This window comes from Actinoplanes sp. NPDC049548 (assembly GCF_040676695.1).
Classification (GTDB): Bacteria; Actinomycetota; Actinomycetes; order Mycobacteriales; family Micromonosporaceae; genus Actinoplanes.
Window position 1 is genome coordinate 589509 of sequence record NZ_JBFAPM010000002.1, and the last position, 57081, is coordinate 646589.

General features: G+C 72.5%; 53 protein-coding genes and 1 pseudogene (2 of these 54 running past the window's edge). 26 read left to right on the plus strand and 28 right to left on the minus strand.

Annotated features, from left to right (window positions below; genetic code table 11):
- Positions 1 to 251, minus strand: the start of a protein-coding gene (locus tag AB0J80_RS06875) for a S1C family serine protease (protein WP_364701193.1). 736 nt of this gene lie to the left of the window's left edge; the window shows 251 of its 987 coding nt (coding positions 1–251); the start codon lies at positions 249 to 251; its stop codon lies beyond the left edge, outside the window.
- A gap of 168 nt (positions 252 to 419) precedes the next feature.
- Between AB0J80_RS06875 and AB0J80_RS06880 the strand changes: the two genes are divergently transcribed.
- The 6 genes from AB0J80_RS06880 (at position 420) to AB0J80_RS06905 (ending at position 8614) form a co-directional block, all read left to right on the plus strand.
- On the plus strand, positions 420 to 1739 hold the full coding sequence (locus AB0J80_RS06880) for a ribonuclease D (RefSeq protein WP_364701195.1): 1320 nt from the start codon (positions 420 to 422) through the stop codon (positions 1737 to 1739).
- 94 nt (positions 1740 to 1833) lie between these two features.
- Positions 1834 to 3030, plus strand: coding sequence for a thiolase family protein (locus tag AB0J80_RS06885; protein WP_364701197.1), 1197 nt, complete (start codon positions 1834 to 1836; stop codon positions 3028 to 3030).
- Positions 3031 to 3035: 5 nt separating this feature from the next.
- Positions 3036 to 5096 (plus strand): 3-hydroxyacyl-CoA dehydrogenase NAD-binding domain-containing protein, encoded by a 2061-nt coding sequence (locus AB0J80_RS06890; RefSeq protein ID WP_364701328.1) that lies wholly within the window; start codon positions 3036 to 3038, stop codon positions 5094 to 5096.
- A 150-nt stretch (positions 5097 to 5246) separates the two neighbouring features.
- Positions 5247 to 6182: a hypothetical protein gene (locus tag AB0J80_RS06895; RefSeq protein WP_364701199.1), complete on the plus strand. Its 936-nt coding sequence runs from the start codon at positions 5247 to 5249 to the stop codon at positions 6180 to 6182.
- Between the two features lie 116 nt (positions 6183 to 6298).
- The gene (locus AB0J80_RS06900; protein ID WP_364701201.1) at positions 6299 to 7318 is read left to right on the plus strand and encodes a hypothetical protein; all 1020 of its coding nucleotides are present in this window, start codon (positions 6299 to 6301) and stop codon (positions 7316 to 7318) included.
- Positions 7319 to 7483: 165 nt separating this feature from the next.
- Positions 7484 to 8614, plus strand: coding sequence for a DUF2637 domain-containing protein (locus AB0J80_RS06905; RefSeq protein WP_364701203.1), 1131 nt, complete (start codon positions 7484 to 7486; stop codon positions 8612 to 8614).
- Between the two features lie 19 nt (positions 8615 to 8633).
- On the opposite strand, the gene AB0J80_RS06910 is transcribed toward AB0J80_RS06905, so the two are convergent.
- Positions 8634 to 9482 (minus strand): helix-turn-helix transcriptional regulator, encoded by an 849-nt coding sequence (locus AB0J80_RS06910; protein WP_364701205.1) that lies wholly within the window; start codon positions 9480 to 9482, stop codon positions 8634 to 8636.
- Positions 9483 to 9649: 167 nt separating this feature from the next.
- Between AB0J80_RS06910 and AB0J80_RS06915 the strand changes: the two genes are divergently transcribed.
- Positions 9650 to 10429, plus strand: coding sequence for a glucose 1-dehydrogenase (locus AB0J80_RS06915; protein WP_364701207.1), 780 nt, complete (start codon positions 9650 to 9652; stop codon positions 10427 to 10429).
- 44 nt (positions 10430 to 10473) lie between these two features.
- On the opposite strand, the gene AB0J80_RS06920 is transcribed toward AB0J80_RS06915, so the two are convergent.
- The 6 genes from AB0J80_RS06920 to dxs all read right to left on the minus strand — a co-directional run bounded on the left by AB0J80_RS06920 (position 10474) and on the right by dxs (position 18480).
- Positions 10474 to 11673 (minus strand): HAMP domain-containing sensor histidine kinase, encoded by a 1200-nt coding sequence (locus AB0J80_RS06920; RefSeq protein WP_364701330.1) that lies wholly within the window; start codon positions 11671 to 11673, stop codon positions 10474 to 10476.
- Between the two features lie 26 nt (positions 11674 to 11699).
- Positions 11700 to 12392: a response regulator transcription factor gene (locus AB0J80_RS06925; protein WP_364701209.1), complete on the minus strand. Its 693-nt coding sequence runs from the start codon at positions 12390 to 12392 to the stop codon at positions 11700 to 11702.
- 86 nt (positions 12393 to 12478) lie between these two features.
- Entirely contained in the window at positions 12479 to 13807 is a 1329-nt protein-coding gene (locus tag AB0J80_RS06930) for a hypothetical protein (protein WP_364701211.1), read from the minus strand.
- Positions 13808 to 13850: 43 nt separating this feature from the next.
- The gene (locus AB0J80_RS06935) at positions 13851 to 15188 is read right to left on the minus strand and encodes a PQQ-binding-like beta-propeller repeat protein (protein ID WP_364701213.1); all 1338 of its coding nucleotides are present in this window, start codon (positions 15186 to 15188) and stop codon (positions 13851 to 13853) included.
- 2 nt (positions 15189 to 15190) lie between these two features.
- Positions 15191 to 16510 (minus strand): PQQ-binding-like beta-propeller repeat protein, encoded by a 1320-nt coding sequence (locus AB0J80_RS06940; RefSeq protein WP_364701215.1) that lies wholly within the window; start codon positions 16508 to 16510, stop codon positions 15191 to 15193.
- A gap of 44 nt (positions 16511 to 16554) precedes the next feature.
- Positions 16555 to 18480: a 1-deoxy-D-xylulose-5-phosphate synthase gene (gene dxs / locus AB0J80_RS06945; RefSeq protein WP_364701217.1), complete on the minus strand. Its 1926-nt coding sequence runs from the start codon at positions 18478 to 18480 to the stop codon at positions 16555 to 16557.
- Positions 18481 to 18606: 126 nt separating this feature from the next.
- On the opposite strand from dxs, the gene AB0J80_RS06950 reads away from it, so the two are divergent.
- A complete protein-coding gene (locus AB0J80_RS06950) occupies positions 18607 to 20004 on the plus strand; it encodes a cation:dicarboxylase symporter family transporter (RefSeq protein WP_364701219.1) in 1398 nt (465 codons plus the stop codon).
- On the opposite strand, the gene AB0J80_RS06955 is transcribed toward AB0J80_RS06950, so the two are convergent.
- Complete coding sequence (locus AB0J80_RS06955; RefSeq protein WP_364701221.1) at positions 19931 to 21190, minus strand: TRAM domain-containing protein; 1260 nt, start codon at positions 21188 to 21190, stop codon at positions 19931 to 19933. The two genes, AB0J80_RS06950 and AB0J80_RS06955, sit on opposite strands and share 74 nt — an antisense overlap.
- Positions 21187 to 23259, minus strand: coding sequence for an APC family permease (locus AB0J80_RS06960; RefSeq protein WP_364701332.1), 2073 nt, complete (start codon positions 23257 to 23259; stop codon positions 21187 to 21189). Before AB0J80_RS06960 ends, AB0J80_RS06955 begins: the two co-directional genes overlap by 4 nt.
- 113 nt (positions 23260 to 23372) lie before the next feature.
- Here AB0J80_RS06960 and AB0J80_RS06965 point away from each other — a divergent pair, with 113 nt between their 5' ends.
- Together AB0J80_RS06965 and AB0J80_RS06970 are read left to right on the plus strand one after the other, a co-directional pair.
- Entirely contained in the window at positions 23373 to 24038 is a 666-nt protein-coding gene (locus AB0J80_RS06965) for a TrkA family potassium uptake protein (protein ID WP_364701223.1), read from the plus strand.
- Complete coding sequence (locus AB0J80_RS06970) at positions 24038 to 24712, plus strand: TrkA family potassium uptake protein (RefSeq protein ID WP_364701225.1); 675 nt, start codon at positions 24038 to 24040, stop codon at positions 24710 to 24712. Before AB0J80_RS06965 ends, AB0J80_RS06970 begins: the two co-directional genes overlap by 1 nt.
- Here AB0J80_RS06970 and AB0J80_RS06975 read toward each other — a convergent pair.
- From AB0J80_RS06975 to dut, 4 genes are all read right to left on the minus strand, one after another.
- A complete protein-coding gene (locus AB0J80_RS06975; RefSeq protein WP_364701227.1) occupies positions 24709 to 25476 on the minus strand; it encodes a DUF3159 domain-containing protein in 768 nt (255 codons plus the stop codon). The genes AB0J80_RS06970 and AB0J80_RS06975 overlap by 4 nt on opposite strands.
- Positions 25473 to 25850: an OB-fold nucleic acid binding domain-containing protein gene (locus AB0J80_RS06980; protein WP_364701229.1), complete on the minus strand. Its 378-nt coding sequence runs from the start codon at positions 25848 to 25850 to the stop codon at positions 25473 to 25475. The genes AB0J80_RS06975 and AB0J80_RS06980 overlap by 4 nt, the downstream gene beginning before the upstream one ends.
- A gap of 141 nt (positions 25851 to 25991) precedes the next feature.
- Positions 25992 to 26714 (minus strand): DUF3710 domain-containing protein, encoded by a 723-nt coding sequence (locus AB0J80_RS06985; RefSeq protein WP_364701231.1) that lies wholly within the window; start codon positions 26712 to 26714, stop codon positions 25992 to 25994.
- A 20-nt stretch (positions 26715 to 26734) separates the two neighbouring features.
- A complete protein-coding gene (gene dut, locus AB0J80_RS06990) occupies positions 26735 to 27193 on the minus strand; it encodes a dUTP diphosphatase (RefSeq protein WP_364701233.1) in 459 nt (152 codons plus the stop codon).
- Between the two features lie 94 nt (positions 27194 to 27287).
- On the opposite strand from dut, the gene AB0J80_RS06995 reads away from it, so the two are divergent.
- Entirely contained in the window at positions 27288 to 27770 is a 483-nt protein-coding gene (locus AB0J80_RS06995) for a DUF3093 domain-containing protein (RefSeq protein ID WP_364701234.1), read from the plus strand.
- On the opposite strand, the gene AB0J80_RS07000 is transcribed toward AB0J80_RS06995, so the two are convergent.
- Both AB0J80_RS07000 and AB0J80_RS07005 read right to left on the minus strand, forming a co-directional pair.
- On the minus strand, positions 27757 to 28527 hold the full coding sequence (locus AB0J80_RS07000) for a hypothetical protein (RefSeq protein ID WP_364701334.1): 771 nt from the start codon (positions 28525 to 28527) through the stop codon (positions 27757 to 27759). The genes AB0J80_RS06995 and AB0J80_RS07000 overlap by 14 nt on opposite strands.
- Before the next feature lie 201 nt (positions 28528 to 28728).
- The gene (locus tag AB0J80_RS07005) at positions 28729 to 29025 is read right to left on the minus strand and encodes a DUF4193 domain-containing protein (RefSeq protein WP_023561654.1); all 297 of its coding nucleotides are present in this window, start codon (positions 29023 to 29025) and stop codon (positions 28729 to 28731) included.
- 383 nt (positions 29026 to 29408) lie between these two features.
- Here AB0J80_RS07005 and AB0J80_RS07010 point away from each other — a divergent pair, with 383 nt between their 5' ends.
- Positions 29409 to 29948, plus strand: coding sequence for a LytR C-terminal domain-containing protein (locus AB0J80_RS07010; RefSeq protein WP_364701236.1), 540 nt, complete (start codon positions 29409 to 29411; stop codon positions 29946 to 29948).
- Positions 29949 to 29962: 14 nt separating this feature from the next.
- Here the strand turns inward: AB0J80_RS07010 and AB0J80_RS07015 are convergent, their stop codons facing one another.
- Complete coding sequence (locus AB0J80_RS07015; RefSeq protein ID WP_364701238.1) at positions 29963 to 30781, minus strand: inositol monophosphatase family protein; 819 nt, start codon at positions 30779 to 30781, stop codon at positions 29963 to 29965.
- 254 nt (positions 30782 to 31035) lie between these two features.
- Between AB0J80_RS07015 and AB0J80_RS07020 the strand changes: the two genes are divergently transcribed.
- Both AB0J80_RS07020 and AB0J80_RS07025 read left to right on the plus strand, forming a co-directional pair.
- The gene (locus AB0J80_RS07020) at positions 31036 to 32610 is read left to right on the plus strand and encodes an RNA polymerase sigma factor (RefSeq protein WP_364701240.1); all 1575 of its coding nucleotides are present in this window, start codon (positions 31036 to 31038) and stop codon (positions 32608 to 32610) included.
- Between the two features lie 680 nt (positions 32611 to 33290).
- Positions 33291 to 33530 carry a hypothetical protein gene (locus AB0J80_RS07025; RefSeq protein ID WP_364701336.1) on the plus strand — a complete coding sequence of 80 codons (240 nt, stop codon included), beginning with the start codon at positions 33291 to 33293 and terminating at the stop codon, positions 33528 to 33530.
- A 268-nt stretch (positions 33531 to 33798) separates the two neighbouring features.
- On the opposite strand, the gene AB0J80_RS07030 is transcribed toward AB0J80_RS07025, so the two are convergent.
- The gene (locus AB0J80_RS07030) at positions 33799 to 34398 is read right to left on the minus strand and encodes an ABATE domain-containing protein (RefSeq protein ID WP_364701242.1); all 600 of its coding nucleotides are present in this window, start codon (positions 34396 to 34398) and stop codon (positions 33799 to 33801) included.
- 81 nt (positions 34399 to 34479) lie between these two features.
- On the opposite strand from AB0J80_RS07030, the gene AB0J80_RS07035 reads away from it, so the two are divergent.
- A complete protein-coding gene (locus tag AB0J80_RS07035) occupies positions 34480 to 35232 on the plus strand; it encodes an MBL fold metallo-hydrolase (RefSeq protein WP_364701244.1) in 753 nt (250 codons plus the stop codon).
- A 3-nt stretch (positions 35233 to 35235) separates the two neighbouring features.
- On the opposite strand, the gene AB0J80_RS07040 is transcribed toward AB0J80_RS07035, so the two are convergent.
- From AB0J80_RS07040 to AB0J80_RS07050, 3 genes are all read right to left on the minus strand, one after another.
- A complete protein-coding gene (locus AB0J80_RS07040; protein ID WP_364701246.1) occupies positions 35236 to 36966 on the minus strand; it encodes a DEAD/DEAH box helicase in 1731 nt (576 codons plus the stop codon).
- Positions 36967 to 37056: 90 nt separating this feature from the next.
- Complete coding sequence (locus AB0J80_RS07045) at positions 37057 to 37671, minus strand: TRIC cation channel family protein (protein ID WP_364701338.1); 615 nt, start codon at positions 37669 to 37671, stop codon at positions 37057 to 37059.
- Between the two features lie 16 nt (positions 37672 to 37687).
- Positions 37688 to 37906, minus strand: coding sequence for a DUF3039 domain-containing protein (locus AB0J80_RS07050; protein WP_364701248.1), 219 nt, complete (start codon positions 37904 to 37906; stop codon positions 37688 to 37690).
- A gap of 166 nt (positions 37907 to 38072) precedes the next feature.
- Between AB0J80_RS07050 and AB0J80_RS07055 the strand changes: the two genes are divergently transcribed.
- Together AB0J80_RS07055 and AB0J80_RS07060 are read left to right on the plus strand one after the other, a co-directional pair.
- Complete coding sequence (locus AB0J80_RS07055; RefSeq protein ID WP_364701340.1) at positions 38073 to 39020, plus strand: pseudouridine-5'-phosphate glycosidase; 948 nt, start codon at positions 38073 to 38075, stop codon at positions 39018 to 39020.
- Positions 39017 to 39898 (plus strand): PfkB family carbohydrate kinase, encoded by an 882-nt coding sequence (locus tag AB0J80_RS07060; protein ID WP_364701250.1) that lies wholly within the window; start codon positions 39017 to 39019, stop codon positions 39896 to 39898. The genes AB0J80_RS07055 and AB0J80_RS07060 overlap by 4 nt, the downstream gene beginning before the upstream one ends.
- Here AB0J80_RS07060 and AB0J80_RS07065 read toward each other — a convergent pair.
- On the minus strand, positions 39895 to 40233 hold the full coding sequence (locus AB0J80_RS07065) for a DUF3099 domain-containing protein (protein ID WP_364701252.1): 339 nt from the start codon (positions 40231 to 40233) through the stop codon (positions 39895 to 39897). The two genes, AB0J80_RS07060 and AB0J80_RS07065, sit on opposite strands and share 4 nt — an antisense overlap.
- Positions 40234 to 40358: 125 nt before the next feature.
- On the opposite strand from AB0J80_RS07065, the gene AB0J80_RS07070 reads away from it, so the two are divergent.
- On the plus strand, positions 40359 to 42746 hold the full coding sequence (locus tag AB0J80_RS07070; protein ID WP_364701254.1) for an EAL domain-containing protein: 2388 nt from the start codon (positions 40359 to 40361) through the stop codon (positions 42744 to 42746).
- Here AB0J80_RS07070 and AB0J80_RS07075 read toward each other — a convergent pair.
- Together AB0J80_RS07075 and AB0J80_RS07080 are read right to left on the minus strand one after the other, a co-directional pair.
- Positions 42700 to 43278: an HhH-GPD-type base excision DNA repair protein gene (locus AB0J80_RS07075; protein ID WP_364701256.1), complete on the minus strand. Its 579-nt coding sequence runs from the start codon at positions 43276 to 43278 to the stop codon at positions 42700 to 42702. The genes AB0J80_RS07070 and AB0J80_RS07075 overlap by 47 nt on opposite strands.
- A gap of 547 nt (positions 43279 to 43825) precedes the next feature.
- Positions 43826 to 44149, minus strand: coding sequence for a hypothetical protein (locus AB0J80_RS07080; protein ID WP_364701258.1), 324 nt, complete (start codon positions 44147 to 44149; stop codon positions 43826 to 43828).
- Between the two features lie 377 nt (positions 44150 to 44526).
- Here AB0J80_RS07080 and AB0J80_RS07085 point away from each other — a divergent pair, with 377 nt between their 5' ends.
- Together AB0J80_RS07085 and deoC are read left to right on the plus strand one after the other, a co-directional pair.
- Positions 44527 to 45255, plus strand: a complete 729-nt coding sequence (locus AB0J80_RS07085) for a GntR family transcriptional regulator (protein ID WP_364701260.1) — start codon at positions 44527 to 44529, stop codon at positions 45253 to 45255.
- Positions 45252 to 45956, plus strand: coding sequence for a deoxyribose-phosphate aldolase (deoC, locus tag AB0J80_RS07090; RefSeq protein ID WP_364701262.1), 705 nt, complete (start codon positions 45252 to 45254; stop codon positions 45954 to 45956). Before AB0J80_RS07085 ends, deoC begins: the two co-directional genes overlap by 4 nt.
- Here the strand turns inward: deoC and AB0J80_RS07095 are convergent.
- Complete coding sequence (locus AB0J80_RS07095) at positions 45950 to 49174, minus strand: hypothetical protein (protein WP_364701264.1); 3225 nt, start codon at positions 49172 to 49174, stop codon at positions 45950 to 45952. The genes deoC and AB0J80_RS07095 overlap by 7 nt on opposite strands.
- A gap of 63 nt (positions 49175 to 49237) precedes the next feature.
- Here AB0J80_RS07095 and AB0J80_RS07100 point away from each other — a divergent pair, with 63 nt between their 5' ends.
- The 3 genes from AB0J80_RS07100 to dtd are packed head-to-tail and all read left to right on the plus strand — an operon-like array spanning position 49238 to position 50635.
- Positions 49238 to 49555 (plus strand): hypothetical protein, encoded by a 318-nt coding sequence (locus AB0J80_RS07100; RefSeq protein WP_364701266.1) that lies wholly within the window; start codon positions 49238 to 49240, stop codon positions 49553 to 49555.
- Between the two features lie 19 nt (positions 49556 to 49574).
- On the plus strand, positions 49575 to 50210 hold the full coding sequence (locus AB0J80_RS07105) for a phosphotransferase (protein ID WP_364701268.1): 636 nt from the start codon (positions 49575 to 49577) through the stop codon (positions 50208 to 50210).
- Positions 50207 to 50635, plus strand: coding sequence for a D-aminoacyl-tRNA deacylase (gene dtd / locus AB0J80_RS07110; protein WP_364701270.1), 429 nt, complete (start codon positions 50207 to 50209; stop codon positions 50633 to 50635). The genes AB0J80_RS07105 and dtd overlap by 4 nt, the downstream gene beginning before the upstream one ends.
- Here dtd and AB0J80_RS07115 read toward each other — a convergent pair.
- Positions 50632 to 51417: a sporulation protein gene (locus tag AB0J80_RS07115; RefSeq protein ID WP_364701272.1), complete on the minus strand. Its 786-nt coding sequence runs from the start codon at positions 51415 to 51417 to the stop codon at positions 50632 to 50634. The genes dtd and AB0J80_RS07115 overlap by 4 nt on opposite strands.
- A gap of 269 nt (positions 51418 to 51686) precedes the next feature.
- Between AB0J80_RS07115 and sigB the strand changes: the two genes are divergently transcribed.
- Together sigB and AB0J80_RS07125 are read left to right on the plus strand one after the other, a co-directional pair.
- A complete protein-coding gene (sigB, locus tag AB0J80_RS07120) occupies positions 51687 to 52685 on the plus strand; it encodes an RNA polymerase sigma factor SigB (RefSeq protein WP_364701274.1) in 999 nt (332 codons plus the stop codon).
- A gap of 74 nt (positions 52686 to 52759) precedes the next feature.
- Positions 52760 to 53128 carry a YrdB family protein gene (locus AB0J80_RS07125; protein ID WP_364701276.1) on the plus strand — a complete coding sequence of 123 codons (369 nt, stop codon included), beginning with the start codon at positions 52760 to 52762 and terminating at the stop codon, positions 53126 to 53128.
- Here AB0J80_RS07125 and AB0J80_RS07130 read toward each other — a convergent pair.
- Positions 53116 to 55662 (minus strand): GNAT family N-acetyltransferase, encoded by a 2547-nt coding sequence (locus AB0J80_RS07130; protein ID WP_364701278.1) that lies wholly within the window; start codon positions 55660 to 55662, stop codon positions 53116 to 53118. The two genes, AB0J80_RS07125 and AB0J80_RS07130, sit on opposite strands and share 13 nt — an antisense overlap.
- Positions 55663 to 55676: 14 nt before the next feature.
- The gene (locus AB0J80_RS07135) at positions 55677 to 56861 is read right to left on the minus strand and encodes an acetoin utilization protein AcuC (protein ID WP_364701280.1); all 1185 of its coding nucleotides are present in this window, start codon (positions 56859 to 56861) and stop codon (positions 55677 to 55679) included.
- Positions 56862 to 56932: 71 nt separating this feature from the next.
- Between AB0J80_RS07135 and ileS the strand changes: the two are divergent.
- Positions 56933 to 57081: pseudogene (gene ileS / locus AB0J80_RS07140) on the plus strand (isoleucine--tRNA ligase) (it continues 2956 nt past the right edge of the window).

A 57081-nucleotide genomic window follows, 5' to 3' on the forward strand; every position in this document is an offset into this window, starting at 1 on the left:
CGTCCGCGGCGGCGCACCTCGACCGGCTCGGCCACCACCGGGTACGGCGCTCCCCCGGACGGCGAGGCCAGATAGGGCCCGTCCTCGCGGCGCGCCGGCCGCGGATGCCCCACCCTGGGCTGCGGCGGCGGCGCGGACCGCCGGGAAGCGGTCGCCCACTCGCCGGACGGATGGTCGGGCAGGCTCAGCAGCGGGTCCTGCGGCGGCCGGCGCTGGCCCGGCACCCCGAAGGGGTCGTAGGCGGTGGTCATGAAGCTCCCGGATCCGGATCGGGTGTGGTTCGCAGGGGGTAGTACGGACGGAACGAGCCCGCGGACGGGTCCGGAGCGAACCGATTTCCGGCCGCGGAGTGGATCGAGGTTCGACGCGCCGGTACCCGGCTGCACACGCGGGGGGAGGTACCCCCGTACGGTTACGGAGTGACCGACGAAGCATCTCTGCGCCGTCGGGACGCGCCGGACCACGCAACCGACGGACCGCACGACGTGCCGCCCGACCCGACGTCTGGCGGTCCCGAGCCTGCCCGCGCCTCCGTTCCGCTGACCGCGCCGCGGGACGGCACGCCGCGCCCGGTGGAGTCCGCCGACGCGCTGGCCGAGGTCGTCGCCCGGATGGCCGCCGGGTCCGGGCCGGTCGCCGTCGACGCCGAGCGGGCGTCCGGCTACCGCTACACCCAGCGCGCCTACCTGATCCAGCTGCGCCGGGAGGGCGCCGGCACGGTCCTGATCGACCCGATGCCGCTGGAGGACCTCCGCACGCTGGACGCGGCGCTGGCCGACACCGAGTGGGTGCTGCACGCCGCCAGCCAGGACCTCGCCTGCCTCGCCGAGCTGGGCATGAAGCCCCGCCGGCTGTTCGACACCGAGCTCGCCGCGCGGCTGGCCGGCTTCGAGCGGGTCGGCCTGGCCGCCCTCACCGAGCAGCTGCTGGGCTACTCGCTGGAGAAGCACCACTCGGCCGCGGACTGGTCCACCCGGCCGCTGCCCGAGTCGTGGCTGACGTACGCGGCCCTGGACGTCGAGCTGCTCACCGACCTGCGCGACCTGCTGGCGGAGGAGCTCGAACGCCAGGGCAAGGCGGAGTGGGCCGCCGAGGAGTTCGCCGCGCTGGTGGCGAGCGCCGACCGGCCGCCGCGCACCCGTCCCGACCCGTGGCGGCGTACGTCGGGAATCCACCGCGTCCGCGGCGCCCGCGCCCAGTCCCGGGTCCGGGCCCTCTGGTACGCCCGCGACGGCGTGGCGGCCCGCCGAGACTCGGCCCCCGGCCGGGTCCTGCCCGACTCGGCGATCATCGCGGCCGCGGAGCTCGACCCGAAGGACGAGCGCACCCTGCTGAGCCTGCCGGGCTTCGGCGGCCGCTCGGTGCGCCGGCTGGCCCGGGTCTGGCTGGACGCGCTGGACGCCGCCCGTGCCCTCCCCGACGCCGAGCTGCCGGTGAACCAGCCGGTCGAAGGCCCCCCGCCGCCGCACCGCTGGGCGGAACGCGACCCGATCGCCGCCGCCCGCCTGCAGCGCTGCCGGCAGGTCGTCATCGCCACGGCCGAGTCGCACACCCTCCCGCCGGAGAACCTGATCAGCCCGGACTTCATCCGCCGCCTCGCCTGGTCCCCGCCCGCCGAGATCACCCCCCAGACGGTCGCCGACACCCTCCAGAACCTCGGCGCCCGCGCCTGGCAGGTCGGCCTCATCGCCGAAGACCTCGCCAAGGTCCTCCCGGAGGCACCTCCCGCGATCGACTGAACGGGGTTCGCCACACTTGCTAGCCCAGAAATTTACTGGCGAGTAACATTGCTCGCGTCACAGCCCTGGGTTCACGCCTGCAAGGAGGCTTGTTGTGCCCCGAGTAAGTCGCGAGGTCGTCTTCGTCGACGGCGTCCGCACCCCGTTCGGCAAGGCCGGCGGCATGTACGCCGAGACCCGTGCCGACGATCTGGTGATCCGGTGCATCCGTGAGTTGATGCGCCGCAACCCGCAGCTCCCGCCCGAGCGGGTCGACGAGGTGGCCATCGCCGCCACCACCCAGATCGGCGACCAGGGCCTGACCATCGGCCGCACCGCCGCGCTGCTGTCCGGCCTGCCCAAGACCGTTCCCGGTTACGCCATCGACCGGATGTGCGCCGGCGCCATGACCGCGGTGACCAACGTCGCCGGCGGCATCGCCATGGGGGCGTACGACGTCGCCATCGCGGGCGGTGTCGAGCACATGGGCCGGCACCCGATGGGTGAGGGCGTCGACCCCAACCCGCGGATCCTGGCCGAGAAGCTCGTCGACCCGTCCGCGCTGGTCATGGGCGCCACGGCCGAGAACCTGCACGACCGCCTGCCGGAGATCACCAAGGAGCGGGCGGACGCGTTCGGCCTGGCCTCGCAGGAGAAGACCGCCAAGGCGTACGCGAACGGCAAGCTGCAGCCCGACATGGTCCCCGTGGCCGTGCGCAGCACCGAGGAGGGCTGGGGCCTGGCCACGGCCGACGAGGCGCCCCGCGAGACCTCGATGGAGAAGCTCGCCACCCTCAAGACCCCGTTCCGCCCGCACGGCCGGGTCACCGCCGGTAACGCGGCCGGCCTCAACGACGGCGCCACCGCGGCCCTGCTGGCCAGCGAGGACACCGCCCGCGAGCTGGGCCTGCCGATCGCCATGCGGCTCGTCTCGTACGGGTTCGTCGGCGTCGAGCCCGAGGTCATGGGCTACGGCCCGATCCCGTCGACGGAGAAGGCGCTGCGCCTGGCCGGCCTGACCATCGACGACATCGGCCTGTTCGAGCTGAACGAGGCGTTCGCCATCCAGGTGCTCGCCTTCCTCGACCACTTCGGCATCGCCGACGACGACCCGCGGGTGAACCCGTGGGGCGGTGCGATCGCCATCGGGCACCCGCTCGCGTCCTCGGGTGTCCGGCTGATGACGCAGCTCGCGCGCCACTTCGCCGAGCACCCCGAGGTCCGCTACGGCCTCACCGCGATGTGCATCGGCATCGGCATGGGCGGCACGGTCATCTGGGAGAACCCGAACTGGGAAGGTGCGGACAAGTGACGGCTCTGCCTGAGTACCCCAACGAGGTCGTGACCAAGGCGCTCGTCCGCCTGGTCAAGGTGCCGGGCCTGGACAAGCCCGCCGCCCTGATCACGCTCGACAACGGGTTCGACTACAAGAAGCCCAACAGCTTCGGCCCGGGCGGGCTGCGCTCGCTCGACGAGGCGATCACCAAGGCCACCGAGGCGGACCCGGCGTTCATCGCGGTGACCGGCAAGCCGTACATCTTCTGCGTGGGTGCCGACATCACCGGCATGCCGTTCATCACCCAGCGGGACCAGGCCGTGGCCCTGGGCGAGCTGGGCCACCGGGTCTTCGCCCGGCTCAAGAACTCCACCATCCCGACGTTCGCCTTCATCAACGGCGCGGCGCTCGGCGGCGGCCTCGAGGTCTCCCTGCACTGCCACTACCGCACGGTCTCCAGCGGCGCGGCCGCCCTCGGCCTGCCCGAGGTCGCGATCGGCCTCGTCCCCGGCTGGGGCGGCAGCCAGCTGCTGCCCAACCTCATCGGCGTACCGGGCGCGGCGCAGGTCATCCTGCAGAACCCGCTGACCCAGAAGGTGCTCCGGCCGAAGCAGGCCGCCGAGCTGGGCGTCGCCGACGCGCTGTTCGAGGCGGCCGACTTCCTGGAGCGCTCGCTCGAGTGGGCCGCCGGTGTGGTCAAGGGCGAGATCGAGGTGCAGCGCCCCGAGGTCGACAAGGACATGTGGGAGGGCGTGCTCTTCTTCGCCAAGCAGCAGCTCGACGAGAAGCTGCACGGCGCCGTCCCGTCGGCCAACAAGGCCCTCGAGCTGCTCGCGCTCGCCAAGGACGCCACGTTCGAAGACGGTACGGCCGCCGAGACCGAGGCGCTCGCCGACCTCATCATGGGCGACGAGTCGCGCGCCAGCCTGTACGCGTTCGACCTGGTCCAGCGCCGCGCCAAGCGGCCGGTGGGCGTACCGGACAAGGAGCTGGCCCGGAAGGTCACCAAGGTCGGCATCGTCGGCGCCGGTCTCATGGCCTCCCAGCTCGCGCTGCTGTTCGCCCGTCGCCTGCAGGTGCCGGTGGTGCTCACCGACCTCGACCAGAGCCGGGTGGACAAGGGCGTCGACTACGTCCGCGGCCAGATCGACAAGATGGTCGGCAAGGGCCGGATGGACGAGGGTACAGCGGCCAAGCTCCGGGGCCTGGTCAGCGGCTCGGTCGACAAGTCCGTCTTCGCCGACGCCGACTTCGTCATCGAGGCCGTGTTCGAGAACCTCGACCTGAAGAAGCAGATCTGGGCCGAGATCGAGAAGATCGTCGGACCCGAGACCGTGCTCGCCACCAACACCTCGTCGCTGTCGGTGAGCGAGATGGCCGCCGACCTCGAGCACCCCGAGCGGGTCGTCGGCTTCCACTTCTTCAACCCGGTCGCGGTCCTGCCGCTGCTCGAGATCATCAAGGGCGAGCGTACGGACGACGCCACGCTGGCCACGGCCTTCGCGGTCGGCAAGGAGCTCAAGAAGTCCTGCGTGCTGGTCAAGGACGCCCCGGCGTTCGTGGTCAACCGCCTGCTCACCCGCTTCACCAGCGAGGTCTTCACCGCGATCGACGCCGGCACCCCGCTGGCGACCGTCGACACGGCGATGGACCCGCTGGGGCTGCCGATGCGCCCGATCGCGCTGCTGCAGCTCGTCGGCCCGGCGGTCGCGTACCACGTGGGCGAGACGCTGCACCGGGCGTTCCCGGACCGCTACGCCGACAGTCCCAACCTCAAGAAGATCGTCGACGCCGGCCTGCCGCTCATGGTCGACGACGAGATCAACCCCGAGGTGGTCAAGCTGGTCGAGGGCGGTTCCGCCCCGCTCACCGCCGACGAGGTACGCCAGAAGGCGCTCGACGCGCTGGCCGAGGAGATCCGGCTCATGCTCGACGAGGGCGTCGTCGCCGAGGCGCAGGACATCGACCTGTGCATGATCCTCGGCGCCGGCTGGCCGTTCCACCTGGGCGGCGTCACGCCGTACCTGGACCGCAGCGGCACCTCCGAGCGGGTGACCGGCAAGCGCTTCCTGCCGCAGGGCGTCGGCAGCCTGCCCGCCTGACGCACGACATCCGGCGCCCCCGCACCCTGTCTCCGGGTGCGGGGGCGCCTTCGTGACAGCACTGTGTTGCAACAGTGACGGGTAGGCGACGCACGAGATCACCGCAGGTCGGTACGCTCCGGCGGCTGACTTCTTACTTCTGGAGCTTCCATGTCACAGCCGCCGTACCAGCCCTATCCCGGCCAGCCCGGTCCCGAGCAGCCGGGCGGTGGCTACCAACCGCCGGCGGCTCCGGGCTCGTACCCGCCCGGTTCCTACCCGCCACCGGCTCCCGGCGGGGGTTCCTACCCGCCGCCGGCCCCCGGCGCAGGCTCGTACCCGCCGCCCGCTCCCGGCGCAGGCTCGTACCCGCCGCCCGCCCCCGGCGCAGGCTCTTACCCGCCGCCTTCCTCGGGCGCGGGGGCGTACCCGCCGCCGTCCTCCGGCGCGGGGGCGTACCCGCCGCCCGGCGACGGCTCCTACCCCGGCGGCCCCGCGCCGCAGTTCGGAGCGCCCGCGCCGCAGAAGAAGGGCTCGGCGCTCAAGATCGTGCTGATCATCTTCGGCGTGCTGGCGCTGCTCTGCGTCGGTGGCACCGCCGTGGCCTACTTCGCCGCGAAGGACAAGGTCAAGGAGGTCGTCGACGCCGCCAAGATCTCCGTGGTCGAGCCGGAGACGCTCGGCGGCCGCCCCAAGGCCACCGACCCGGCCCTGCAGAGCAGCGTCGACGGCCTGGACAGCGAGATGTCCAAGATCCCGGGTGCGACCGCCTCGGTGGGCGCCATCTACGGCGACGCCAAGGAGCAGGACATCGTCATGGTGGCGGCGACGTCGTCCATCAGCGGTACGGCGCAGAGCCGCTACGACGAGTTCACCGAGGGCCTCGGCCAGGGCGGCATCAAGCTCGAGAACCTCGCCGACACCAACCCCGGCCCGCTGGGCGGGATCGCGAAGTGCGGCGACAGCACCACGAGCGGCGTACCGATGGCCGTCTGCGTGTGGTCCGACAACGGCAGCGTCGGCATGATCGCGATGCTCTTCAAGGAGAAGGCGGCCCTGGAGAAGGAGTTCGTCGGCATGCGCGGCCAGATCGAGAAGAAGGCCTGACCCGTCGCCGCCCCGCGAGCCCTGGCCGTCCGGCGTGCCGGGGCTCGCGGAACAGCGGACGTGCCGCCGGCCCGGTGCGGCTAAGCTTCGCCCCAGCCAGACCCCATGGAGCGTCGATGTCGCAACCCCCGTACCCCGGCCAGAACCACCCGCAGCAGCCGTCCGGCCCGCCCTACCAGCAGCCCGGCCCCGGCTACGGCGGCGGGCCGGTCCCGGGACAGCCGTCGCCCTACCAGGGACAGCCGAATCCCGACGTCCCGCCGTCGGTCCCGCCCGGCTACCCGCCGCGGCCGGCGTACGGGCAGCAGGTCCCGCCCCAGCCGGACTACACCCGCGTCGACCACGGCCAGCCCGGCCACCCTCAGCCGGAGTACACCCAGCCGCAGTTCGCCCAGCCGGGATACCCCCAGCCCGACTACACCCAGCCGCAGTACGCCCAGCCCGGCTACGCCCAGCCGGGGTATGCGCCGGCGCCGAAGCCGAAGAGCCGGGCCGTACCGATCACGCTGGTGTCCATCGCCGTCCTCCTGGTGCTCTGCGTGGGCGGCGGCACCGTCATCTACCTGGCTGCGCGCAACGCCGCGGACGACGTCGCGACGGCCGGCCCCTCCACCGGTCCCACGGCGAGGACCGATCGGACCGAGCCGACCGAGGAACCGACGGCCGAGCCCGCCGCCGAGATCACCGTCGTCGAGCCCGCGAGGCTGGGCGGCCGGCCCAAGCTCACCGACCCGCAGTTCGCCGGCGCCGCCGCGCAGCTCGAGGAAGGCCTGCAGAAGGTTCCCGGCGCGACCCAGACGGTCGGCGGCCTCTACGGGACCCCGGCCGACCAGGACATCGTCATCGTGGCGGCCGCGGCGGCCGACGTCGCCGACCCGAAGCGCGAGCTCGACGGCACCTTCCTGGGCGCCGGCGTCGGCGGACTCAAGATCACCGACATCACCAGCACCGCACCGGGATCCCTCGGCGGCGTGGCGAAGTGCGGCAAGGGCGAGGCCGGCGGCGCACCGCTGGTCATGTGCGGCTGGGCCGACGAGGGCAGCGTCGGCTGGATGATCTGGTACTACGAGTCGATGAGCGACGCCAAGGCCGAGTTCCCGAAGCTCAGAGGCCAGGTCGAGAAGAAGTCAAACTGACACGCCGATAGCGCTGATCTCACCTTCGTCTCGTCTAGGACACGAACACGACGCGGTCCCGAGGGATTAAGGCTCGATGCCGTACCGAAACATCGAGCGGCCAGGATGGTTCGCCGGACCCGCCGGGTCCACCGCCACCGAAACCGACTGGCAGAGGAGCGCACGGTGATACTCCCGCAACTTCGGCGCGTCCGCTGGGCCGTGCGAGCGACCCTCGTGCTGGGCGTCGCGGCCTCCGTGGTCGCGAACATCCTGCACGCCCTGGACAACCCGATCAGCCAGGCCATCGCCGCCTGGCCCCCGCTCGCCCTCCTCCTGACGGTCGAGCTCATCTCGCGGGTCCCGGTCCACCGCCGCTCCCTGGCCCTCGCCCGGCTGGTCGCCACCGCCACGATCGCGGGCATCGCCGCCTGGGTGTCCTACTGGCACATGGCGGGCGTGGCGGCCCGCTACGGCGAGACCGGCGCGTCGCCCTACCTGCTGCCGCTGTCGGTGGACGGGCTGATCGTGGTCGCCAGCATCTGCCTGGTCGAGCTGGGCGGCCGCATCTCGGCCCTGCAGCGGGAGGCGGCCGGGCAGACCACGTCCCCCGCAACGGGTACGTCGTCCGCGCCGGTCCCTGGATCGACGGCCGGCACCGGCATTCCCGCGTTGATCCCGCTCCCGGCGGTCACCAAGCCGTCGCCCGCGGCATCAGCGGCGCCGTCCGCATCTCTTTCGGAGGCCGCGCCGGCAACGGCCGCGGTGCCGGCGACGGCTGCGGCGTCCACGCCGGCCGCGACGGCGACGGCGGCACCGGCCGCGTCGGCTGTGCCGGCGTCCTCCCCGGCTTCCGTGTCGCGGCGCACGACTGCCGAGGCGCTGGCCGAGGTAGCCGCGGCCCTGCCCAGGAACGGCCTCCCCAAGACGCGCGGCCCGGAAGTCTCGTCGTTCGCGCCGACCGTCACCCGCCGGCCGCGCACAGTCGCCGCCTCCTCCGGTCCGGCCCGTCCGGCGACCACCGCCACCGCCCGCCCGGTGGGCTCCGGCCCGGCCCGGCCGGCAACCTCTGCCGCGGCTCGCCCGGCCGGCGCAGGTCGCGGCACGGCGAAGCCCGCCGCGAAGCCGTCCACCAAGTCCACGCCCAAGGTGCGTCGCACGCCGGCCGAGACCATCGCGGCGGCCGAGAAGATCAAGGCAGCCCGCCCCGATCTGACCGACGCGGAGCTCGCCGCGGAGCTCGGCATCAGCGTCTCCCGCTGGCGCACGATCCGCCGCGAGGCCGGAGCCGGCACGGACCTCCGCCTGGCCGCCTAGACCGAACCGCCCGCTTCGGCTACCTCGGTACCCCCATGACCTGGGTGCCGACGACCGACAACAACCGCAAGGCCTCCTCGGACGGCGAACCCGCCGTGGCCGTGTAGATCACCACTCGCTGGTCGCGGTCGGCGACGTCGAGGGCGTCGCAGTTGACGGTGACCGGCCCGACCACCGGATGGTCGAACGTCTTCACCAGGGCCGGCGCGACGGCCACCTCACGCGCCGCCCACAGCCGGGCGAACTCGTCGCTGCCGTCGAGCAGCTCGCGGATCAGCCCGGCCGTCTCGGCATCGTCCGGGTAGCGCGCCGCGGTGGCACGCAGGCCCTGGGCGACGCTGCGGGCGAAATGAGCGGCGTCCGACACGCCCCAGAGCGAGCGGCCCGCCCCGCGGGGGTCCAGGAAAACGCGGCGAGCCAGGTTCCGGTCCCGCCGCGACAGGGCGGAGAAGTCCTCCATGAGAGCGGCCGCGAGGCTGTTCCAGGCGATCACCTCGTAGACGGCCGAGGTGACGAACGCGGCGGCGTGCGGAAGACGATCGAGCAGGTCCAGGATGCTCCGCCGGACCACACGGGAGGGCGCCGACGGGGGCTGCGGCGGCACCCCGGCCAGGTGGTGCAGGTGGGCGCGCTCGGCGTCGGACAACCGCAGGGCCCGCGACAACCCGGACAACACCTCCCGCGACGGATGCGGTCCGCGGGCCTGTTCCAGCCGCGTGTAGTACTCCGTCGAGATGTACGCCAGCTGAGCCACCTCCTCGCGCCGCAGCCCCGGAGTGCGCCGCACGCCGGCCGGCAAGCCGACCTCGGCCGGGCGGATACGTTCTCGTCGGCTGCGCAGGAACGCGGCCAGTTCCCCTCGATCCACACCCCCAGTCTCCGCGGACCCCGCCGGCCCGGCCAGGTACTGCCAGTCCCTGGCTGACGCCCCGGGCGCGAAACGGAACCCACGATCGCGAAGCGGAACGTGGCCGGTTCCGCCAGGCACTGCCGGGTCCTGGATGGCGTCGCGGCCCGTGACCAGGCTCGGGTGCCATGACGACTTCACCGACATCCGCCGGCCTGCTCGCCGGCAAGGTCGCGTTCATCTCGGGCGCCGGGCGGGGCATCGGCGCCGCAGCCGCCCGGCTCTTCGCCCTCGAGGGCGCCCGGGTCGTGCTGGCCGCCCGGACCGAGGCGCAGCTGCGGACGGTGACCGATGCCGTACGCGCCACCGGCGGCATCGCCGACTACGTGGTGTGCGACCTGGCCGACGCGGGCAGCGTCCGCGCCGCCGTGGGCCGCGCCGTCGAGCTGCACGGCCGGCTCGATGTGGCGTTCAACAATGCCGGGACCTTCGTGCCGCCCGGTCCGCTCGACACGGTGACCGAGGCGGACTTCGACCACGTGTACGCGATCAACCTTCGCGGCCCGTGGCTGTCCATGGTCGCCGAGGTCGCGGCCGTCCGGGCGACCGCCGGCACCGGGGCCATCGTGAACAACTCCAGCGTCGGCAGCCTGCGGGGCAATCCGGCGCTGCCCGCGTACGGGGCGATGAAGCGTGCGGTGAACAGCCTCACGGAGTCGGCGGCGGTCACCTACGGGCCGGAGGGCATCCGGGTCAACGCGATCGCGCCGGGCAACACCCGGACCGAGATGATCGACACCTGGCAGGAGCACTCACCCGGCCTGGTGGATCGCCTGGTGGCGGCCACCCCGCTGGGCCGCGGCGCCGAACCCGAGGAGATCGCGCAGGCCGCGGCGTGGCTGCTCAGCGACCGGGCGTCATTCGTGACCGGCGCGGTGCTCCCGGTCGACGGCGGCGTCCGCGCCTGACCGGCCGGAGACGACCGGTCCCGCGCCGGGCATGCGAAGCCGGGTCAGCTGGGGGCGACGCCGAGGCCCTTGGCGCGCGGCACGGTCGCCGACGCGGCCACGACCGGCGTCGTGTCGGCGGCCGGCAGGCTCACCGTGACCTCCAGTCCCCCGCCGGGCTGCGCCACCGCCGACACCGTGCCGCCGTGCGCGTCGCACACCGCGCGGACGATCGACAGGCCCAGCCCGGATCCCCGCGATCCCGTACGCTCCCAGCCGCCCCGCCGGAACGGCTCGAACAGACCCGGCACATCGCCCGGATCCACCTCGTACCCGGTGTTCCCGACCACCAGCCGCGCCTGCCCGTCCACGTTGTCGGTACGCAGCCAGAGCTTGCCCATCAGGTGGTTGTAGCGGATCGCGTTCTCGATGAGGTTGCCCGCGAGCCGGTCCAGCAGGCTGGGGTCGCCGACCACGTTGGCCGCCTGCAGGTCCGTCGTCACGTCGAGTTTCATGCGCTCCGCCTCGGCCTTCACCGCGGACAGCGCGTTGTAGACGCTGGTGGCCAGGTCGGCGGGGACCTTGCGGACCAGCCGGCGTCCGGACTGCGCCTCGCTGCGGGCCAGGACGAGCAGCGCGTCGACCAGGCCGTTGGCGCGTTCGGAGGCGTTGCGGACCACCTTGGCCATGCGGCGGTACTCGGCGACGTCCGCCTCGTCGTCGCTGAGGGTGACGTCGATCTCGGTACGCATCACGGCGAGCGGTGTTCTGAGCTCGTGGGAGGCGTTGGCGACGAAACGTTTCTGGGACTCGAACGCGCCCGCGAGCCGGTCCAGCATGGCGTCGAACGTGCGCGCGAGCTCCGCCACCTCGTCGTCCGCGCCGGAGTAGCGGATGCGCTGGTCGAGGGTCTCCTCGCCGAGGCGGCGGGCGGTCGCGGTGACGTGGTGCAGCGGCCGCAGCGCCCGGCCTGCCACCGCGTACGCACCGGCGGTGCCGATGATGCCGATGGCGAACAGTGCGACCAGACCCTTGGCGAGGAGCTCACGGGAGGCGCTTTCCACGAGGTCGGTCTGCCACTGCAGCGCGTTCTGGGTGGTGCCGTCGGAGAGCACGACCTGCGTGCCGGGCTGCAGCTCGTCGGCGGGATGCAGCGCGTGGTCGACGAGCAGCCACGCGAGCAGCACGAGGATGGCGCCCGCGCCGACCAGGAGGATGCCGTTGAGGAGGGTGAGCCGGAGGCGAAGGGTCGGCCGGAGGCGCATCTGCTCGCGCCGGGTGGCGTAGACGGTCACGGGGCGCCGCCCGCCGGGGTCACCACGACGGGTTCGGGCACGCGGTAGCCGGCGCCGACCACGGTCTCGATCAGCGGTGGGTCGCCGACTTTCTTGCGCAACGTCATGACGGTGACCCGGACGGTGGTCGTGAACGGGTCGGTGTTGGCGTCCCAGACGCGTTCGAGCAGCTCCTCGCTGGAGACCACGCCCCCGCGGGCCTTGAGGAGCTCCTCCAGGACGCCGAACTCCTTGTTGGTGAGGTCGATCGGTGCCCCGCCGCGGGTGACCACCCGGCGCGTCTGGTCGAGCACGAGGTCGCCGACGGTCAGCACCGGCGGCGCGGCCGGGGTGGCCCGCCTGCCGAGGGCCTGGACCCGGGCGACGAGCTCGTCGAAGGCGAACGGCTTGGGCAGGTAGTCGTCGGCGCCGAGCTGGAGGCCCTCGACCCGGTCGGCCACCGTGCCGCTGGCCGTGAGCATCAGCACCCGGGTCAGCGCCCCGGACTCGACCAGCGCCGCGCAGATCTCGTCGCCGTGCATGCCGGGCAGGTCCCGGTCCAGCACCACGACGTCGTAGCGCGTCACGTACGCCATCTCGTGGCCGGTCAGGCCGTCGTAGGCGACGTCCACCGCCATCCCCTTGCGCCGCAGCCCCCGCGCGATCGCGTCGCAGAGATTCCGCTCGTCTTCCACCACCAGCACGCGCACCCGCGGATCCTCCGGAATCCCTCTAACCCGCCGCCCAGCTTCGACGCTGCCGCGTGAAGCCGCCGTGAGTGCAGGCTACCTCTAGGTCACGATCTGGTAAGAGGCCAGATCGCGACGGAGGCGTCGATGCTGCGGCACACGAGGACGCCCGTCGCGTACTGGCAGTCGCCGGAGACGCCGGTGGCTTCGCCCAGCACGCGGAGGGCGAGCGTGCGGGGGTCGAGGGACGCGTACCAGACGACGTCGTCGCCGATCAGCTGGCGCAGGCCCACGACCGTACCGTCGGCGCGGACCGGGCCGACCGACTGCCACATGCCGAAGTCGCCGTGCATGTCGCCGGTCTCCGGGTCGACGACCGCGAGCGGGTAGCGGGCCTCGAGCCCTTCCCTGCCGGTGACCAGCAGGTACTTCCCGGCGTCGACGGCGGACGTCCAGCGCGGGCTGGACCAGCGGAAGGCGCCCGTGACCGGGTCGATCACCTGGACGCCGCCGCGGTAGCCGAAGAGGCAGATGCTGCCTCCGCAGTCGGCTTGCACCCAGCGACCGGAGAGGTCCAGCGAGTTGGTCCAGCGCTCACTGAGGTCGGTGAGGGCGTACGCGGTGACCTGGTTGAGCCCGCCGACCAGCACCAGGTCCCCGGCCGGCCAGACCGTGATGCCGCGCCGCGACCAGCTCGGCGGTGCGGCGACGTCGGTGTTCGCGACGATCCGGCCGCTCACCGTGTCGCGTACCTCGAGGTGGCCGGCGACGGTGGCGGTGACGAGGCGGTGCGGGAAGCCGTCGCGGCTGTGTCCTGCCTCGGTGGTGTAGCCGAGGACGGGCTGGCGCAGCACCCAGCGGGTGCGCCCGGTGGCGAGGTCGACGCCGTACCAGTTGAGGTTCCCGACCTGGGGGCTGTTCTCCCGCAGCAGCACGAGGCCGTCGGCGTGGGAGACGCTCAGCAGCCGCGCGGGCGCCCGCCAGAGCGCGTGGTCGGTGCCGGCTGCGACGGCGACCGTGGCTTCGGCGCCGACGGTGTCCACCTGGTACGACACCAGCACGATGTTCCCGGCCGAGGTCACGTGGAAGACGGCTCCGGTGACCGCGGCCGTCGTCCGGGCCAGCAGCTCGCCGCCGGGCAGCGCGTAGGTGCTGATCACCCGGTTCTGCACGTGGGTCGTCGGCTGGGCGGGCGGCGCGTCGACGACATGGAGGCGGTCCGGCTCGACGAACATCGTGTCGCCCAGCCGGGCCGGCACGGTCACCGGCCGTTGGGGTTCGGCACGCGGGACCGCGCCGGTGACCAGCCCGAGGAGGACGACCGCGGCGACGGCCAGGGCGGCCCGGTGCGAGTGCGGTGCCGACCGGGCGGGTGGGGGCGCCGGCTGCTCCCCTTCGTGGCGCAGCTCGCCGAGGTCGATGACGACGTCGCCCACGCCGTCATTGTGCGCCGAAGAACACCGCTCGGCGACCGGACGCTCACCCCAGGTGGTGATAGATCTCGATGCCGTGGGGGACCCGGCACGCTACGGTGGCGTCGTCCAGGCGGCATTCGCCGTTGGTGTCCGGGATCCGGCCGAGCGGCTGGACCGCCGCCGCGCCCGGCCGCAGCAGGCCGGTCACGGTGCTGCGCGTGGCGGACTCGTACCGGGTCACGAGGTAGGCGTCGGATCCCGGCGAGGCCGTGTAGGTCATCCAGTACCGCAGGTCGGCCCGGGTCTTACCGGTACGCCGGTCGGCGATCCGCAGGGGCCGGCTGGTGGAGCGGGCCTCCAGGACGGCGTCCGTGCCGAACGCGCTGAGGTCGATGCCCGCGCCTGCCCGCCACAGCGGCGCGCCGGTGCGGGGGTCGAGGACGGCGACTTCGGTACGGCTCCTCGCGCAGGGCAGGGCGACGCACGCGACCGCACTGCCCTGGGGGTCCGCCTCGTCGCGTTGCCAGAGCGGTTCCAGGGTGTCCTGGGCGTACGCGGCGACCCGCCCGCCCTGGCCGAAGTCGCCGTAATGCACCAGCAGGATGTCGCCAATGGCCTCGAACCACACCGGTCCGCGGCCGTCGACCCGGGGCATCGCGCGCTGGCGCTGGACCGCACCGTCGCCGGCGGACCGCACGGTGAGGAGGTCGGCGGAGAGCACGGCGAAGGCTTCGCGGACGCCGATCGCCTGCGTGGAGACCGACCCCGCGATGGTGGCGGACCACAGCCGGCGCCCGGTGCCGAGGTCGACGCCGGACAGCGTGGTGCTGAGCGCCGGCTCGGTGTGCAGGCCGTCGCCGGCGTAGCCGTACAGCCGGCCGGGGTCGCCGGACTCCGGGTCGTACTCGGTGCCGGGCCGGAACCGCTCCTGCTGCAGCAGGCCGGTGGCGTCGCCGCCGAGGCGCTGCACCAGGTTCGAGGTGTGCCAGCGCACCGCGCCCGTCTTCGCGTCGAGGACGGTCGTCGCGCCCGCGGCCCGGATCATCACCACGCCGCCGGCGGCGTCGGAGACGTAGTAGGGGCGTTCCTCGTCGCCGGGCGGGCCGGTCACGGTCCACAGCTCGCGGACCGGGTCTGTGGTCAGGGCGCGGATCCGAGGCGGCCCGGCGCCGAAGGAGATCGTATAGAGGCGCCCGCCGAACAGCTGGAAGTCCCCGTCGTCCGGCAGCGGCACGAGACCGTTGCGCCGCCAGATCATCGCGGAGGCGGGCGCGGCGCCGCCCAGCGCGAGCAGGAGGACCACGGCGAGGAGGAGACCGGCGCGGCGGTAGACGTACGCGGGTGGTGGGCTGGCGGCTGCGGGCGGAGCCGGTGTCCCGGGGCTCAGCTCGATCAGCGCCACGCCTATCCCTTCCGCTGGTACGCCCAGACCACGAGCTCGCCGGCCGTCGAGCGGCAGACCAGCCGGCCGGGCGCGGCCTGGCAGTCGCCGGTGCCGGCGGGCAGGTCGGACAGCAGCTCCGGTCCCGCGTCGCCGGGGGCGGCGACGGCGACCATGGTACGGGCACCCGCGTGCACGATCCGCGTCACGAGCAGGTGGTCACCGCCGGAGCCGGGGACCAGCCGCCAGCCCCGCAGGTCGACGAGGACGTCGCCGGAGGCCGGGTCGACGATGCCGACGGGGTCGCTGTCGCCGGCGGGCGTACCGAAGGCCACCACCATCCCGTCGCGCTCCTCGACGCTGCGCCACGCGGGACGGGACCAGACGAGGCCGCCGTCGGCGGGGTCCACGGCCCGCACCCCGTCCGGGCCGGTGAGGCAGGCGAACCGGCCGCAGGTGACGACGCCGAAGGCGGATCCGGCCGGCCGGGTCCACCGGTGCTGCAACGTCACCGGGTCGAAGGCCGACACCATGCGCCCGGCCAGGGTCGGGTGCCGCAGCAGCAGGAGGCCACCGGAGACCACGGGGTTGTCCGGCCCGTAGTCGGCGGGCGGCAGCTGCCCGGTCGCCAGGACGGCACCGGTGGTGAAGTCGTGGACGGCGGCGGTGCGGTTGTCGTGCACGAGCAGCATCCGCGGGGCCAGGTCGCCGGTCCCGGGCACGCCGAGCAGCACCGCGGTCGACGGCACCGCGACGTGCCAGCGGGTCATGCCGGTCGCCGCGTTGACCGCCTCCACCGAGCCCTGGACGCGGCGGCCGGGACCGGAGAAGCTGCGCACGCTGGAGACGGCGAGCAGGGCGGGCGAGCCCGCGACGGTGACCACGCTGCCGGAGCGCCGCCAGAGCGCCGAGCCGTTGGCCAGCGAGAGGGCGGTGGTGCCGGGATCGGTCCGGGCCATGCCGGCGTACGGCCGCAGCAGCACCACCCCGCTGCCGGTGCGCAGCCTGTACGAGGGGGCGTCGGAGCCGGTCTGCCAGCGCAGCTGCCCGTCGGCGAGGTCGTAGGACGCCAGCGTGCCGAGGCTCTGCACGAGCAGGTCGCCGGTGGTGGTCATCGCGTACGGGTCGGCCGGCCCCACCCGCACCGAGAGCACCGGGGTCAGGGCCGGTGGCGGCGGGGCGGCGGACGCGGCGGAGCCGAGGAGCACGACCACGGCGATGAGGACGGGCGCGAACCACCGGGGCACGGTGGAGCGCGCCGGGGAGGCGTACTCGTCGGGCTCGCCCCGGTCCAGACCGAGGTCGATGACTACCGTGTTGCCGCCGAACGTCTCCGCCGCCATACCCTCAAAGGTAACGGCTTAGTAACGAAAGCGCCCGTTGAGCCTCACGGGGCCGGCTGGCGCTCCGCGGCGGGCTCCTCCAGCTGCGACACCCACTCGGTCACGTCGCGCGCGATGTCCTGAGCGGTCAGCCCGAGCGAGGCCAGGATCTCTGCGCGGCTGCCGTGCGGGTGGAAGCCGACCGGTACGCCCAGGTCACGCAGCGGCACGTCCACTCCGGCGTCGCGCAGCGTGCTGGCCACGGCCTCGCCGACCCCGCCGGCACGCACACCGTCCTCCAGCGTCACGACGAGGCGGTGCCCGCCGGCCAGGCCGACGAGCTCGATCGGCACCGGGCGCACCCAGCGCGGGTCGACGACCGTCACGCCGTACCCGTGCTCCGCGATCCGCTCGGCGACCTCCATGCCGAGCTTGGCGAAGGCACCCACCGCGACCAGGAGCACGTCCTTACGCTCCCCCTCGCGCAGGACGTCGACCGGCCCGACCCGGCGCAGCGCCGGGAGGTCCGCGGCGACCGAGCCGGTCGGGAACCGCACGATGGTCGGCCCGTCGTCGACCGCGACCGCCTCGCGCAGCTCCTCGCGCAGGGTGGCGGCGTCGCGCGGCGCGGCGATCCGCAGGCCGGGAACGACGCCGAAGACGCTCATGTCCCAGATGCCGTAGTGGCTGGGCCCGTCGGGGCCGGTGATGCCGGCGCGGTCGAGCACGAACGTGACCGGCAGCTCGTGCATCGCCACGTCGAGCAGGACCTGGTCGAACGCGCGGTTGAGGAACGTCGCGTAGACCGCCACGACCGGGTGCAGGCCGCCCATGGCCAGGCCCGCCGCCGAGGTCGCCGCGTGCTGCTCGGCGATGCCCACGTCGTACACCCGCTCCGGGTACTTCTTCGCGAGCGCGGCGATGCCGGTGGGCTCGGCCATCGCCGCGGTGATACCGACGATGTCGGGCCGCTCGTCGGCGATCGCCACGAGCTCCTCGGCGAACACGTGCGTCCACTTCACCGTGGGAGCGGCCAGCAGCTTGCCGGTCTCGATGCTGAACGCGCTGCCCGGGCCGTGCAGGCAGTCCGCCTCGTCGTCCTCCGCGGGCCGGTAGCCGTAGCCCTTGCGGGTCACCGCGTGCACGATGACCGGCGCGTTGAAGCCCTTGGCCCGGCGCAGCGCCGACTCCATGGCCTGGGTGTCGTGCCCGTCGACCGGGCCGATGTACTTGATCCCGAGATCCTCGAACATCGGCTGCGGGCTGACCGCGTCCTTGATGCCCTTCTTCACGGCGTGCAGCACCTCGTACGCCGGCTTGCCCACCACCGGGGTCGAGCCGAGGGCGTTCTTCACCAGGTCGAGCACCCGCTCGTAACCCGGGTTGAGGCGCAGCGTGGAGAGGTGGTCCGCGAGGCCGCCGATCGTGGGCGCGTACGACCGGCCGTTGTCGTTGACGACGATGACCAGCTTGTTCCTGGCCGCGGCGATGTTGTTGAGCGCCTCCCAGCACATGCCGCCGGTCAGGGCGCCGTCGCCGACCACCGCCACCACGTGCCGGTCCTCGCCGCGCAGCGCGAAAGCCTTCGAGATGCCGTCCGCATACGACAGGGCGGTCGAGGCGTGCGAGTTCTCGATGAGGTCGTGCTCGCTCTCGGCGCGGCTGGGGTAGCCGGAGAGGCCACCGCGCTGCCGGAGCAGGTCGAAGCCGTCCTGGCGGCCGGTCACGATCTTGTGCACGTACGCCTGGTGCCCGGTGTCGAACAGGATCCGGTCCCGCGGCGAGTCGAAGACCCGGTGCAGCGCGAGGGTGGTCTCCACCACGCCCAGGTTGGGCCCCAGGTGCCCGCCGGTGCGCGAGACCTTGGCCACGAGGAAGTCACGGATCTCGGCGGCGAGCAGGGTCAGCTGCTCAGCGCTCAAACGCTTGAGGTCGCCGGGCGTCTCGATCGTGCCGAGGATGCCCGCCGTCTGATCACTGCGCTCGCTCATGAGGCGTCAGTCTATCGGCGTACGGCACGCGCGCACCTGGCGCGATCGGTTACTGCGACCTCCTCCACAAAACCTGCACAACACGAAGATCGTGACTCAGATCACTTGGTGAGGTAGGAAGGACGCATGACCGTCGATGCGCCCACGGTCCGCCGCGACCGCAGCCACCTGCTCTACATCGCCGTGATCGTGGCGATGGCCCTCGGCATCGCCGTCGGCTTCCTCTTCCCCGACGTCGGCAAGGCACTGCGCCCGCTCGGGACCGGCTTCGTCGCGCTGATCAAGATGATGATCTCGCCGATCATCTTCTGCACGATCGTGCTCGGCGTCGGCTCGGTCCGCCGGGCCGCTCAGGTGGGCCGGGTCGGCGGCCTGGCACTGCTCTACTTCCTCGTCATGTCGACCGTGGCGCTGACCATCGGCCTGGTGGTGGGCAACATCCTGCATCCCGGCTCCGGGCTGCACCTCAGCGCCGAGCTGGCCCAGACCGGCCAGGCGCAGGTGGCCAAGGAGGCCGAGTCCGGCGTCGACTTCGTGCTCGGCGTCATCCCGGAGACGCTGGTGAGCGCGCTGACCAGCGGCCAGGTGCTGCAGACCCTGCTGGTGGCCCTGCTCGTGGGCTTCGCCGTGCAGGGCCTGGGCAGCCGCGGCGAGCCGGTGATCCGGGCGGTCGCCGTGATCCAGCGGCTGGTGTTCAGGATCCTCGCCATGATCATGTGGCTCGCCCCGGTCGGTGCCTTCGGCGCCATGGCCGCGGTGGTCGGCGCCACCGGGGTGGACGCGCTCAAGAGCCTCGCGGGCATCATGGTCGGCTTCTACACGACCTGCGCGCTCTTCGTCTTCGTCGTCCTGGGCCTGCTGCTGCGCCTGGTCGCGCACATGTCGATCTTCAGGCTGCTGCGCTACCTGGCCCGGGAGTTCCTGCTCATCCTGTCGACCTCGTCGTCCGAGTCGGCGCTGCCCCGGCTGATCGCCAAGATGGGCCACCTGGGCGTCAGCCGGCCGGTCGTCGGCATCGTCGTCCCGACCGGGTACTCGTTCAACCTCGACGGCACGGCGATCTACCTGACGATGGCGTCACTCTTCATCGCCGACGCCCTCGACAAGCCGCTCTCCGTGGGCCAGCAGATCGGCCTGCTGCTGTTCATGATCATCGCCTCGAAGGGCGCCGCCGGCGTCACCGGCGCCGGCCTGGCGACGCTGGCCGGTGGCCTGCAGAGCCACCGGCCCGACCTCGTACCCGGCGTCGGCCTGATCGTCGGCATCGACCGCCTGATGTCCGAGGCGCGGGCGCTGACCAACTTCGCCGGGAACGCCGTGGCCACCGTCCTGATCGGCACCTGGACCGGCGAGATCGACCGCGAGCAGGCCCGCGCCGTGCTCGCCGGCGAGGCCCCGTTCGACGAGACGTCCTACGACGACGACCCGCACGACGCCCACGGGGAACCGGTCAGCGACCGGGAGGAACCAGCAGAGCCACGCACTCCACGTGCTGAGTCATCGGAAAGCAGTCGTACGCCCTGAGCGCCGCGACCCGCCACCCCAGCCCGGTGAACGTCTTCACGTCCCGGGCCAGGGCCGCGGGATCGCACGCCACGTAGGCCACCGCCCGCGGGCCCGCCGCGGCGACCGCCCGCACCACCTTGCCCCCGGCGCCCGCGCGCGGCGGGTCCAGCACCACCAGGTCGACCGGGCCGGTGACCCGGCGGCGGGCCAGGGCGACGTCCACCTTCGCCGCCACCACCTCCACGCCGTGCAGGTCCGCCAGGTTGCGCCGGGCCGCGGACACGCCCACCGCGGACGACTCCACCACGGTGGTCCGGGCGCCGGTCCGCTCCGCGAGCGCGGCGGCGAACAGGCCGGCGCCGCCGTACAGGTCCCAGGAAACCTCGCCCGGCCGGGGCTCGAGCAGCTCCAGCACGGCGGCGACCAGGGTGTCGGCGGCGGCCGGGTGGATCTGCCAGAAGCCCTCGGCCGGCACGTCCCACTCCCGGCCCGCCGCGAGCTCCCGCACGTGGGCCGAGCCGTCGAGCAGGGCGCGGTCACCGCCGTGGGTCTCGTCCAGCATCGACTCCACGGGCGCCGAGCCGGCCCGCGCGAACACCGTGACATCGCCGCCGGTGGACGCGACCGCTTCGACCGCCGAGACGTCCGGCCAGGTGCGCGCGGTGACGTCGAGCGCCTGCAACGCCGGGTGGGCGATGCGGCAGCGGTCGATCGGGACGACCTCGTGCGAGCGGTGCTTGAGCAGGCCCGGGCGGTCGGCGGCGTCGACGGCGTACCGGATGCGGGTACGCCAGCCGAGGAGACCGCCGGGCAGCGGCTGCACCTGGACGCCCAGCGTGTCGGTCAGGCCGCCCATCCGGGTGAGCAGCTCGCGCACGACGGCGGTCTTCCACTCCCGCTGTGCGGCCGGCGAGACATGCTGCAGGTCGCAACCGCCACAGGCTCCGGGACGGGCGTACGGGCAGGGCGGCGTGACCCGGTCAGGAGACGCGTGGTGCACCGCGACCGCGTCGGCGCGCAGGTATCCCCGGTGCAGCTCGGTGATCTCCGCCGTGACCCGCTCCCCCGGCAGCGCGTGCCGGACGAACACCACCTGCCCGTGCTCGCCGCCGATCCGCGCCACGCAGTGCCCGCCGTGCGCGGGCGCACCGACCGTCACCTCGACCCGGTCACCCTCGACGAGATCGAGCTCCGCCGGGCTCACCGGGACTCGTCCGGCACGGCCGCCGCGGCCGGGACATCGGACCGGCGTCCCGCGGCGGCCGTCGACGTCGGGCTGTCCGTGCGGCGGGTCCGCGGACCGCGGGCCGGGGCGCGGCTGAGGTTCTCGTCGAGGCGGTCCAGGTCCCGGTCCTGGCTGGAGCGCAGCTGCCACGGCACGCTGGTCACCATCACGCCCGGCTCGAACAGCAGCCGTCCCTTGATCCGCAGGGCGCTCTGGTTGTGCAGCAGGTTCTCCCACCAGCGGCCCACGACGTACTCGGGGACGAAGACGGTGACCACGTCGCGCGGCGAGCCGCGGCGCACGCTCTTGACGAAGTCGATGATCGGCCGCGTGATCTCCCGGTACGGCGAGTCGACCACCGTCAGCGGCACGGGGATCTGCCGCCGCTCCCACTCCGCCTGGATCTTGCGGGTGTCCTTGTCGTCCACGTTGACCGTCACCGCGGTGAGCGTGTCCGGCCGGGTCGCCTGGGCGTACGCCACGGCCCGCAGCGTCGGCAGGTGCACCTTGCTGACCAGCACCACGGCGTGGTTGCGCGACGGCAGCACCGGGCGCTCCTCGGTGGGCTGCAGCTCCTCGGCGACCCGCACGTAATGCTTGCGGATGCTCAGCATGAGCACGTAGATCACGATCATCCCGGCGATCGCGATCCATGCGCCGAGCAGGAACTTGGTGATCAGTACGACGATCAGCACGGCGCCGGTCATCGCCACGCCGACGGTGTTGATGCCCCGCGAGCGGTACATCTGCCGGCGCTTCGTCGGATCGCGCTGGGTCCGCAGGAGCCGGTTCCAGTGCTTGATCATGCCGGCCTGCGACAGCGTGAACGACACGAAGACACCCACGATGTAGAGCTGGATCAGCCGGGTGACCTCTGCGTCGAAGGCCATGATCAGGACCATCGCGGCGACGGCCAGGAAGATGATGCCGTTGCTGAACGCCAGGCGGTCGCCACGGGTGTGCAGCTGCCGCGGCAGGTAACGGTCCTGGGCCAGGATCGAGCCGAGCACCGGGAAGCCGTTGAAGGCGGTGTTCGCGGCCAGGAACAGGATGAGGGCGGTGACCGCGCCGACCAGGTACAGCAGGATCGAGCCGTTGCCGAACACCGTCTCACCGAGCTGGGTGGTGACCGTCTTCTGCACGTAGTTGGCCGGCCCGGAGACGATCTGCGAGGTGTCCTCGACGTACTGCAGGTGGGTGGCGCGGGCCAGCAGCACGATGCCGACCAGCATCGTGATCGCGATGCCACCGAGCATCAGCAGCGTGGTGGCGGCGTTCTTGCTCTTCGGCGGCTTGAAGGCCGGCACGCCGTTGGAGATGGCCTCCACACCGGTCAGCGCGGCGCATCCGGAGGAGAAGGTGCGCAGGAGCAGGAAGACGAAGGCGAAGCTGGTCAGGTGCTGTTCCTCGGCGTTGATGACGAGGCCGGCGCTCGGGGCACGGAGGTCCTGGCCGAGCACGAAGACCCGGACCACCCCGGTGATGACCATGCCGAGGATGACCACGATGAACGCGTACGTCGGGATGGCGAACGCCGTGCCGGACTCCCGCAGCCCGCGCAGGTTGAGCCCGGTGAGCACGGCGACCGCCGCCAGCGCGATGCCGATCTTGTGCTCGGCGACGAACGGCACCACCGAGCCGAGGTTGTTGACGCCGGCGCTGACCGACACCGCCACGGTGAGGATGTAGTCGACCAGCAGCGCGCTGGCCACGGCCACGCCGAAGCGCGGACCCAGGTTGACCGTCGCCACCTCGTAGTCGCCGCCACCCGACGGGTACGCGTGCACGTTCTGCCGGTAGCTCGCCACGACGGTGACCATCACGACCGCGACGGCCAGCGTGATCCAGGGCGAGTAGACGAACGCGCCCGCCCCGGCGATGGAGAGGGTCAGCAGGATCTCGTCGGGCGCGTACGCGACGCTCGACAGCGCGTCGGAGGCGAACACGGGCAGCGCGATCCGCTTCGGCAGCAGCGTGTGCTGCAGCTTGTCGGAGCGGAAGGGCCGGCCGAGCAGCAGGCGCTTGGCTAAGGACGTCGAACTCGCCACAAGCGCCAAGCGTACGGCTGTCCGCGCCACGCCGTCGGGCGCCCCGGCCAGCGTCCGTCGCGCGGGCATGGCACGCTCTGCTGAGTACGCATCCAGCGGGAAGGCGCATAACGGTGCACGTGGTGATCATGGGCTGCGGCCGGCTCGGTTCGACGCTGGCCCACAAGCTCGACGCCCGCGGCCACTCGGTCGCGATCATCGACCAGAACTCGGACGCCTTCCGCAGGCTCGGCGCCGAGTTCAGCGGCCTCACGGTGACGGGCATCGGCTTCGACCGGGACGTGCTGCGGCAGGCCGGCATCGAGCGGGCGGACGCGTTCGCGGCGGTCTCCAGCGGCGACAACTCCAACATCATCTCGGCTCGCCTGGCCCGGGAGACGTACGGCGTCTCACGGGTGGTCGCCCGTATCTACGACGCCCGCCGGGCGCTGGTCTACGAGCGCCTCGGCATCCCGACCGTGGCGACGATCCGCTGGGCGGCCGACCGGATGGTCCGGCACCTGGTCCCCGAGGGCACGGTCGAGGTGTTCCGCGACCCGACCAGCGCCGTCTCGATCGTCGAGGCGCCGCTGCACCGCGAGTGGGTGGGCCGGACGATCAAGGCGCTCGAGGAGTCCACCGGCGCCCGGGTCGCCTACCTGATGCGCTTCGGCATCGGCTCGCTGGCCACGCCGTCGACCGTCCTGCAGGACGGCGACCAGGTCTTCATGCTGGTCACCGACGACATCGTCGATCAGGTGCTCGCGGCCGCCGCGACCACCGAGGTGGGGGGTCACTGATGCGGATCGCCATCGCGGGCGCCGGCAACGTCGGCCGCTCCATCGCGCAGGAGCTCATCGGCAATGGCCACCAGGTCATGCTGATCGAGCGGCAGCCCCGCCAGCTGCGCCCCGAGCGGGTGCCCGAGGCCGAGTGGGTGCTCGCGGACGCCTGCGAGGTCAGCAGCCTGGAGGAGGCCGACGTGGCGGGCTGCGACGTGGTCGTCGCGGCCACCGGCGACGACAAGGCCAACCTGGTCGTCTCCCTGCTCGCCAAGACCGAGTTCGCCGTCGGCCGGGTGGTCGCCCGGGTCAACCGCGCCGAGAACGAGTGGCTCTTCACCGAGCAGTGGGGCGTCGACGTCGCGGTGAGCAAGCCGCGCCTGATGGCGGCCCTGGTCGAGGAGGCGGTCACGGTCGGCGACCTGGTCCGGATCATGACCTTCCGGCAGGGCGAGGCCAACCTGGTCGAGATCACCCTTCCGGCCCATGCACCGTACGTGGGCCAGCCGGTCCGCGACGTGCCGATGCCGCGCGACTCGGCGCTGGTGGCCGTGCTGCGCGGCAAGCGCGTGCTGGTGCCGACGCCGGACGACCCGCTGGAGGCCGGCGACGAGCTGATCTTCGTCTGCACGACCGAGGTGGAGGACGAGGTCCGGGCCGTCGTCCTCGGCAAGGCCGGCGATCTCGGCTAGGCCGCCTCGGCCGCTTCCTTCTCCGCCGCCTGGGCCGACGTCACGCGGTGCACGGCCCAGGCGGTGTACGCGAACGTCGCCGCGTAGATGGGCCAGCTGATGAGGACGCGCACGATGCCGATCGCGTTCGCCTGGTCGGCGAGGTACAGCCAGCCCTGCACGCCCGCGCGGACGAAGAGCGAGGCGGCCCACACCAGGGTCAGCCACTGGAACGTCCGGAACAGCCGCTGGTTGCCGAACCAGTCGTGCTTCCCGCCGTTGGCCAGCACGCCCCACACGTACCCGATGATCGGCCTGCGGACCGCGACCGAGATGATCAGCAGGACCACCTGTCCCAGGGTCAACAGGATGCCCGGCAGGTAGAAGTTCTTGGCGTCGCCGGTGCGCCACGCCAGGAAGGCGCCGACCGCGATGCCGAAGATGCCGTTGACCGCGTGCCGGACCGGCTGCTTGCGGCTCAGCCTGTACGCGCCGATGGCCAGCGCCGAGCCCACACTGCCACCGATGGCCCAGTAGAGCGCCGTCTTCTTCGGCAGATCCAGGACCGCGTCCCCGAGCAGCACGTTGAGCACCACGAACACGAGCACCGGCAGGCTCGACTCGATGAGCCCGCGCACCCCGCCCAGCTGCTCGGCGATCTGCTCGCTCATCGAGGGCAGGGGTTCCTCGACCGGGTGCAGGTCGAGTTCCTCGACAACCTCCTCGGCGACCCGCTCCTCCACCGTTTCGTGCGCGGCGTGACGGGGCTCGCTGCCGGGTGTCACCGGGGCGCCTCCAGCTCGTAGTACGGGTTGTAGATGACCTTGCGGTCGTCCCGGATCGCGATCCGGCCGCGCGCGGTGAGCTGACGCCCCGGTTCGATGCCGACGATCGAGCGACGGCCCAGGAAGACGAGCGTGACCACGTCGCTGCCGTCGTAGAGGTCCGCCTCGAGCGTCGGCAGGTTGGTGCGGGGAGTGTACGCCACCGTGCGCAGCCGCCCCGACACGGAGACCACCTGGCCGCGGCGGCACTGCCCGGCCGGCACGGCGCCGCACTTGGCGCTGTCGCGTTGCAGCTCCTGGGCGTCGAGCTCCGCCTCGGAAGCGGTCAGCCGTTCGAAGAACCGGCGCAGGCCGGTGCGCTCATCGGTCGTCATGACCTCTCGCCACCTCTGTTGGCAAGCCACTGATACCCGCCGGCGGGGGTACCGGCAGACGGCCCAGTGTGGGCAGGGGCCGCAAGTCCACGGTACGCCGGAAGCGCCTCCGGTGACCTAGGTCACCGGAGGCGAATACAATCACCTTCCGCCGTGACGCCCGTTCACGCCCGGCATCTGCTGGTTCGGGGCGACGTCCGGCGGCGTGGGGTCCTCGTGCTGGTGGTGGGCGTGATCGTCCGCCACCTGGGCCATCTCGCGCGGCAGCCGCAGCGGCAGCGCCTCGCGCACCGGCCGGGCCTCGTTGTCGCGAACCACGACGAGCCCGCGCAGGCACTCGCCCAGCACGCCTTCCTGCGCCGGGTCGGCCGCCGCCAGGCCCTGGAACAGCGCGCGGACCATCCAGCGCGGCCCGTCCACGCCCACGAAGCGCACGTCGGCCGGGCCGTCCGGGGTGTTCACCCTGGCCGCGAGCTCGACGCCGTACGGGCCCTGCAGCTCCTGGGGCGCCGCGCCGTCGGCCTTCATCGCGGTGGCGATCTCCTCGCGCACCTCGTCCCAGATGCCCTCGGTCCGCGGCGCCGCGAAGACCCCCAGCTGCAGGGCGCTGTTGCCGTGCACCAGGACGATCTGCTCGACACCGCCGTCCGGGTTGGCCTGCACCCGCACCTCGACGCCCTCGACCGCCGGGATCAGCAGGCTGCCGAGGTCGAGCCGCTGGACCCCCTCGGGCGCCTGCTCACTGTCCCAGGGGCCGAACTCGGGCGCCGGCGGCAGGTCACCCATGCTCTGAGCGAGCGCCGCCGACTGGGGCGCGTCGTCCGGGCGTACGTGCCGCGGGCCTCCGCGCTTGCGGGAGAACATCTGCTTGCCACCTTCCCGATCTAGAGCTTCTGCTGCGTCAGGGCGCCATGACCACCGGTCGAACCGTGGCCGCCGGCGCCGCGCGCGCTGTCGTCGAGCTCGTCGACGACGTGGAACACGGCCCTCTCGACCCGCTGGACGACCAGCTGGGCGATGCGGTCCCCCCGGGAGATCCTGACGGTGTTCTCCCGGTCATGGTTGATGAGATTCACCAGGATCTCGCCGCGGTACCCAGCGTCGACCGTACCGGGGGCGTTGAGGACCGTCACACCCAGGCGAGCGGCCAGCCCCGAGCGCGGGTGCACGAGCCCGACGTACCCCTCCGGCAGGGCGATCGCGACACCGGTCGGCACGCATTTCCAGCTCCCGGGGGCGAGCTCCACGGTCTCGGCCGCGTACAGGTCGGCACCGGCGTCACCGGGATGCGCGTACGACGGCAGCGGCAGGCCGGGATCGAGGAGACGGACCTGGATGTCCACGGGCGGAGAGTCCTCACGTCGAAGCGGATCGGGCGGCACCCACCCTGCCATCCTGCCGTGGCCGGGGGCGGAGGCGCGCCGTACCCTCACCAGCGTGACATCCGAGCCCTCCGCACGCACGGCCCCGCCCGCCGCGTACGCCGAGCGGCTGCGCGCCCCCTGGTGGATGTGGCCGGCCGCAATGGGCGTCGGCGCCCTGCTCGCGGCCGAGATCTGGATGGGCAGCTCCGGGCTGCGCGCGTGGGTGCCGTTCGCCGTCCTGCTCCCGCTGTCCGCGCTGCTGCCGTGGTGGCTGGGACGGATCCGGGTGGCCGTGACGACGGCCGAGCTCCAGGTCGACGACGCCCGGCTGCCGGTCTCGGTGATCTCGGACGTGGTGGCGCTGGACGCGGACGGCAAGCGGGAGGTGCTGGGCGTCGGCTCGCATCCGCTGGCGTTCGTCGTGCAGCGCCCGTGGATCAAGGGCGCGGTCCAGGTGGTCCTCGACGACCCGGCGGACCCGACGCCGTTCTGGGTGGTCAGCACGCGCCACCCCGTCGAGCTGGCGACGGCCCTGCTCGCGGCTAGGCGGGACTGATCGGGCGCTTCTTGCGCAGGTCCTTGACGAGCTTCTCGCCGAGCGAACGGGTGGCCCGGCGGTTCAGGTAGCTGGCCACGGCCGCGCCGGTGAGCAGCGGTCCCATAGTGGTCAGGTTGCGCCCGAAGCGGCGCAGCAGCGTCTTCTGCAGCTCCTGCCGGGCCGCGGTGCCCAGTACCGTGGCGACCCCGACGCCGGGAACGAGCGGGTTCACGCCCCGCTGGCCGGACCAGGACTGCACCAGGGCCACTGCCTTCTGTCCCGCGGAGCCGGCCACGGGTTGCCCGTACACCTCGTGCAGCTCGCCGATCAGCTTGAGCTCGACGGCGACCACGGCGACCGTCTCGGCGGCCAGCAGCACCGGCGCGGAGAGCAGGGTCGGGGCCGCGGCCCACTCGAGCGAGGCCACACCGCCGCCGGCCGCACCGACCCCGGCGGTGGCCCGGGAGGCGTTGCGGATCAGGCGCTCGGCGAGCTCGTCGCCCTCCAGCCCGTCGAAGTGACGGCGCAGCGTGGCCAGATCCCGGACCGGTACGTGCGGAGCGACGTCGGCGACCACGTCGGCCATCCAGCGCAGCGCCGCCCGCGGGCGGAACAGCTGGCCGAGCCCCCGCCGGCGCACCTCGCCGACCAACCGGCCGAGCAGATGACGGCGCTTGTCGGGCGCCAGGTCGTCGGCGGTCAGCGCGGCCACGGTGGCGCCGATCTCGGCGTCCTCCACGACCCGCTCCGGCGTCCCAGCCGGGTCGACCTTCATGAGCTCACGCCCCGGCTCTGCGGTCGGTGCCGAGTTCTCATCTGGGCGGCTCATGGTGGTCGACCTCCCCGTCACGTCTGCCGTCGATGACCCTGTACCCAGTGAATCAGGCGGGCACACGGGTCACACGCCGCGCGACCCGAGGATCACACGGCGCCCGGCCGTCGACGACGGCCGGGTGGTCCTGCTGCGAGGGCGCCGTCAGGCGCACTCGCGGCAGATCAGTTCCCCGTTGCGCTCGACCGCCAGCTGGCTGCGGTGATGCACGAGGAAACAGCGAGCGCAGCGGAACTCGTCGGTCTGCATCGGCAGCACCTTGACGGTCAGTTCCTCGTCGGCCAGGTCGGCACCGGGGAGCTCGAAGCTCTCCGCCACCTCGACCTCGTCGACGTCCACTGCGCCCGATTGCGAGTCGGCGCGGCGGGCCTTGAGTTCCTCGAGGCTGTCCTCGCCGAGGTCGACCTCATCGCGACGCGGGGCGTCGTAGTCGGTGGCCATCGGTTTTCACTCTCCTGTATCGATGTGTCACTTGGCGTAAGTAACGCCGGCGACGACGTTTCGGTTCCCGTTGCGACGGACTTTTCTCCCCGCCCGGCAGCGGGGAACGACCATCCGCCGGGGCGCCCCCATCCCCTCGTGAAATGGCCCCGGCAAACGCGGCACCTTACCGCCCTCGTGGGTGGCTTGTACGTCCGTGGGCGGCCAATTGTTCCCGATGTGACTGAGGCGACATCAAGGTAGGGGGCGGACGCCGTGGATCATCGTCGGCGCGCCGGAAACATTCCCTCTTTCCGCGCTCCCGCCGGCCAGACGCTAACCTCACCGGCAGACCCTTCCGTCACCGCAGCCACCGGCCTGCCCACACCCGGGAGTACTCCCCCATGAGCTTTGCGCGCGTCCGAGCGCTCGTCGTGGTCGGCGTGCTCGCCGTAGCCGCTGTGGTCTTCGTCGTCGTCGCGCTGGTCCGCGACACGCAGGGAGGCGCGATCGCGGGCGGCGGATGCCCCAAAGGCTCGGTGCTGGCGAACGTGACACTGCCGGACGACCCGCAGCAGGTCACCGTCAAGGTCTACAACGGCACCGACCAGCCGGGGCTCGCCGACAACGTCACCAACGAGTTCAAGAACCGGCGTTTCCAGACCCAGAAGCCGGCCGAGAACAACAAGAAGGTCGACGGCGTCGCGGTCATGCGGTACGGCCCGGACGCGGTCGGCTCGGCGTGGCTGCTGCGGGCGTACTTCCTGAACCAGGCGGACCCGCAGTACAACCCGAAGCGCAAGGGCGCCGTGGTCGACGTCGTCATCGGCAGCCAGTTCCAGCAGCTCGCCACCACGACCGAGGTGAACCAGTCGCTCGTGGAGCTGGGCGAGCCGCAGACCCCGCCCGGCGCCTGCCCGGCACCGGACAAGAAGGACTCCTGACCGCCTCCGGGCCGTCAGGGACCGCCGGACGCATCCAGCTCGACGAGGACGTCATGCAGCGCGGGGAAGATCGCCGGCGGGGCCGCCACGAGCATGTCCCTGCCCGGCGCCCGACCGTCGAGTCCGGACACGCGCAGGCCCGCCTCGGTGGCGACCAGCCCGCCCGCCGCATGGTCCCAGGCGTTGAGCCCCTTCTCGAAGTACGCGTCGAGGCTGCCCTCCGCCGCCATGCACAGATCCAGCGACGCCGCGCCGAAGCGGCGGATGTCGCGCACCCGGGTGATCAAGCCCGCCAGCACGGCACCCTGATGCTCGCGACGCGCCGGGTCATAGCCGAAGCCGGTGCCGACCAGCGCCTGGTCCAGCGTCGTGCGCGTCGAGCCGCCCAGCCGCCGGCCGCCGCGCCACGCACCGCCGCCGAGAGTGGCGGTCCACTCGTCGCCGGTCGCGGCGTTACGGACCACGCCGGCGACGACCGTGCCGTCCACCTCGGCCGCGAGGGAAACCGCGTACTGCGGAAGGCCGTAGAGGTAGTTCACCGTGCCGTCGATCGGGTCCAGGATCCAGCGGACGCCGCCGGTGGTCGCGGTGCTGTCGCCGTACTCCTCACCCAGCACGCCGTCGCCCGGCCGCTCGCGCCGCAGCGCCTCCACCACCTGACGCTCGACGGCCTTGTCGGCCGCCGTCACCACATCGGTGTCGGTACTCTTCGTCTGCACGTCGGTGATCGCCTCCGTGCGCATCCGCCGGGCCGTCTCAGCGGCCTCCCGCGCGATCCGTACGGCGATCGCCAACAGCTCCTCCGGCGTCGGTCCTCCGGCGTTCTCAGCCACTTCACACCGCCCTTTCCGCAGCTACCATTCTCCCGCCGAGCGCCCGAAGAGAGGTCGGCGACCCCCCGCGGCGTGCTGCGGCGGGAGGATCTCGCTGGACGGCGCTACAATTCACCCCTGCCCACGCTTCACGGACACCGCCTGCAAGCCCCGTCCGGGTCACGAGGGCTCCCACACCACACCGGCCAGCCTCGTTTCGCCGCGTGCTGCGCTGGGCCCATGGCCGTGTCTCATCGCCCTCCGGAAGGTCATTCGTGACAGAAGCCCACCAGACCGGTGCCGACGTTCGCTCTCTCACCGAGGCCCTGATCGCCCACGCGCAGGGTGCGGGTGGGCAGATCACGTCGGCCGAGGTCGTGCAGACGGTCGAGTCCGCCGAGGTGACACCGGCCCAGGCCAAGAAGATCCTCCGCGCCCTCGTGGACGCGGGCGTCACGGTCGTCGTGGACGGCTCGGCGAGCACCCGCCGCCGGGTGGCCGCCGCCCGGGCCGCGACCCCGGCCTCGAAGGCCACCACCGCCAAGGCGACCCGCGCCCCGGCCAAGAAGGCCGCTCCCGCCCCGTCGCAGGCCTCCGCCGAGGGCGACGCGGCCGCTGCTCCCGCCGCCGCTCCCGCCAAGAAGGCCGCTGCCAAGAAGGCTGCCCCGGCGAAGAAGGCGGCCGCCGGCGCCGGCCCGGCGAAGGCCACCAAGGCCGCCGCCCCCGGCGAGGGCGAGCCGGTCGAGGGCGAAGAGATCGATCCCGAAGAGCTCGCCGCCGACCTCGAGGACGTCGTCGTGGAGGAGCCGGCCGCCATGGTCCAGGCCGCCGCCAGCGACGCCGCCAGCTCGGCCACCGACGGCGACTTCGAGTGGGACGACGAGGAGTCGGAGGCGCTCAAGCAGGCCCGCCGCGACGCCGAGCTGACCGCGTCGGCCGACTCCGTCCGCGCCTACCTGAAGCAGATCGGCAAGGTCCCCCTGCTGAACGCGGAGCAGGAGGTCGAGCTCGCCAAGCGCATCGAGGCCGGCCTGTACGCCGCCGAGCGCCTGCGCGCCTGCGAGGAGGGCGAGGAGAAGCTCGACCGCAACTTCGAGCGTGACCTGCGCTGGATCGGCCGCGACGGCGAACGCGCCAAGAACCACCTCCTCGAGGCCAACCTGCGCCTCGTGGTGTCGCTGGCCAAGCGTTACACCGGCCGCGGCATGGCCTTCCTCGACCTCATCCAGGAAGGCAACCTCGGCCTGATCCGCGCGGTCGAGAAGTTCGACTACACCAAGGGCTACAAGTTCTCCACGTACGCCACCTGGTGGATCCGCCAGGCCATCACCCGCGCCATGGCCGACCAGGCCCGCACCATCCGCATCCCGGTGCACATGGTCGAGGTCATCAACAAGCTCGGCCGCATCCAGCGCGAGCTCCTCCAGGACCTGGGCCGCGAGCCCACCCCGGAAGAGCTCGCCAAGGAGATGGACATCACCCCGGAGAAGGTGCTGGAGATCCAGCAGTACGCCCGGGAGCCGATCTCGCTGGACCAGACCATCGGCGACGAGGGCGACAGCCAGCTCGGCGACTTCATCGAGGACTCCGAGGCGGTCGTCGCGGTCGACGCGGTCTCGTTCTCGCTGCTGCAGGACCAGCTCCAGCAGGTCCTCCAGACCCTCTCGGAGCGCGAGGCGGGCGTGGTCCGGCTCCGCTTCGGCCTGACCGACGGCCAGCCGCGCACCCTGGACGAGATCGGCCAGGTGTACGGCGTGACCCGCGAGCGCATCCGCCAGATCGAGTCGAAGACGATGTCGAAGCTGCGGCACCCGTCGCGGTCGCAGGTGCTGCGCGACTACCTGGACTGAGGTTCCCGCAGCCGGGACCGCGGCCCCCTCCCTCGCTTGGGAGTGTGCCGCGGTCCCGGCGTGGGTAGCCCTCCCGGTCCACCTCCGGCGCGCGCTGGCCATCCGGCGCCCGGCACCCGCTCGGAGTGCGCCACCCACCCAGCGCCCGCCGGCCGTCCACAACATGCGGCCTCACGGCGATGGCCGGCCGTCTGGCTGCTCCGAGGACCCTCTCGCCACCTCGACCAGGACAGCCGAGGCGGCCCTCGTCGGCGGTCGGCGAAACTCCGCGAGCGAGGTATTGGACTCTGCGTGCCGGGCGCTGGTAGGTGGGGTCTACTCTGCCGGAGTGGCAAGTGTGCGGTTGCCGGCGCCCCGGGTTTCGGGGGGTGCCGGCGAGTTCAAGATCAATTGTCCGGAACTGGACACGGACAGCTTGATCAATACTGGACGACCGGCCATTCAGTCAACACTGCGTGCCCTTTTGGTCACCACTCGTACATCATCCGGTGGTGATCAGACCGTTGTGCAGAAGTGATCGTTGACGTGGCACCCTTGGGGCACGGCACACTAGCCGGACCACGTGTGACTTGGGTCCCCCCAGGGCACTGTGGGAAGGCTGCAACGGCCAAGGGTGTTGCACGATGGGTGAGCAGTAGCCGAGGAACATGTTCATCGGTGACGACCAGAGGAGGAAGGCGATGACCCCGACTCTCACGCCGCCGGCGGGAAGCGTGGCCGGACCAGCAGCCGATGAACGGTGCGACCGCTGCAATGCAGCCGGGAAGCTCCGTTTGACCCTGGCTGGTGGCGGCGAGCTGGTGTTCTGCGGACACCACGCCAACAGGTACGCCGAAGACCTGGTGAAGATCGCGGTGCAGTACGCGGCCGACCCCGAGTTCACGTGGCGCGGCGCGGAAATGATGTCTAACTCCAACTAATCCCCAGATAAGCAGCGAAAGGGCGTCCCGGTGTGGGGGCGCCCTTTTCACGTATGCACCCCTCCCGCGCCGCAACCCCGTCCGCCCCGAGCAAGCACCGCACTCCAGGCGGCCCGACCGGTGACACCCCGGCAGCCGAGCGACAGACCCACTCCCGCCGTCACCCCCGCGGGCTGGGGCGGCCACGCGGAGGTCGCCCGGCAGGCATCAGACCCGATCCCAGCCCGCACACCAGGCGACGGACGGACGCCCACCGCCAAGCTGGGCGTCAGACCGTTTCGGGGCGGGTGCGCCGGGCGTAGGCACGAGCCGCCCGGACCCGATCGCCGCAGCGCACCGAGCACCATTGCCGGCGGCCGCTGCGGAGCAGGTAACGCGAGCACGGCGGCGAGTCGCAGGCCGCCAGGCGCGGCGCATCGGGGCCGGTGAGCAACTCGGCGGCGTCCGCGGCCAGGACGCCGAGCGCATGGTCGACCACCTGATCGGTGGGGTGCGAGGTGGCCCGGTGCAGGCCGACGCCCGGGTCCCAGCGAAGAACCGACGCGGTCGGCACGCGCGCGAGAGCCGCGTTCACCGCCGCGAGCGCTTCTCGGGGCGGCTCCTCGTCGCGTACGCGCGCCTTCAGCAGGCTTCTGGTCGCGTCGCGCAGGGACCGCAACCGCCCGGCGCACACCTCGTGCAGCCGGGCGTCCGACGGCGCAAGGCCGTGGTCGATCAGCCAGCGGGTGGCGGACTCGGGCGTACCCAGGGCGTCGAGCACCTGGCCGCCGGGCACGGTGACGGCGCTGTTGGCGAAGTCCAGCGCCGGGTGCTGCTCCGCGCCGGGCGCCGGTGGGACGTCCGGGGCGGTGACGGCGATCTCCTTCACGGTTCTCACGTTATAGGTTGCGCTCTTCCGTGACAAACAGCTAGCTTCACGGATGACCGACCATCTATCCGTGAGGTTTCCATGACTGACGCCATCTCCGTCCAGGTCTACGGTGGGCCGACCGCCCTCATCGCGTACGGGGGGTTGCGGCTGCTCACCGACCCCACCTTCGACGGGCCCGGGGAGTACCCCTCGCCCAGCGGGCTGACGTTGCGCAAGACGGCGCCTTCGAAGGGGTCTCCGCACGAGCTGGGCCGGGTCGACGCCGTCCTGCTCTCCCACGATCAGCACGCCGACAACCTGGACACCTCAGGCCGGGCCCTGCTCGCCGACGTTCCGGTCACGCTCACCACGGTCAGCGGGGCCGGGCGACTCGGCGGTACGGCACGCGGCCTGGCGCCGTGGGCTTCCGTGGAGCTGGACCGGCCGGGTGGTGGCACCGTGACAGTGACGGCCGTGCCCGCGCGGCACGGCCCCGAGGGGTGTGAGCCCGTCAGCGGGGACGTCATCGGCTTCGTCCTGACCGGCGAGGGGCTCGGCACGGTCTACGTCAGCGGCGACAATGCCGCGCTGGAGCTGGTCGAGCAGATCGCCGGGCGGTTCGGCCCGGTCGACACCGCGGTGATCTTCGCCGGCGCGGTTCGTACTCCGCTGTTCGACGGGGCGCTGCTGACGCTCGACAGCGCCCAGGCGGCCGAGGCCGCCAGGATTCTCCGTGCGCGCCGGGTCGTGCCGGTGCACCACGACAGCTGGGCGCACTTCAGCGAGGGCCGTGACGCCCTCGTGGAGGCCTTCCGCGCCGCGGGCCTGACGGACCGGGTCCAGATGGACTGACGCTCAGAAGGTCTGGATCGTCGCGATCCGTTCCTCGAGCTGTTCGATCGTGGCCTGCGCGCTCGGCGGCCCCCCGCACAGCCGCCGCAGCTCCGCGTGGATCTTGCCGTGCGGCAGGTTGGTGCGGTGGTGGTGGGCGGCCACCAGGGTGTTGAGCTGGCGGCGGAGCGCCACCCGGCGTTCCGCGGCGCTCATCGTCGCCACCGGTTCGCGGGGGGCCGGAACCGCCTCCTTGGGGGCTGCTGCGGCCGCCCGCTTCTGGGCCGCGATCTGGTCGGCCTGGCGCTTGTTCAGCAGGACCGCCACCTGGTCCGGGCTCAGCAGGCCCGGCAGCCCCAGGTACTCCTCCTCCTCGGGCGTGCCCGTGCGGGCTCCGGTGCCGAACGAGGCGCCGTCGTAGATGACCTGGTCGAGCTCGGCCGTCGCGGAGAGGGCCTCGAAGCGCTTCTCCAGCTCACCCTCGGCGTCCTCGGCGCGCTGGGCTCGTTCGAGGAGGGCGTCGTCGAGGCCGTCCGGGTCCTTGGGGGCGCCCAGGATGTGGTCGCGCTGGGCTTCCATCTCGCTGGCCAGGCCGAGCAGGTGCGGGACGCTGGGCACGAAGACCGTGGCCGTCTCGCCCTGGACCCGGGCGCGGACGAAGCGGCCGATCGCCTGGGCGAAGTAGAGCGGGGTGGAGGCGCTGGTGGCGTACACGCCGACGGCCAGGCGGGGGATGTCGACGCCTTCGGAGACCATGCGGACCGCGACCAGCCAGCGCTGCTCGGAGGCCGCGAACTGGGCGATGCGGGCCGAGGCGCCCTGGTCGTCGGAGAGGACCACGACCGCCTTCTGGCCGGTGATCTCGTCCAGGAGCTTCGCGTACGCGCGGGCGGTCTGCTGGTCGCTCGCGATGACCAGGCCGCCCGCGTCCGTCATGCCGTGCTCGCGCAGCTTGGAGAGGCGGGCGTCGGCGGCGCGCAGGACCTGCGGCATCCAGTCGCCGCGGTGGTCCAGGGCGGTACGCCACGCCTGCGCGATCAGGTCCTTGGTCATCGGTTCGCCGAGGCGGGCGGCCAGCTCGTCGCCCGCGCTGGTGCGCCAGCGGGTCTCGCCCGAGTACGCCAGGAAGATGACCGGCCGGACGACGCCGTCGCGCAGCGCGTCGCTGTAGCCGTACACCGAGTCGGAGCGGGAGCGCTGCAGGCCGTCCTGGCCGCGCTCGTACTCGACGAACGGGATGGGGTTCTCGTCGGAGCGGAACGGGGTGCCGGTGAGCATGAGGCGGCGCTCGGCCTCGTCGAAGGCCTGCTTGACGCCGTCGCCCCAGGTGCGGGAGTCGCCGGCGTGGTGGATCTCGTCGAGGATGACCATCGTGGGGCGGGTCATGGTGCGCCGCCGGTGCACGGCCGGGGCCATGCCGACCTGGGCGTACGTGAGCACGGCCCCGTGGAAGTCGCGCGAGCTGTGCACGTCGGCGTTCCGGAACGCCGAGTCGAGCTGGATCCCCACCCGGGCCGCCGCCTGCGCCCACTGGGTCTTGAGGTGCTCGGTGGGGCAGACCACGGTGACCGCCTCGACGGTGCCGTCGCAGAGCAGCTCCGCCGCGATGCGCAGGGCGAAGGTGGTCTTGCCGGCGCCCGGGGTCGCGACCGCCATGAAGTCCGGGGAGCGTTTGCGCAGGTACTGCACCAGCGCCTTGCGCTGCCAGTCGCGCAGCGGGGGGAAGGTCTCCAGGTTCGGCAACGGCGGGCTCAAGCTGCGACGATCCCTTCCACTCACACAAACGCCCCCGCGGAATGCCGCGGAGGCCGACCCCAGCATAACCGCGGCGGCCGATCGGAACGGCTACGGCACGGCCACCGGGGCCGACCACCGGCGCAGCAGGGCGAGCATGCGGACCGCCGTCATGCCGACCGCCGCGGCGACCAGGGTGACCACGTCGGCGACATCGAGCCAGCTCAGAACGGTGACCGCGACGGCGCCGCCGAGAGCGACCACCGCGTAGATGTCGCGCTGCAGCACCACCGGGATCTCGCCGGTGAGCAGGTCGCGGGCCAGGCCGCCGCCGATCGCCGTGAGCATGCCCACCAGGCAGGCGCCGACCGGGGGCACCCCGGCGTCGACGGCCTTCAGGGTGCCGGTGACCGTGAAGAGGCCCAGTCCGGCGGCATCGAGCAGCAGCACGCTTCGCCGGAGGCGGCTGAGCTGAGGGTGCAGCCAGAAGACGGCGATCGAGGCGAGGACGGCGGTGATCGCGTACCGCCAGTCCGAGAAGGCCAGGGGCGGCACCGCGCCGATCACGAGATCGCGCAGGATGCCGCCGCCGAGCGCCGCGACGAAACCGACGAAGGCCACGCCGAAGAGGTCGAGGCGCTTCACGACCGCGGCGCTGGCGCCGGAGGCAGCGAAGACCGCGACTCCGATCAGGTCCGCGACGAGCAGGCTGTAGCTTCCCGTCAACGCCACGGTCCCCCGATCAGTCTTGCATCGACTCGTAGATCTCCTTGCACTGCGGGCACACCGGAGAACCCGGCTTCGGCGACTTCGTCACCGGGAACTTCTCCCCGCAGAGCGCCACGACGAACGTTCCCATGACGGCGCTCTCGGCGATCTTCTCCTTGCGCACGTAGTGGAACATGTCCGGCCCGGTGTCGGCGTCTTTCGTCTCCGGGCGCTCGAGGATCTGCGTGCTCACGGCGTCTGCCTCTCGTCGGTCTACAAGTCTCGGCCGCCGCGTGCCCCCCGGTCTCCGCGGCGGAAGCTCCAACCCGCAAGTCTGACACCTCACGCCTGGTCGGTCCAACGACACCTCGCCTGGCCGGCGCCGTACCGTTGCCATCGTGACCGATTCCACGCGGCCGGTGGGCCGCTTCACCATCCGTTACGGCGACCACGTGACCCGGGCCCGCCGCGACGGCCGCCCGGTGGTGGCGCTGGAGAGCACGATCGTCTCGCACGGCCTGCCCCGCCCGGACAACCTGCGGGTCGCCCGCGAGATCGAGCAGACGGTACGGGACAACGGGGCCGTACCCGCCACGATCGGGATGATCGGCGGCGAGCTGATCGTCGGCCTGGAGGACGCGCAGATCGAGCACCTGGCCGGCGCCGACGGCGTGGTCAAGCTCTCCGTCCGGGACCTGGCGGTCGCGGCCGCGACGCGGGCGGACGGCGCCACCACCGTGGCCGCCACCAGCGCGATCGCGGCAGCGGCCGGCATCGGCGTCTTCGCCACCGGCGGCCTCGGGGGCGTGCACCGGGAGGCCAGTACGACGTTCGACGAGTCGGCCGACCTGACCACCCTCGCCCGGACTCCGATCGTCGTGGTGTGCGCCGGCGTGAAGTCGATCCTCGACGTGGGCGCCACGCTGGAACGCCTGGAGACCCTGGGCGTGGCCGTCGCCGGGTACGGCACCCGCCGTTTCCCCGGCTTCTTCGTCACCGACGGCGGCTTCGAGGTCGACTGGCAGCTCGACTCCCCCGCCCAGGTGGCGGCCGTGCTGGCGGCGCGGGAGGAGCAGGGCGTGGGCGCCGGCGCGCTGGTGCTCGGCAACCCGCTGCCGACGGACGAGCAGCTCGACCCGGAGCTGCACGACCGCACCCTCGCCGAGGGTCTGGAGCTGCTGGCGCGCGACGGGATCACGGGCAAGGCGGTGACGCCGTTCCTGCTGGCCCACTTCCACAGCAGCACGCACGGCAAGAGCCTGGAGGTCAACGTCCGGATCATCCTGCGCAACGCCGCCCTGGCCGCGCAGATCGCCGCGGCCGCCACCCCGGCGCACTCGACGCTCGGCTTCGCCCTCCCCGGGTGAGCAAGGCGCTGATCGTCGTCGGCGACCTGGTCACCGACGTGCTGGTCGGGCAGGCCGGGCCGCTCGCGGCCGGGTCAGACACCGAGGCGAGGATCCGCGTCGGCGGCGGCGGGCAGGCGGCGAACACGGCCGCCTGGCTCGCCCACGCCGGGGCGGCGGTGACCCTCGTCGCGGCGGTCGGGGACGACGCTGCCGGCCGCGAGCGCGTCGCCGAGCTGACCGCCGCCGGGGTGCATTGCGCGGTGCGGCACCACGCAGGTGCGGCGACCGGAAGCGTCGTGGTGCTCAGCTCCCCCGCGGAGCGCACGATGATCACGGACCGGGGCGCGGCGTTGCTGCTGGATCCCGCGGATGTCACAGCGGCGGTCAAGGCCGTCCCGGACGCCGCGCACCTGCACCTGTCCGGTTATCCGCTGCTGCACGCGCGCTCGCGGCCGGGCGGGCTGGCCGCGCTGGCGGCGGCCCGCGAGCGGGGACTCACCACCAGCGTCGACGCGGCCTCTGCGGCGCCGTTACGGCAGTCGGGAGAGTTCCTGGATCTCGTACGGGGAACAGACCTGCTGCTGTGCAACGCGGACGAGGCGGACGTGCTGGCCGGCCCCGGCCGGCCGGAGGACCAGGCGGAGGTCCTCACCGCCTCCGCCCGGAACGTGATCGTCAAGCGCGGCGGCGACGGCGCTGTCTGGAGAGGGCGGGACGGGGTGTTGCGGTCGGTGACGGGTGTGCGCGTACCGCCGATCGATCCGACCGGGGCGGGTGACGCCTTCGCAGCGGGCCTGCTGCGGGCGTGGTGTTCCGGCGCGGAGCCGCAGGCCGCGCTGCAAGCCGGCGCCGAGCTCGGCGCGGCGGCGGTGCAGCGGGTGGGCGCGCGACCTTAGGGCTCGAGGTCGATGGTGCGGGGCTCGGGCTGCTGGTCGAGGGCGCGCGGGGTGGGCTCGGGGCGCGGAGCCGGCGGGTTCGCCTTGCTCTTGGGCGGACGGTCGTTGGCGATGAGGACCGCGGCCCAGGGCAGGAAGACCATGCCGGCCGCGCAGAGGATCAGCCAGACCGGCAGCAGCGGTGGCTTGACGCTGATCAGGATCGCGCCGGTGATCAGGCAGGCTGCGCGCAGCGCCATCATCGAGACGTAGCGGATCTCCCGGCTGCGGAGCTGGTCGCTCTGGCTTCGGGCGGCGTCGGTGATCAGCACCGGCCGCTCCGGCGGCTTCTTCACCGGTTCATCCTTCCACTGCGGCCGGGTCGTCGACCAGAATCGACGCAGCGCTCGCGCCGGGCGGTCCCCTTTATTCCGCAGCCCGTCGACCGATCTAGAGAATCGTGCGGGCAACCACACCGGTCTTGCAGCGACGCCGTTGGGCCGGCGTCGCTCTCGTCGTCGTGGTCGCGCTGCTCGGCATCACCGGGTCGTGGGTCGCCGCGCGCAACGCCCGCAGCGACGAGCAGCACTACGCCGCCCAGCTCATGGACCGCTACACCAGCGACCTCACCCGGGCGATCAACACCGAGCTGCAACGGTACGGCGACACGCTCACCGACGTCGCGACCTCGCTCGGCGCCCAGACCGACCTCACCGCCGACGACTTCGCCTGGATCACGTCGAAGGTGAGCAACCGGCGGCTGCCCGGTGCGACGTCGCTGAGCTTCGTCGTCTCCACGGACAACACGGGCATCCGGTCCCTCGAGAACCACTGGCGCGCCAAAGGGGCGCCTGATCTGCGGCTACGCCCCGTCGGCAGCGGCACCGAACACTCGTTCGAGGTGCTCACCCGCTCGCTCGAGAAACATCTCGACGGCGAGCTCGACGGCGCGAGGCTCGCGAACGGCCGGGACCTGAACTTCTCGCCCGAGGCGGACGACGCCCTGGACGAGGCGCGGATCCTCGGCGGGCTGGCGGTGAGCCGGGCGTACGTGCTGCCCGCCGACCGGAACCTGCCCGCGGCCCAGCAGCAGCAGTCGTTCACCTTCGCCGTGCCCGTGAAGTACATGGGGCGCACGTTCCGCGGCTGGCTGGCCATGGACGTCCACGGCGGCGACCTCTTGAACGAGACGCTGCGTGCCCAGGCGCACGGTGCGGTGACCGCCGAGCTGGTCGACCCGTCCAGCTCCAGCGACCAGGCCGTCGCACAGGCCATGGTCGCCGGCGCCCGCCCCTCGGCGGCACTGAACCGCATCTCGTACATCGGGGCCGGCGTGCGAACCTGGACGCTCAAGGTGCACCCGACGAACACGCTGCTCGAGGAGACCGACCGGGGCCTCGTGGGCTCGACGTGGGTGGTCGCGATGACGATCACCCTGCTGCTCACCGCGCTCGTCGGGATTCTCACCGGCGCCCGCAACCGGGCCATGAGCAAGGTCGACGCCGCCACCGCCGCGCTGCGCCAGGACATCGAGCGCCGCCAGGAGGTGGAGGACAAACTGCGGCAGCGGGAGAACGAGCTGCAGCAGATGGCCCTGCACGACCCGCTGACCGGTCTCGCCAACCGGGCCGGGCTGGACGCGCAGCTCGCCCGGACGGTGGGACGCCGCGAGGACGTCGCGCTGCTGCTCATCGACCTGGACGACTTCAAGCTGGTCAACGACGCGTACGGGCACGCCGCCGGGGACACGGTGCTGACCGAGTTCGCGCACATCCTGCGCTCGTCCGTACGCACCGAGGACCTCGCCGCCCGCATCGGCGGGGACGAGTTCGTGGTGCTGCTCACCGACATGCCGGACGCCGAGGGTGCCGTCGCCGCCGCCCAGCGCATCCTGGCCGCCGCCGCGGGGTCCCCGGTCCGTCTGGGCGAGGACACCGTCCCGGTACGCGCCAGCGTCGGCGTCGCCACCACCCACGCCGGCGACACCCCGAAGGAGCTGCTGCGCCGCGCCGACATCGCGATGTACCAGGCGAAGCACCTGGGCACCCACGGCGTCCAGCTGCACGACCCGTCGATGACCGACCGCCGCGCCGCCGACGCCCAGCTCGGCGAGGACCTGGCCGGCGCGGTGGAACGCGGCGAGCTCACCCTGCTCTACCAGCCGCTGGTCGACCTGGCCGACAGCCGCCCGATCGGCGTCGAGGCGCTGGTCCGCTGGCAGCACCCGACGCTCGGGGTGGTGTCACCGGCCCAGTTCATCCCGATCGCCGAACGCAACGGCACCATCGCCGACCTCGGCCTGTGGGTCCTGGGCGAGGCGTGCGCACAGGTCGTGGACTGGGGCGCCGACACGTACGTGAGCGTGAACCTGTCACCGCGGCAGCTGCAGGAGCCGACCCTGGTGCAGGATGTGCTCAGCGTCCTGAACCGCACCGGCCTGGAACCGCGTCGCCTGGTCCTGGAGATCACCGAGTCGGCCCTGGTCGACGACGCCGCGGGCATCACCATGCTGGCCGCCTTCCGCGAGCACGGCATCCGCGTGGCGATCGACGACTTCGGCACCGGCTACTCGTCGCTGCACTACCTCACCCGGCTGCCCGTCGACATCCTCAAGATCGACCGCAGCTTCGTGGCGGAGCTCAACGGCACCCCGGAGGGCGCCGGCATCACCGAGGCGATCCTGCGGCTCAGCCACGCCCTGCACCTGACCACGGTCGCGGAAGGCATCGAGACCAGCGAACAGGCCGCCGAGCTGCAACTCCTCGGCTGCGGCGTCGGCCAGGGCTACCTCTTCGCCCCACCGCTGCCCGCCACCGACATGCTCAGCCTGCTGACGAGCTCTTCGCCGCCGCCTTCATCTCCTTCTTGAACGCCCGCACCTTCGCCAGCGAGTCCCCGTCGACGATGTCGGCCACCGACCGGTGCGCACCTTCCTCGCCGTACGCACCCGCGGCCTCCCGCCAGCCGGGCGGCTGCACGCCGTACTGCTTGCCGAGCAGGGCGGCGAAGATCTGCGACTTCTGCTTCCCGAACCCGGGCAGCGCGGCGATCCGCTTGACCAGCTCCTTGCCGTCGGCGGCATCCCGCCACAGGTTCGCGGCGTCGCCGTCGTAGGTCCCGACGAGCGCCCGGCAGACCTCCTGCACCCGCGCGGCCATCGCCTTGGGGAAGCGGTGCAGGGCCGGCGGCTTGGCGAAGATCCCAATGAGCGCCTCGGGGTCGAAGCCGGCGAGCTCCTCGGCGGTGGGGGTGTGACCGAGCCGCTGAGCGAGGACGTACGGGGAGCTGAACGCCTTCTCCAGCGGGATCTGCTGATCCAGCACCATCCCGATGAGCAGGGCGAGGGCATCGCGGTTGATCAACTCGTTCGCTTCCTCGGCGATCGGGAGCGCGATGACCATGATTGATTCCCATCTTTCGCCACTGGCGCCGCCGCGCCGCCAACCCCGCACCGTACGTCGATGACATCCTGGTCGGAGACCCACTACAGCATGACGGACGCAGTTGTTCCAGCCGCCTCGCACCGGTGGCTGTTCCACTTCACGCACGTGGAGAACCTCGCTGCCATCCGAGCTGCCGGTCGCCTGCGCTGCGACGCCGTAGCGCGCCGAGGAATGACCAAGACCGAGGTCGGGGCGACAGACGGCGACGATGAGCCGGGTTCTCCGTGCCTCAATCACTGCCGGTAGCTTGTATTTCAAACGTTTGCTGTCGACAGTTTCGGGGGCCCTCGTTCGCCTTTCCGGCATGGTTTGCCGCGGTCACCTCGCCGGTCCGGGACGGCAATGGCAGACGGTTCGATGAGGCTGGAATATCGGGGCGCGCGGAAGCGGCGGGCGAGCTTCGACCGTGCCCGCTTTCCGGTCACGTGGGATCCGCGGCTGCCGCACCCGGCGGGAAATGGCGGGCCGGCCGCGGGCGCCAGCTCCGTGGCCACCGCCTCGCGCCCTAGCTCGTCGTTTTGCGCTGGACTTTCCGGCCGCTCAGAATGATCAGTTGGGTCGCCCGATGCGTCATGCTGGGCGGCGCCTTCGGGTTGAGGTCACCAGGGCGGGGATCGCCAGCGCGGAGATCGCCGGGTTCGGGCTGCGAGCCCGCGGATCGGCCCTCGGTCCTGCGCGGCCGGCACAAGCGCCGGAAATGACGTTGCACCAGGCCCCACGAACGGCGCCGCTCTTGCTCCCGGCGGAACTCCTCAGCCACCGGTGAATAATTTCGTCGCAGCGTCTTGTCCCGCACGTTCTTCGCGGAGAACAAGGCGAGCTGCGTCATTCCTCCATTATCCTCGACGCCCTCCGGATCAACGATGATGCCGCGGATATTTCATATCACAAATAGATCCTTGGCGGACTGAATGATCCGCATATCCGGGATGGCGAAAACGCGAGCGGGCCGCACGCGGTCGAACGCTCTGGTCCGCCGTCGAGAGCGCGTGGTCGCTCCCTCCAACCAAGCTAGGCAATGCAATTGATGCCATGAGCTCAGTGCGACAGCTCGGCATCTCTGCGGCGATCCCCGCCCATGGATGTGAAAAGGGCCCGGATGTGGCCATCTACCCGCCTGACCGCCAGAGGGTGTGCCGCAGGTCCCATTGACTCCGCGCACGTCATCGTCCAACCTCTAGGTTGTCTAGACGACCTGGAGGACTCATGGCGAAGACGCCGCTCTATGTGCGGATCGAGCGGTCCCTGCGCGCCCGGCTCGCCCAGGCTGTGCCGGGGGATGTGGTGCCCGCCGAGTCCGCGCTCGCCGAGGAGTTCGGTGTCGCTCGGATGACCGTGCGCGCCGCCCTCAACGCGCTCGAGGCCGACGGGCTGATCGAGCGGGTCCAGGGTCGCGGCACCTTCGTGCGGCAGCGGCCCGTCCCGCGCGCCGCGGGGACGCTGATGAGCTTTCACGACCAGGTGCGCAGCTGGGGGCGGACGCCGTCGTCGCGGCTCGTCGAGGCCGAGGTGCGGCCCGCCCGGGCCGAGGAGGCGGCGGCCTTGCAGCTGACGGCGGCGGCGCCGCGGGTGGTGTCGATCGTCCGGGTACGGCTGGCCGACGACGTTCCGCTGGCCGTGGAGTACGCCTGCTTCCCGCCGCACCTGACCGCCCTGCTCGACGTCGACCTCGAGGCCGGGTCGCTGCACCGGGCCCTGCACGAGCTGGGGCTGCGGCCCACGCTCGGCTCCTCGACGCTCAACGCCCAGCTCGCCGGCGCCGATGCCGGGCATCTGCAGATCGCCGCCGCCGAGCCGGTGCTCGTCGAGAGCCGGCTCATCGTCGACCAGCATTCGCAACCTCTGGAACACACGGTCAGCCGCTATGTCGGCGCCCGCTACTCGCTGCAGGTCGCCTTCGACGTGCAGCCGCCCCGGACAGGAGAGATTCGATGAACGTCGCCAAGATGATCGACCATTCGCTGCTTCGGCCCGAGCTGACCACGGCGGAGGTACGGCTGGGCTGCGAGGTGGCCGCGCGGCGGGGTACGGCGTCGGTGTGCGTACGGCCGGTCGACGTGGAGCTGGCCGTCGCCGCGCTGGCCGGTTCCGGTGTGCTGGTCGGGACGGTGGCCGGGTTCCCGCACGGGAGCACCACCACGGCGGTCAAGGTGGCGGAGACCCGGGCGCTGGTCGAGGCGGGCGCCGACGAGATCGACATGGTGCTGGCGGTCGGGCGGCTGCGCGGCGGCGAGACCGGTTACGTGCACGACGACATCGCCGCGGTGGTGGCCGCCGCTCAGGGGCGGGTCGTCAAGGTGATCCTCGAGAACGCGTACCTGTCCGACGAGCAGAAGGTGGAGGGCTGCCGGATCGCCGAGCGGGCGGGGGCGCACTTCGTGAAGACCAGCACCGGATTCGCGCCGGGCGGTGCGACCCTCGAGGACATCCGGCTCATGCGGGCGACCGTGTCGCCGTCCGTCGAGGTCAAGGCCGCCGGCGGTGTCCGTACGCTCGACACGCTGCTGACCCTGCACGAGGCCGGAGCGACGCGCTTCGGCGCGACCGCCACGGAGTCCATCCTCGACGACCTGGCGGCGCGGGAGCGCGGCGAAGGCCCGGCGGCCACCACGGCGGGCGCCGACGAGGGTTACTGACCCAGGGCCTCGTCGACCCGCGCGGCCAGCAGACGGTCGGCCGCCAGTGTCCTGCGCGCCTCCGGGTCCGCCATCGCTGCCGCGTCCGGGACGAGAGTCTCCCGGAGCTTGCGCAGCTGGGCGTGCAGCAGACTGCCCTCCAACTCGTGCAGGGCGGCGAGAACGCGCAGCTGGTCGACGGGTGCCAGGCGCAGCCGGCGCAGGTCCATCTCGCCGAGGAGCTCGCCCAGTCCCTGACCGCCCGGCGCCCGCACCGCCACCATGCATTCCAGCACCTCCGGGACCACGCGCCGGAGATAGCCGCTGCGGGCGACGAGCCGCAGCCAGGTGAGCACGTCCTGGACCGGCAGCCGGCCGGCGTCGCGCGCCAGCATGCCGAGGAGCAGCCGGGCCGCCCGTCCGAAGTGCAGCTGGGAGGCCGCCTCCTCGGGGCCGCCACCGAAGAGCGTGGCGACGGCCCGGTCGTAGTCGGCGGCCAGGTCGGCGGACCGGCGTGCCGAGCCGACCCACACCCGGACCAGGCAGTGCGCCACCGAGTCGGTGTCCTCGTCACGGGTCGCCACCACCGTGGTCAGGGCGTCCGGGATCCACCGGGCCAGGGGCTCGGCGGCCAGGCGCAGCAGGTCGGCGCCGGTGTCCGCGGTCAGGTGGAGGCGGTTGGCGACGCGGTCGTACGGCACGGTCGCGCCGGTGGTGAGCCAGCCCAGGTCGACGGCCGGGAAGCGGCGCTCGGACGTGGGGTCCAGCACGAGGTCGCGGCGGTCGCCGTCGCGGGTGCGGATCACCGTCAGCGTGGCGACGAGCTCGTTCCAGATCCCCGAGGGGACCGCCGCCTCCCACTGCAGGGCCGCGCCGCGCAGCCACGCCGCCGGGTCCGCCGCGTGGACGAAGAGCTCGGAGGCGCGCAGCGGCTCACCGCAGGCGAGGGCGAGCAGGGTCAGATTCAGCGAGTACGTCGCCATCATGTGATCCACCCGCTTGTCGACGGGCCGGTACTCGTGCGTCGGATACGCGGGCCGGATCAACGCGGCGCGCAACGCGTCCACCAGCCACTGCCGGATCGCGGTCCGGTCCTCTCCGCTCAGCAGCGAGGCGACGAACGGCAGCACGGTGGCGCGCGCCGCCAGCGGCGAGTAGCCGAGCAGGGTCTGCACCAGCCCGTCGTCGCGCCGCCCACCGCCCAGGGGCAGCCGGGCGACCGCCGCCCGGGCCGCCGTCTCCCGCAGAGCCCGGACCACGAGCCGCGCCACCAGGAACTCGCCGAAGGTGGCGTGCAGGAACTCGTACGTCTGCAGCACCCGGTCGTCCTGCGTGGCGCGGGACCGCTGGATGAAGAAGAACCGCCCGATCAGCTCCTCCCCCGCGGTCAGCGGACGGTGGAACGCCTCCGTGCGTCCTGGGCCCACCGGGTTGATGCCCAGCGCGGCCAGGTCGGCGTCCAGCTCCCGCTCGGTGACCGACTGGCGGAGCCGGTTGAACATGGCGAACGCCACGACCGACAGCCGTACCAGTTCCTCCTCGATCAGCTCGGGCACCGCCGCCTCGGGCTGACGCGGGTGCAGCCGGCGCACCTCCCGCTCGGCGAAGCTGCTCAACAGCCGTTCGTAGAGCTCCGCGGTCTCGAGCGTGTCCTCGCTCTGCAAGGCGTGCGTGGCGGCGTCGTAGAGCGCAAGCATGAGCAGCAGCAGCGGCTGCTCGCAGAAGTCCGGGAAGCGGGCGAAAACCCCGGCTGGCAGCGGCCGGAAGCCCGGGCGGTCCGCGTTCACCCGGTCCCAGGTCGCCAGCCAGGCGCCGACCTGGGCCTCGTCGAAGCCCTCCAGCCGCACGGCGAGCGCACCGCCGGGCAGCCGGGCGCGGTCGGCCACGGCCAGGCGGCTCGTGACGACCACGGCGACCGGCCGCCCGAGGACGGACTCCCGCTGCTGGAACGCCGCCACCCGCTGCAGGTAGTCGGACTGGTGGATGCCGGTGGCCTGGATGAGCTCGTCGAACCCGTCGAGGAGCAGGACCGGCAGGGCGCCCGCGGCCGCGCGCGTCAGCTCCGGCCAGGCGACGCTCTCCCCGGTCGCGGCGCGGACCGCGAGCTCGACCTGGTCCTGCACGTCCGCCTCGGCCGGCACCTCGCGCAGCACCACCCGGACCACGAGGAAGTCGGCGGCGGGCAGCCGGGCGGCCAGCACCCGGGTGAGCGCGGACTTGCCCGCTCCCGGCTGGCCCAGCAGCACCAGCGGCGCCTCGGCGGCCTGCGGGGTGGTGAGGTAGCCGGCGAGGAACGCCGCCAGATCGTGCCGCACCTCCCCGGCCCACCAGGACTCCTCGGCCGGGTTGGAGCCGGGGACCGCCGAGCGGGCCCGGAACCGCGGATCGAGGTACGCCTCAGCCAGCGTCGGCACCCGCACCTCCCCGGCGTCCCCACGCACGACCGGCGCCTCGAGGTCCGCCCGGTACGCGGCCGCCAGCGCCGCCCGCCAGCCCTCGGCGCGCCGGCCCGACCCGGCCCGTTCCAGCACCTCCCGCAGGCCGGTGAGGCTCTGGCCGATCGCCCGCGCCTCGGCCCGCTGCATCCACACCCCGAACTCCGGTACGTCCACCGCCAGCCGCCGGCTCATCTCCTCGTACCGGCGCAGCGCCAGACCGGGAAGCCGGTACTGCAGGAGCTCGCTGGCGGCCCGGCGCTCACCGTGGCTCGCGACCTCCCATACGGCGAGGCCCGCCACGAAGTCGTTGAGGCGGACGCTGGCCGCGGTGAAGTACTCGGTCAGGCTCGCGCACAGCTGCGCGTACGGCAGTTCCGGGGCGGGGACGGGGATCGCCGCCGTGAACAGGTGCTCGAGCCAGCCGCCGTCGACGCGGGTGCCGGTGGCCAGCCGGACCTGCTCGTCACGGGTCAGCTCCGGCGACGCCACCCCGCTCGTCGTCACCACCTGGTCGAACGCCTCGAAGAAGGCGGCCACCACGAGGACGCCGTGCGCGGCCTGGAGCCGGCTGCTGCGGTCGTGGCGCGCGAGTCCCCGTACCGTTTCATGGATCTTCCCGGCCACCGCCTGGCCGAGCCGGACCATCTCGGTCTTGGCGTCGAAGAGCGAGAGGGCGACGTCCGAGCCGCCGGCGGTGGCGACCGAGAGCACGCCGCCGATCAGATCGTCCACCGCGCGGGCCGCGGGACCCGCGCCGTCCAGCAGCTTGACGGCATCGACGTAGCGCAATCCCCGTGGCATCCGCCCATGATGTCGGCGCCGGGCCCGGTTTGTCACCGCGTACTTCGGGCAACCACAGCCACCATGAGTGACGACTACGCCGAGGGCGTCCGCGACGTGCCGAGCAACACCCGCCCCGAGACGGGCGCCGACGACCCGGGCCTGTCCAGCACCATCGCCGCCGGCACCGACCCCGAGCAGCTCAAGAACGGTGGCCCGCCGCCCGCGGACGGCGGCATCATGACCACGACCGGTGGTACGGCCGGCCCGAACAGTTTCAAGCCGGCGGCCCGGCACGGCGCGGGGGTGGCGAACACCACCACGGGCGATGCGACCACGGGTGCCATGGATCCGGGCGACAACACGTACACGAGCGACACGAGCAGCACCGCGGTCGACTGACCTCGCTATCGTCTGCCGGGTGACCGGGTCCCTGATCGCCTCCGGCCGGGAGGCCGACGTGTACGCCCTCGACGACACCCGAGTGCTGCGCCGCTACCGGGAACCCACCGACGTGACCGGCGAGGCGGACGCGATGCGTTACCTCGCCGGCCTCGGCTACCCGGTGCCTGCCGTCCACGAGGCCTCGGGTGCCGACATGGTGCTGGAGCGCCTGGACGGCCCGACGATGGCCGGGGCCGTCGGCTCGGGTGACCTGACCCCTGCCCAGGCGGCTGCGGAGCTCGCCGGCCTCCTGCGCCGCCTGCACGAGCTGCCACCGTGGCCCGGCGCCCCGGCCGGATCCTGCCTCGTGCACCTGGACCTGCATCCGGAGAACGTCCTTCTCACGTCCCGGGGGCCGGTGGTGATCGACTGGCGCAACACGCGGCCGGGCGAGGCGGACCTCGACACCGCCCTCTCGGCGCTGATCCTGGCCGAGGTGTCCCTCGCCGACCATCCGCTGGCCCGGGACGCGCGGAACCTGCTCGACGCCTTCCTCACCGCCGCACCGGGCGATCCACGCCGCCTCCTCGACGACGCCGTGGCGCTGCGCGGCACACAACTCGACGTCCCCACCGCCGACCTCCAGGCCGCCGCGGAGGTGGTACGCCGATGAAGGCGCTGATCCAGACCGTCAGCCGGGCAAGCGTGACCGTGGACGACGAGGTCGTCGGCAAGATCGAGGACGGCCTGCTCGTCCTGCTCGGCGTCACGCACACCGACACGCCCGCGATCGCCGGGACGATGGCGCGCAAAGTGCATGAGCTGCGCATCCTCGACGACGAGCGGTCCGCCGCCGGGGCGAACGCGCCGCTGCTGGTGGTCAGCCAGTTCACCCTCTACGGCGACGCTCGCAAGGGCCGGCGACCCACCTGGTCCGCGGCCGCGCCCGCCGAGGTGGCCGAGCCGCTGGTCACGGCCTTCGTCGAGGCGCTGCGCGCCCGCGGGGCGACGGTCGAGACGGGCCGGTTCCGGACCCACATGCTCGTGGAGAGCGTGAACGTGGGCCCGAGAACCGTCCTCCTCGAGCTGGAGGCCTAGAAGAAGCCGCGGCGCTGCGCGGACTGCTGCAGCCAACCGTTGAGCTGCGACGTCCAGTCGACCTGGTCGACGGTGTGGTAGTCGACGTCGAAGCGGCCGAAGGCGTCGTGGCCCTCGGTGAAGAGCCCGCCGCGCTTGTCGATCTCCAGCACCACCTGGAGCTGCTGCGGCGTCGGGATGAACGTCACCTCGAGCTGGTTGATGCCGTGCGCGAACTGGGCCGGCGGGTAGAACTCGATCTCCTGGTAGAACGGCAGCGACTGCTGCACGCCGTACACCCGGCCGCGCTCCACGTCGGCACGGCTGAAGCGGAAGCCCAGCCGCAGGAACGCGTCGAGGATCCGCTCCTGGGCCGGCAGCGGGTGCACGGCCACGGCGTCCAGGTCACCCTTGTCGACCGCCCGGGCCACCTCGAGCTCGGTACGCAGCCCCATGGTCATGCCGTGCAGGTGCTGCCCGTACACCTCGGTGATCGGGGTCTCCCAGGGCACGTCGAAGCGGAACGGGATGTCGTGGCGCGCACCCGCGTCGAGCTTGAAGGAGCCGGTGAGGCGCTGGCGGTGGAACTCCTGGTCGGTGTTGTACTCGCTGTCGCCGCTCTCGACCTCGACCCGGGTGATCAGCCCGACCGCGACGTACTCGATGTCGACGGCGTGATCGCCGCCGATGACGTGCACCTGACCCTCCAGGTAACCGCCCGGCCGGCAGTTGGGGTTGGCGAGCACCGTCTCGACGGACGGCCCACCCACGCCCATCGCCTGCATCAACCGCTTGAAAACCACCGAACCTCCTCGTCGACCCCGTTCCTCTCCGCAGATTACCGGTCCTGGACAAGACGGAAAGAATTGCGGCGCCGTCGGTAAATGTCCCACCAATCCGGGCACGCTGTCGGGTACGCGACCTCAGGGTTCTCCCTGATTCATGCCACCCCCACGACTTCCTCACCTCCGCTTAACGCCCCCCGGTCCAAACTTTTGATCACCGGCACGAATGCGGCTGGGAAGCACGACATCGGGTTGAGCGGGGAGGGGACTGAAAGGTGGTCCTGCAGATGAAGGCGACGGAGTCCACGGTGGTTACCGCCGAGAACATCATTTCAGACGGTGTCGAGGCCCTGGCTGATCTGGACGCCACCGACGAGCGCGGAGTGTCCGCGGACCTCGTCCGGGCGTACCTCAACGGCATCGGCCGCACCCGCCTCCTGACCGCCGTCGAGGAGGTGACCCTCTCCAAGCGCATCGAGGCCGGCCTCTACGCCGAGGAGAAGCTCCCCGAGGCCGGCGAGGACCTCGCCCCGCTGCTCGAGATCATCGTCGCCGAGGGCCGCGCCGCGAAGAACCACCTGCTGGAGGCCAACCTCCGCCTCGTGGTGAGCATCGCGAAGCGCTACACCGGCCGCGGCATGGCCTTCCTCGACCTCATCCAGGAAGGCAACCTCGGCCTGATCCGCGCGGTCGAGAAGTTCGACTACACCAAGGGCTACAAGTTCTCCACGTACGCCACCTGGTGGATCCGCCAGGCCATCACCCGCGCCATGGCCGACCAGGCCCGCACCATCCGCATCCCGGTGCACATGGTCGAGCAGGTCAACCGCATGGTCCGCGCCCGCCGCGACCTCGCCACCCAGCTGGGGCGCGAGCCCGCGGTCGCCGAGATCGCCAAGGCCATGGGTGTGCCCGAGTTCCAGATCATCGAGCTCATCTCGTACGACCGCGAGCCGGTCAGCCTGGACCAGGCGGTCGGTGAGGACGGCGAGAGCGCCCTCGGCGACTTCGTCGCGGCGGTGGACCCGAACGCCGAGCCGGGCAGTGCGGTGGCCCAGGGCGAGCTGCGCAACGAGGTCGAGATCGTGCTGGCGACCCTGTCGGAGCGCGAGTCCGCCGTGATCCGCCTCCGCTTCGGCCTCGACGACGGCCGCCAGCGCACGCTGGACGAGGTGGGCCGCGAGTTCGGCCTGAGCCGCGAGCGCATCCGCCAGATCGAGAAGGTGACGATGTCGAAGCTGCGCGACCCCGAGCGGGCGTCGCGGCTGGAGGCGTACGCCGGCTGACGAAGCCGCCACAGATGTGAGGCCGGTTGCGGGGGCGCGACCGGCCTCCGCCATGTCTGGCATCATCTGCGGCTGTGGCAACCCACCTGTTCCGCGGCCTGAACCTGATGGTGCGGTTCGGGTTGGAGATCTGCGCGCTGGTGGCACTGGGCTACGGCGGGTGGCATCTGCCAGGACCGCTGTGGGTGCGTCTGGCAGCGGCCGTCCTGCTGCCTGCGGCCGGAGTCGTCGTGTGGGGACAGTGGGTGGCACCGCGGGCACGGCGGCCTCTCACCGATCCCCTTCGGCTCGTTCCGGAGTGGGTGGTGTTCGGGGGCGCGACCGTGGCGCTCCTTGCGTCCGGGCATCCGCCGCTGGCGGTGCTGATGGCGGTGGCGGCGGCGGCCAACCGGCTCGCTCTGCACCTGCTCGGCACGACCACCGGCGGGCGTCAGGGGGTGTGAAGGCGGCGGGGGCCGGTGTCGGGACGGGTGCCGGGTTCGCCGTACTCGACGGAGGCGTGCAGGACCGTGTAGCCGTCCGGGCGGGCCAGGACCGGGTTGAGGGACATGGCGCGGACCCGGGGGTGCTCGTCGGCGAGGCGGCCCACCCGCAGGAGCAGGTCGATCAGGGCGTCGCGGTCGACCGGCTCGGCACCGCGGTAGCCGTGCAGCAGGGGCGCCGCCCGCGGCTCGTCGACCAGGGCGGCGGCGGCGCGGTCGGTGAGCGGGGCCGCGCGCCAGGCCAGGTCGCCGAGCAGCTCGCTTGCCACGCCGCCGAGACCGAAGCCGACGACCGGCCCGAACGCCGGGTCCTCCACCACGTCGATCGTGCAGGCCACGCCCGGCGCCACCATCGACTGGACCAGCACGTCGGGGCCGAACGCCGTGGACAGCTCGCGGTAGGCGGCGCGGACGTCGTCCTCGTCGGCCAGGCCGAGGCGTACGGCGCCCAGGTCGATGCGGTGGCGCAGGGATCCGCGGGCCGCCTTCAGCGCGACGGGATACCCCAGGGCTCCGGCGGCGGCGATGGCCTCCTCGAGGGACGCTGCCGACGACGAGGGCTCGACGGTGATGCCGTACGCGGCCAGCAACGCCGCCGGCGGCCCGTCGAGCTCGGCCGCGTCGGGGTCCAGTCCGGACAGTGCCGGTAGTACCCCGGGCGGGCGGCGCAGCCACTCGGCGTACGAGGCCACGCGGCCCAGCGCCCGTACCGCTTCCTCGACCGACGGGTACGACGGCACGCGCGCGGGCAGCTGTCCGAGCAGGAACGTCGCGACGGTCGGCTTCTCCCCCGCCAGGGCCACGCTGCCGAGCGCGGCGGCGAAGTCGGCGTCCTCGTCGGGAAGCTGGCCTGGCAGCGGCGGGGCGAACACCACGACCAGCGCGTCGACCCGGTCGTCGACGGCGGCGTCGGCCAGGGCGTCGGCGAAGTCGTGGGCGCTCGCCTGCGGGCTGATGTCGTTCGGGTAGCCCTCGGCCACCGTCAGCCCGTTCGCGCGGCAGGCCGCCACGGCCAGCCCGGACAGCGCCGACGAGTTGCCGACCACGCCGACGCGGCGCCCGGACGGCAGCGGCTGGTGCGCCAGCAGGACACCCACGTCGAACAGCTCGGCCACGGTGTCGACCCGGATGACGCCGGAGCGGGCGAAGAGCGCGGTGACCGCCCGGGTGTCGGGGCCCGGCAGGTCGCCGGCCAGCCCCGGCGGGCGCGTCGCCGACGCCACCGCGACGACCGGCTTCACGCGGCTCATCCGCCGGGCCAGCCGGGCGAACTTGCGCGGGTTGCCGAACGTCTCGAGGTACAGCATGACGATGTCGGTGCCCGGGTCGTCCTGCCAGTACTGCAGCAGGTCGTTGCCGGAGACGTCGGCGCGGTTACCGGCGGACACGAAGCTGGACAGGCCGAGTCCCCGGCGGTCCGCCTCGGCCAGCAACGCCACCCCGAGGGCACCGGACTGGCTGAAGAAGCCCACCCGCCCCGCTGCCGGGAGGGTCGGCGCGAGCGTCGCGTTCAGGCGTACCGAAGGGTCGGTGTTGGCGATCCCCAGGCAGTTGGGGCCCACCACGCGCATGCCCGCCGCGAAGGCCGCGTCGACCAGCGCTCGCTGGGCGAGCGCGCCGTCGGCTCCCGCCTCGGCGAAGCCGGCGGAGACCACCACCAGGCCACCCGCGCCGGCGGCGGCCGCGTCCGCCACGGCCGAGGAGACCCCGTCCGGGGGTACGGCGATGAGCGCCAGGTCGACCGCGACACCGGGCTCGGTCGCCGACCGGTACGCGGGCAGCCCCGCCACCCGCTCCGCGCTGGGATGCACGGGCAGGATCGTCCCGGTGTAGCCGCCGTCGCGGATGTGACCGAGGATCGCGGCGCCGATGCCCTGCCCGCTTCGGCTCGCCCCGTACACGGCGACGGCGCGCGGGTGCAGGAGCCGCGCGATGGACTTGGCCTCCGTACGCTGCTCGCGGTTCTCCTGCACCTCGCGCGACTTCTCCGTCGGGGCGATCGGGAAGCTCAGATGCACCACACCGTCGGCGTACTGGCGCTGGATCTGGTAGCCGAAGTCGCTGAAGACGCGCAGCATCCCGGCATTCTGCGGCAGCACCTCGGCGACGAACCGCGTGATGCCGTTCTCCTGCGCGGCGTCGGCGAGGTGCTCGAGCAGCACCGACCCGATCCCCCGGCCCTGGTACGCGTCCTCGACCACGAACGCCACCTCGGCCTCGGGCGAGTCCGGGCCCAGCCGCTCGTAGCGGCCGACGGCCATGATCCGCGGGCCGGAGACGATGACGAACGCCTCGCGGTCGTGGTGGTCGACGTTGACGAACCGTTCGAGGTCGCGTTCGGGGATCCGCGGGTACGGCGAGAAGTAGCGCAGATAGCGGGTGCGGTCGCTCATCCGCGAGTGGAACTCCACGATGGCCGGTGCGTCGCCAGGGCGGATCGGCCGCAGGTGCACGGCACTGCCGTCGGAGAGCAGCACGTCGGCGTCTCTGGTCACCGGAACCTCCCCAGTCAGTCGCGGGGGTCGTGCGGGTCGAGGCCGTGCAGGGGGAAGACGGCCATGCGGGTGGCCATGACCGCCTTGTCGACCGGGTCGTGGGCCGTGCCCGGCTCCCACTTCTCGACCGCCGGCGTCATCCCGTCCGTGAGCGTCTCGGGGACGGCCCGGTGCGGGCACCGCTGGGCGGCGAGGCGGCGCCAGCCCGGCGGGGTGGGCGTGGCCGGGTCCAGCGGGTCACCGGTCGCCACCGCGAGCAGATGGGTCCAGGCCCGGGGCACCACCTCGACCAGGGCGTACCCGCCGCCGCCGGTGGCCACCCAGCGGCCCTCGCAGACCTCGTCGGCCAGGGCGCGCAGGGCGATGTACGCCGCGCGCTGCCCGTCCACCGACAGGCGCAGGTCGGCGAGCGGGTCGAGCCGGTGCGCGTCCGCGCCGCACTGGGTGAACAGCACCTGCGGCTGGAACGCGCGGACGACCGACGGCACGATGGCGTGGAAGGCGCGCAGCCAGCCCGCGTCGGAGGTGCCCGGCGGCAGGGCTATGTTCACGGCCGTACCCTCGGCTCCCGGTCCTCCGGTCTCCGCGGGGAAACCCGTGCCGGGGAAGAGCGTCAGGGGCGACTCGTGCACGCTCACGGTGAGGACGCGGGGGTCGTCGTAGAACGCCGCCTGCACGCCGTCGCCGTGGTGCACGTCGACGTCGACGTACGCGACCCGCTCGGCGCCGAGGTCGAGCAGCCGGGCGATGGCCACGGCCGGGTCGTTGTAGACGCAGAAGCCGGAGGCGCGGGCGGCCATCGCATGGTGCAGGCCGCCGGAGACGTTCACGGCCCGCGTGGCGTCGCCGGACCAGACCGCCTCGACCGCCGCGATCGTCGCCCCGCAGATGCGCGCGGACGCCTCGTGCATGCCGTCGAACACCGGGTTGTCCGGGGTGTTCAAGCCCCAGCCCCGGAAGAACGGGTCGTGCGGTGCGAGCCGGACCGCCTCGAGGTAGTCCGCGCGGTGGATCCGGGTCAGCGCGGCGTCGTCGGCCGGCCTCGGCACCACCATGCGGACGCCCGGACGCGTCAGCACGCCCAGCTCCCGCGCGAGCGCCATGGTCAGCTCCACCCGCACCGGGTTGAGCGGGTGATCACCCATGTCGTACGCGAGCAGCGCCTCGTCCCACACCACCGCCGTCGTACCGTCCGCCATGCCCGTCACTCTGCCACGCGGGCAGGGAAAACCGGTCGGCCACGGCCCGGAACGTCCGTTATCGTCGGCCGATGTACAAGCCGGTGCCCGCGCAGGTGGACCTGCCCGCCGTGGACCACGAGGTCCTGCACTTCTGGCACGCGAACAGCATCTTCACGCGCAGCCTCGAGCAGACCTCCGGGGGACCGCGCTGGATCTTCTACGAGGGCCCGCCCACCGC

Excerpts from the sequence above, each read along its gene's own strand:
- AB0J80_RS06895 (WP_364701199.1), top strand. The coding sequence starts at position 5,247 with ATGTCACAGCCGCCGTACCAGCCCTATCCCGGCCAGCCCGGTCCCGAG.
- AB0J80_RS06900 (WP_364701201.1), top strand. The coding sequence starts at position 6,299 with ATGTCGCAACCCCCGTACCCCGGCCAGAACCACCCGCAGCAGCCGTCC.
- AB0J80_RS06915 (WP_364701207.1), top strand. The coding sequence starts at position 9,650 with ATGACGACTTCACCGACATCCGCCGGCCTGCTCGCCGGCAAGGTCGCG.
- AB0J80_RS06920 (WP_364701330.1), bottom strand. The coding sequence starts at position 11,673 with ATGCGCCTCCGGCCGACCCTTCGCCTCCGGCTCACCCTCCTCAACGGC.
- AB0J80_RS06940 (WP_364701215.1), bottom strand. The coding sequence starts at position 16,510 with ATGGCGGCGGAGACGTTCGGCGGCAACACGGTAGTCATCGACCTCGGT.
- dxs (WP_364701217.1), bottom strand. The coding sequence starts at position 18,480 with ATGAGCGAGCGCAGTGATCAGACGGCGGGCATCCTCGGCACGATCGAG.
- AB0J80_RS06950 (WP_364701219.1), top strand. The coding sequence starts at position 18,607 with ATGACCGTCGATGCGCCCACGGTCCGCCGCGACCGCAGCCACCTGCTC.
- AB0J80_RS06970 (WP_364701225.1), top strand. The coding sequence starts at position 24,038 with ATGCGGATCGCCATCGCGGGCGCCGGCAACGTCGGCCGCTCCATCGCG.
- AB0J80_RS06980 (WP_364701229.1), bottom strand. The coding sequence starts at position 25,850 with ATGACGACCGATGAGCGCACCGGCCTGCGCCGGTTCTTCGAACGGCTG.
- AB0J80_RS06985 (WP_364701231.1), bottom strand. The coding sequence starts at position 26,714 with ATGTTCTCCCGCAAGCGCGGAGGCCCGCGGCACGTACGCCCGGACGAC.
- AB0J80_RS07000 (WP_364701334.1), bottom strand. The coding sequence starts at position 28,527 with ATGAAGGTCGACCCGGCTGGGACGCCGGAGCGGGTCGTGGAGGACGCC.
- AB0J80_RS07005 (WP_023561654.1), bottom strand. The coding sequence starts at position 29,025 with ATGGCCACCGACTACGACGCCCCGCGTCGCGATGAGGTCGACCTCGGC.
- AB0J80_RS07010 (WP_364701236.1), top strand. The coding sequence starts at position 29,409 with ATGAGCTTTGCGCGCGTCCGAGCGCTCGTCGTGGTCGGCGTGCTCGCC.
- AB0J80_RS07025 (WP_364701336.1), top strand. The coding sequence starts at position 33,291 with ATGACCCCGACTCTCACGCCGCCGGCGGGAAGCGTGGCCGGACCAGCA.
- AB0J80_RS07035 (WP_364701244.1), top strand. The coding sequence starts at position 34,480 with ATGACTGACGCCATCTCCGTCCAGGTCTACGGTGGGCCGACCGCCCTC.
- AB0J80_RS07075 (WP_364701256.1), bottom strand. The coding sequence starts at position 43,278 with ATGGTCATCGCGCTCCCGATCGCCGAGGAAGCGAACGAGTTGATCAAC.
- AB0J80_RS07080 (WP_364701258.1), bottom strand. The coding sequence starts at position 44,149 with ATGACGCAGCTCGCCTTGTTCTCCGCGAAGAACGTGCGGGACAAGACG.
- AB0J80_RS07085 (WP_364701260.1), top strand. The coding sequence starts at position 44,527 with ATGGCGAAGACGCCGCTCTATGTGCGGATCGAGCGGTCCCTGCGCGCC.
- deoC (WP_364701262.1), top strand. The coding sequence starts at position 45,252 with ATGAACGTCGCCAAGATGATCGACCATTCGCTGCTTCGGCCCGAGCTG.
- AB0J80_RS07095 (WP_364701264.1), bottom strand. The coding sequence starts at position 49,174 with ATGCCACGGGGATTGCGCTACGTCGATGCCGTCAAGCTGCTGGACGGC.
- AB0J80_RS07100 (WP_364701266.1), top strand. The coding sequence starts at position 49,238 with ATGAGTGACGACTACGCCGAGGGCGTCCGCGACGTGCCGAGCAACACC.
- dtd (WP_364701270.1), top strand. The coding sequence starts at position 50,207 with ATGAAGGCGCTGATCCAGACCGTCAGCCGGGCAAGCGTGACCGTGGAC.
- sigB (WP_364701274.1), top strand. The coding sequence starts at position 51,687 with ATGAAGGCGACGGAGTCCACGGTGGTTACCGCCGAGAACATCATTTCA.
- AB0J80_RS07135 (WP_364701280.1), bottom strand. The coding sequence starts at position 56,861 with ATGGCGGACGGTACGACGGCGGTGGTGTGGGACGAGGCGCTGCTCGCG.